The sequence below is a fragment of the Polyangium sorediatum genome (assembly GCF_029946465.1).
In the GTDB taxonomy this organism is placed as follows: domain Bacteria; phylum Myxococcota_A; class Polyangia; order Polyangiales; family Polyangiaceae; genus Polyangium; species Polyangium fumosum.
In genome coordinates, this window is the sequence record NZ_JARZHI010000057.1 from 1 (window position 1) to 57,671 (window position 57,671).

Sequence of the window (57,671 nt, forward strand, 5' to 3'; positions counted from 1 at the left end):
GCCGCCCGCGCCGCCCGCGCCGCCCGCGCCGCCTGCGCCCCCTGCGCCGCCCGCGCCGCCGCCGCCCGCGTACTGGACGAGCTTCGATTGCGAGAACGACTCCGTCACGAGCGGTTTGTTGGGGCAAACCTCGAAGCCGTAGCCCCACTTCGCCTTGAGGAAGTAACCCGCGAGCTGCGGCGCGCTCTTTACTTCGAGGTCGAGCGTCACCGATTTCGTCTTGCCGGCCGGCAGATCCCCGACCGGCACGCCGGCCGTGAGCTTCGCGCCGTCAACGGGGTTGCCAGAGGCGTCACCGGGGGTGCCGTCGACCGCGAACGACACGAGGCCGAGGCTCGCATCCAGCGGGAGCGAAAAGTCGATCTGCTCGGCCGCGACGTCGCCGTTGTTCGCGAGGATCGCCGTGACCGTGAAGGTGTCGCCGAGCGAGACCGAGCTCGGCGCGTCGATGACGCTGCTCGCCACGCCCTTGAAATTCGGCGCATTCACGTCGATGGAGAACGCCGCGAGGATCGGGGCATACGAGTCGCCCGTCGTGAGCGTGCGGATGACGGCCGAGCTCTGCCCATTCTGGAGCTGCTCGTCCACCGAGCTCAAGGGCACCGTGGTCACGTCCCAGCCCTGGCGGCCGCCGCTCACGTTCTTGCCGCCGGCCGCGTCCTGGTTCCGATCGCCGAACGTGCCCTGCGTGTCGAGGTTGCCGTCTCCGTCGTTGATCTGCGAGCTGAAGAAATTCTCCGAGGGATTGTTCGGCCCCGAAAGGTTCTTGAACGGCCCGGCCGCCGTGGGCGCGATGCGGAGCTGATCGCCGACGAAGTTCGCGTCGCCCTCGATCGCGCTCACGATGACGGCGCCCTCGACGACGCCCGCCGGCGGCGCGCAGAAGCCGCTCACCGTGTAGTCCTGGGTCGTGTTCTCATCGACGAACGAGCCGCCCACGAAGACGCTGAGGTTGCGCATGGGGACGCCCTCGTCGCGGTAGGCGACGACGAGCGTCCAGCCCGCGGCGCTCAAGTTGTTGATCGCGGTCGTCTGCGTGGCCGGGACGCCCGAGACCTCGTACGTGCCCTTGCCCGCCTGCTTGACGAAATCCGTCACGTCCGCCGAGCGCATGTAATAACGGACCGCGAAGCCCGAGGCGGCCGTCTCGTTCATCGTGAGCGCCGTCGCGGGGTCGGGCGTGACCATCATCGTCGCGCCGTTCGCCGCGATGGTGACGGCGGTCTCGAGCATCGACGTGACATTCTCCCCACCATAGTCGTAGCTGCCGCCCCAGAGCAGCTCCGCGTAGAGCACCTCGGCCTCGGGGAGCGTGAGCACGGCGCTCGACCCATTCATCTTCCAGTCCGCCGTGGTGCCCATCGGCCAGGGGTTCTGCGGGTCCGTGGGGGGCTCGTCGACCGTATTGCCGAGGGAGGTGAACGTGCCGATGGAGTCGCGCTCTCCCGGGCCGTTCGCATTGGTGGCCTTGCTCAGGCCGAGCGCGTTGCCCGTGCCAGCGATTCCGCCCGGCACCGTCGCGGTGAAGCGGAGCTGTTGCGCGGAGGCGGACGACGCAGGGGCGAGCGCCGCGCAGGTGAATGCAAGGAGGAGAGGTGCACGAAGCTTCATGGAACCATGGCTAACCCGGGGGCGCGTGAGGGTCAAATCCTGTATTCTAGCGTCGAGCGGCATGCAGACCCGGACGACGTACGGCGTTAGCGAGATGATCATCGAGCCGCCCGACACGGTCGTGATCAAGCCGCGCGGAGACTACGACGGCGAGACGGCGACCGCGATGATGGAGGCGCTCATCACCTGGGCGCAGGCGCGGCCCTTTGTGCTCCTGCTCATGGATCTGACGTACGTCGGAGCGCTCTCGCCGGCGGCGCGGCACGCGCTCACTTCGAACGGGCACAGGCTGCCGCCGCGCGCGCTCGCCATCCATGGCGGGAGCTTCACGGTGCGCGTGTTATCGCAGATGATGGACCGGGCGAGCTGGCTCCGCGGCAGCCGCAATCGCTGGGTATGGCATGCGCCCGACGAGGCGACCGCGCGGGCGTGGCTCGACGAGAAACGGAAGGTGCTCGCGGCGGGCGTCCGTCCCGCCGAACGGTAATGGCTGGCATCCCGCTTGCCCCAGCCAGGACGGAGCGAGGTTCGGCTGTGCAAATGGGAACCAGGTGGGCGACGCCGGGCAGGAGCCGTCGAATGGGTCTTTTCGCGCGCCTCGCGGCGCTGTGCGTGGCCCTCGCGTTCGTCGCGGGCTGCGGCGGGGCGACGATCGGGGCCACGGTGCCGCTCGGCTACGGCTCGGTGTACGGATACTCCGTCGTCGGCGCGGGCGGCGTCCCGTACGACATTTACGATTACCCGAGCTACTACTGGAACGGGAACTACGCCTATCTCGTCGGTTCGTCCTGGTATTATCCGATGGGCGGCGGCTGGGTGGTCTTCCAGGACGAGCCCTGGGATCTCTACCAGTACCGGAGATCCATGCCGGTCCAGGTCGCGCCGCCGGCCGTCCAATATCCCGCCTATCCGGCCTACCGCACGAGCCCTGCCTATCGCACCCCGGCCTATCGTACGTATCCCGCGTACCGGACGCCCGTGCAGGTGGCGCCTCCGGCTTTGCGAACGCCCGCCGAGGTCGCGCCGCCCGTGCAAGTCGCGCCGCCCGCGCACCTGGACAGGCCGACGCAAGTCGCGCCGCCCGTGCAAGTCGCGCCGCCGGCCCCGCGGGGGGAGACCTACCGCAGGAGCGCGCCGCCTCCGCCCGACGTGATCCACAGCCCCGCGCCGGGAGGAACACGTCTGCCCTCGGCGCCGCCGCCTTCGCGTGGCAGGGCCGTGCAATCGGCGCCGCCTGCGCCGAGGCGGTAGCGGTCCTTTCGTATCGCGGCGCGGGGAGGTGGTGGTAGCATCGCGCGGCTTTCGGGCCGACCATGAACGACACCGCCACGCAGACCCCCGCGCCCGAGCGCGCGACCCCCTCGCCCCGCGTCCGCATCGACGTCATTTCCACGGTGGTCCAGCGCGCCCTGCCGAACGGCGTGCGCATGGAAATCCGCCCGCCGCGCCCGGTGACGGCGGCGTGGGATCAGGCGCTCCCGCTCTTCGAAGGCTGGATGCAAAGCGCCGAGCTCCGCGTCCGCGTCTCCGGCCTGACGGACAGCCCGTTCTTCGCGGCGCTCGAGATCGAGGGCGCGAAGGCCGGAACCGCCGTCGCCGCGTCGATCGGATCCACCCCCGCAGAAGCGGGCGCAGGGCCGCTCTCGCCGTTCTCCGTCGAGTTCGTCGTGCCGCTCGCGCTGCTCGCGCCGCACGCGGGCAAACGCTGCGCGCTCCGGCTGATCCTGTCGCCGCAGAGCTCGCTCGCGGGAGGGCGGAAGGTGACGCTCGCGCGGGCGCTCTTCGTCGGCATTCCGGGCTACGGGCCGCTGCTCTCGGCGCTGGATCTTCTCGAATCGACGGACTCGGTCCTCGTCGACGCGCCCGAGCGGCGCCTCTTCGATCTGCAAAACCCCGAGGAAGGGCTCTGGATCGGCACGGGCAAGTGGCGCCTTCGGCTCTTCGCGGACTGGGGGTTCGGGGGCGAAGCGCGGCTCGCCCGAGCGGAGCCCCCGAGCGCAGGACAGACGAAGCTCGAAGGCGAGCCCTTCGTCATCGACACGAAGCCCTCGCACGTCCTGCACCGCTTCCAGCGCGACGACGACGCGCCCGCCGTGGTGGTCGAGGACGCGACGCGGCGCGCGGGCGGGCGGCGCACGTACACCGAGCTCGTCCTGGATTCCTCGCATCCGGACCTCCTGCCGATCCCCGAGGAGGGCAAGGACGTGCCGCTCGATCTGACGGTCGAGCACGCGCTCACGTACGGCGAGCACACGGGCGTGTGCACGTGGCACGCGGCGCTGCCGGTGCGCTTGCGCGACCCGCGGCCGCTCCTGAAATCGTTCCAGCGCCTCTCGGCCGTGGGCATCGATTTCGGCACGACCGCGACCGTCGCGGCGCTCTACCAGAAGGGCTACCGCTCGCTGCTCCGCCTCGGCAGCGGCAGCGCGCCGGCCTCGAAATCGGCGGAGAACCCGACGTACCTGCTCGTCGAGGATCACGAGCGTCTGTGGGCCGAGGTCGAGCGCGCCGCGGCGGGCGACGCGCGTTTCCCGAACCTCCTGCGCGTCGTGCGAGGCAGCCACGCGGCGCGCGAGGCCATGACGGATTCGCCGAACGCGGTCGTGGGCGAGCTCAAGAGCCTGCCCGAGCGCGTGCTCAGCCTCGATCAGTCGCCGCAGCTCCGCGATCGCGAGCGCCGCCGCGACTTCCTGCTCGACGAGAACCGCGTCCGCATCCTCGTGCGCGCGTACGCCTACCTGCTCTCGCGCGCGATCAACCGCCCGGGGCAGGACGTGTACCTGCGCTACTGGCTCACGCACCCGGCGAAGTTCGACGAGCGCGCGCGCAAGCTGCTCGAAGAAGAGATCCGCCGCGGGATCTTGCTCGGCATCCCGGAGGGGATCCCGGCCGAGGAGATCGTCGTGGAGATGAGCGCGAGCGAGCCGGAGGCGTTCGCCGCCGAGGTTTGTCCCGAGCTCGCGACGTACGCCGAGCTCGAGCCGGTGATCTCGAAGTTTGGCGAGATGCGCTTCGCGGTCTTCGATTTCGGCGGCGGCACGCTCGACATCGCCTGTGGCCGTTTCCGGCCCGCGACCGAGCAGGAGGCCGAGGAGCTCGGCAGCCGGACCGTGATCGAGACGCTCCAGGTGAGCGGCGACGATCACCTCGGCGGCGACTACCTCACGCACGAGCTCGTGTGGCTCACGCACCAGCACGACAAGCACCTGCCCGAGATGGAGGACAAGGAGGTGCCGATGATGCGGCCGCAGACGGTGCCTCCGAACAACCTCGCGAACAAGCCGCACCTCTACAAGCGCAGCCTCGCCGGGCGGCAGAACCGCTTCCGCTTCGAGCGCGAGCTCGGCCTCGAAGCGGTGAAGTTCGCGCCGGAGAACGAGCCCCGCAGCGCCGCGGATCTCTCCGCCGCGCGCCTCGACGGGAGCGAGGTGCGGCTCGAATCGATGGCCACGGACGTGCCGGCGTTGCACGCGAAGCTGAAGGAGCACCTGCAAACGCGCATCCGTGACGGCGTGAAGCTCATGAAGAGCATGCTCGCGATCGCGCCGTGGGGAACCGAAGGGGACTGGCGCGAGCAGGGCGTGACGATCTTGCTCGCGGGCAACTCCTCGCGCAGCGCGTTCGTGGAGCAGGCGCTCGCGGACGAGCTCGGGATCCCGGGGCTCAAGGTCTGGCGGCCGGGCAGCAGCGATCCGTTCCAGCAGGTGGTGCTCTACGAGACGCCGCAGCGCACCGAGCGCGGCGTGACGATCGTGGGCGTGACGCCGAAGACGGCCGTGGCGCTCGGCGCGCTGAAGATCGCGAACCGCGAGGTGCACCTCGTGCGGCGTGCGCAGGGGTTCTCCTACTTCGTGGGCGATCTGCGTGGCTTCCCGCCGAAGTTCGTGGCGCTCGTGCAGATGGGCACGCCGGTCTCGGATCCGGCCGTGTTCGGGCCGCATTACGTGGACTTCGGCAAGTGGGACACGAAGACGCCGCTGCGCGTGGCGCAGGAGTACGCGCCCGGGAAGATGACGTCGAACGATCCGCGCGTGTCGATGATCCCGACGGGCCTCGCCGCCGGGATCGTGGGCCGGCTCTTCGTGTGTGTCTCGGGCCCGGACGAGCTCACGCTGGCCTTGCAGCGCGACGGGCAGGACCCGCTCGTGACGACCTTGAACCTCGCGAAGTACATGCGGTGAGATCGCCATGAAAGAGACGTTTTCCGCGGCGCTGCGCGCCGAGATCGAGGCGATCGTGATGCGCTACGAGGCGCTCGTATCGTCACGCGTGGAGGCGGCCGAGCGCGAGGGCGCGCGGGGCACGGAGGCGGCCGAGCGCGAGCTCGCCACGCTGCGCGCTTCGCTCGACGGGATGGCGCAGGAGCTTGCGGCGCTGCGATCGGAGCGGGACACGCTCGCGCGGGAGCTTGCGGCGCTGCGATCGGAGCGGGATGGAATCGCGGCGCAGTTCGAGGCGTCGCGCGGGCGGGTCGAGTCGCTCGAAGCCGAGGTGCGCGCGGGGGCGGCGGTCGCTTCGGCGCTGGAGGAGCAGTTCTCGGCGGAGAAGCGGTTCGTCGTGGCGTGCGCCGACGTGAGCGGGACGATGATGGAGAGCGCGCTCTGCGCGGCGCTCGGGCGTGACCTTTCGGCGAGCCCGGCGCTTTATGCGGCGCTCAAGGCGAAGGGGCTCGAGGGCGTGCTGGTCGGCGCGTTCAAGGAGCGCGGCCGCGCGATCGCGCACGCGCCCTTGCTGGAGCGCGAGCGCGCGCCGCTCGCGGCGCTCGCGTCCGCGGCCGGGTGCGAGCTCGTCACGCCCACGGCGGGGACGCGGTTCTCGGCGTCGTCGATGGAGAAGGCGGCGACGACGAGTGATCCGGCGGAGGAGGGCAACGTGGTGGAGTGCATGTTGCCGGGGCTGCGCCGGGCGGGGACCGAAGGAATGCTGGTGTTCCCGCGGGTGCGTGTGGCGACGGGGTGAGCCCGCAGGAGGTGGCCCTCCACCCTCGTTGACCCCGTTGCTTCGTTCCTGTGCCCACCGCGCCAGCGCCGGGCGTGTCGCATAAGGGGATCCCCTCGTCCCCGCCCGCGGCGCTCGCCGCTCAGGGCAAAGCCTGGACGAGATCCACGGCGGGCGGCGAGAGGGGCGAGTTCGCGACGAAATAAGCCTCGAGCGCGTCGATGTCGAGCGCGCCGCCGAGGCGTTCCGTGCCCAGCGTCAACACGGAGAAACCGTCGCCGCCGGCCGCATTGTAACTGTTCACCGCGATCCGGTACGTCTTGCCCAGGTCGATGGGCATTCCGTCGATCAGGATCGACGCGGGATCGACCTTCGACCCGGCCGGCGCGCTCGCGCTGTACGCATAACGGAAATTGCTCGACGGCTGCAGCAGGTAGAGGAAGGGGGCGCCGCTTCGGTCCACCCCGAATTGCTGCTCCAGCAAGGCGTCGAGCTCGGCGCCCGTCAAGCTCATGACCACGATCGAATTGGCAAAAGGCACGACCGAGAAGAGCTCCTTGTAGGTGACGATCCCATTCGTCGCCTCGCCCGCGGTCGCCATGAACGGCAGGTTCGCCCGCACGCCGCCCGCGTTCATGAAGGCCACGTGGGCGCCTCCCTGGACTGGCTCTTTCGTCGCGGCGAGCATCGAATCGGCGACCACCACGCCCAGCGTGAACACGCTCGCGCCGAGGGGCGGCTGCCCCCGATTCAGCGTCGCCGTGAGGGTGCCGACCTGCATTTCCGCGAGCGGCGCCACCTGCGCCGCATATTCGTTCACGTACGACTCGACCTGCGGTTCGGCCGTGTCGCGGGTGACGACCACGTTCTTCGCCTTTTTGCTGATCACATCCCCGGTGAGGTGGCTGATCTCCAGATCGATGTCGGTGAGCAGACGGCCATTGGAAGCGGCGCTCGTGACGAGTTTGCCCCCGATCATGCAGTTGTAGGCCGCGTGCGTGTGTCCGCTGAGAATGACGTCGACGGCGTCGGACATGTTCGTCGCGATCTGGACGACGGGCCCCGAGATGCCCGCGCATGCGTCGAACGAACCCGTGGTCGCGCCGCCTTCGTGGAGCAGCACGACGATGGTCTCGATCCCCTGGGCCTTTAGCTCCGGCACGAGCGCATTGACGGTCTCGACCTCGTCGAGGAACGAAAGATCCTGGATCCCGCTGGGGTCGACGATGGTCGGGGTCGCTTTCAGCGTCATCCCGACGAACGCCACCTTCGTGTCCTCGAACGTGCGCACGGTGTACGGGGGAAAGAGGGGTTTTCCGGTCGTCTCGTCGAGGATGTTCGCCGCGAGGAACGCAAAGCTCGCGCCGGGGAAATCATTGCTGCCCTGGCAGCCGTCCTTGGGATGGCAGCCGCCGTTTTGCATGCGCAAAAGCTCGTTTTTGCCCTCGTCGAGCTCGTGGTTGCCGACGGCATTGATGTCGAGCCCGATCAGGTTCATCGCGCCGATCGTCGGCTCGTCGTGGAAAAGCGCGGAGAGGAGCGGGCTGCCGCCGATGAGGTCGCCGGCGGAGACCACGACGGTGTTCGGGTTCTCGGCGCGCAAGGAGGCGACGTGATGCGCGAAATAGGCAGCGCCGCCGGCGTCGACGGTGGTGTCGTCGGGGAGGGTGATCTGCCCCGCGCTGCCCGGCGGGGGCTCGAGGTTTCCGTGGAAATCGTTGAAGCCGAGGATCTGCACGCGAACCGGAGGCTCGGGGGCGCCGCCCGCGCCGCCTGCGCCGGCCATGCCGCCTGCGCCGCCTGCGCCGCCTGCGCCGGCCATGCCGCCGGTGCCGGACGATGCGTTGTCCGGCGGCCGTGCTTCGGTACCACCGCAGCCGGCGACGACGACCAGACCCAGGAGACCCGCAGAGACCCATCCATGAACGGAACGCATAAGCTGCATGCGCCAAGAATGCGCCCCGGGACGGATTCCGCTATGGGAATTTCGGCGCGTGCGCGATCCGCTCACGCGGGCAGGGCCACGCGGCGGGATCCACGAAAGCCGAAGTGGACGATGTAGAGGTAACAAAGCGCGGGCAGGAGGAAGGCCTGGTGAATGCCGATCGCGTCGGCGAGCCGGCCGAAGAGCACGGGGACGATCGCGCCGCCGACGATCGACATGACGAGGATGCTCGACCCCTGGCTCGTGAGCTTGCCGAGGCCCTCGATGCCCAGCGTGAAGATGGTCGGGAACATGATGGAGTTGAAGAGGCCGACCACGAGAATGGTCCCCATCGCCACGGGCCCGTCGAGCAAGACGGTGCATGCCACGAGCAACGCCGCGACGATCGCGCTCGCCCCGAGCACCCGCCCCGGATCGTGCTTGCGCAGGACCGCCGAGCCGATGAAGCGGCCCACCATCGCCCCGCCCCAGTAGAGGGACACGTATTTGGCCGCCTGCGCTTCGGTCATCGCCCCGATCGCGGCGAGACCGAAGAAATTGACGAGAAAGCTGCCAATCGAGACTTCGGCGCCGACGTACAGGAAAATGCCGAGGGCGGCGCGTCGCAAATGCGGAAAACGGAGCGCGTCGAGGAACGAGCCGCGTTTCGCCTCCTCGCCCTCGACCGCCGTGATCGTCGGGAGCTTGAGGATCGCGAGCGCGAAGGCGAGCACAAAGAGCATGGCCGCGAGGCCGAGGTAAGGCATGCGGACGGCGTGCGCCTCGGCGAGCGGGTTCTCCGCGTGTTTCACGGCGCCGAGGATGAAGTATCCGCCGAAATAGGGCGCCACGGTGGTGCCGAGCGAGTTGAAGGCCTGCGTGAGGTTCAGGCGGCTCGACGCGGTGGCCGGCGGGCCGAGCACGGCGACGTAGGGATTCGCGGTGACCTGGAGGATCGTGATGCCCGTCGCGAGCACGAAGAGCGCGGCCAGGAAAAACGGATACGAGGGCAAACTGGCGGCCGGATAAAACAGGAGCGCGCCGACGCCGGCGGTCGCGAGGCCGAGCGGGAGGCCTCGTTTGTAGCCGATGCGCGCGACGAGCTTGCCGGCCGGCAGCGACATCAGGAAATAGGCCGAGAAAAATGAGAATTGCACGAGCGCGCCCTCGGCATACCCGAGGTGGAACACGTTCTTCAGGTGCGGGATGAGGATGTCGTTCATGCAGGTCATGAAGCCCCACATGAAAAAGATCGTGGTCACGACGCCGAGCGCGCCCACGTGGGTCCGGGAAGGCACGTCCGCGACCGCCGTCGCCCGAGGGGTCGATACCTCCATGCCCTTGTCTTCTCACGGCCGGCGCAGGCGCGCCACGATCAATGCCGCTGCGCTGGCTCGTCTCGTCTCCAGGGGCACGCACGAGCGGCCTGGACATCTTCGTCGCGAAGCTCGGCTTTACGAGGGCCGGTCGAATGCGTGCAGCACGTACGAGGTGGGGCTCAGGCCGAACGGGTAGACGCCGGCGCCATAACATTGCAGGAGGGGGAAGAACGGATTGGTGTCGAAACGAGGAGGGCGCCCGCCTCCGCGGGGACGATCCCGACGCCGAAAACGAGCGAGCCGACGATCGGACCGTTTGTGGTGGCGCCGAGCAGATACACGCGCCCCGCCGGGATCAGCTCTTCGACCGACGCGTAGAGCGTGCGCTGAGCCCGAGGTGGGCGAACGGCGTCGAAGGGGCTTGGCGGCGCCGCGCGACGAGGTCGGACCTCTGCACGAGGGTCGGTTCGTGACCGGAAAGCATGGTTCCAGCCTACCCGAGCCAGGCGCGATCGTGTAGCGCCTCACGTGGGGCGGCACCGTTGCGGCAGGGGAGGGACGTGGGCGCGCGCTCTTCCCTTCGCCGAAGCACGCCCTAGAACCGAGAACCCCGGCGCGCGCCGCCGATGGTTGGTGTAGAAACGAGTCCGTGTCGCCCGCCATGAGGCAGGAAAGGGACGTGTGAGAGGATGTTTTCGGGGATCCAGGATCCGGAGACTTGGGTTGCGCTGATCTCGCTCTGCGCGATGGAGATCGTGCTCGGCATCGACAACGTCGTGTTCATCTCGATCCTCACGGCGCGCTTGCCGGCGGACAAGAGGGACAGCGTGGGGCGGATGGGGCTCCTGCTCGCGCTCGTGATGCGGATCGGCTTGCTCTTCACGATAAGCTTCCTGATGGGCCTCACGCGGCCGCTCTTCACGCTGCCCGTCCTCGGCGCGGCGATCTCGGGCAAGAGCCTGATCCTGCTCATCGGCGGCCTGTTCCTGATGGCCAAGTCGACGAACGAGATCTACGCGAAGGTCGAGAAGGACGAGGAGGAGGCGCACGGGAGCGGGGGCAAGGCGGTGAGCGTGGGGCTCGTGATCGTGCAGATCCTGGCCCTCGACGTGGTCTTCTCGCTCGACTCCGTGATCACGGCGGTGGGCATGATCCCGCCCGAGCAGATGTGGGTCATGGTGACCGCGGTCATGGTCTCCGTCGGCGTGATGCTGGCGTTCGCGAAGGGGATCTCGAGGTTCGTCCTCGCGCACCCGTCGGTGAAGCTGCTCGCGCTCGCGTTCCTGCTGCTGATCGGCGTGATGCTCGTCGCCGAGGGGATGGGGCAGAAGATTCCGAAGGGCTACATCTACTTCGCCATGGCCTTCGCGCTCGGGGTGGAGCTGCTCAACATGCGATTCCGCAAAAAGCGAAAGACGCCGGAGGCGGCGCGGGTGGAGAGCCCCGGCGCCGCGCCCTGACGAGCTCGCTCGGTCCCCGCGTGATGCCTCGACCGACCCCCGAAACACGCCCGACGCCATGGCGATCGCGGCGGCAGGATTTGGTAGACGAGGCCACGCGGGGTCCCGCAGAATCGATGTATGTCCTCCTCGGATTGCATCGGCCTTCCGCAGCACGCGACCGACGGCGAGGCGCGAAAGGAGCGCCTCGCGCGGACGCGGCGGCTCTACGAATACGAGCCGCGTGATCCCGAGACGCACTGGCTGTACCCCGTCCCGACGGCGAAACGTTTCCCGCTCCGCGAATGGTACAGCCCGGGGTGGGTGCTCAAGCTTTTGCCCGTGCTCCTGCCTTCGCTGACGCGAAGGGCCCTGCAAACCGGCCTCGGCCGCGCCGCGGAGGCGCTTGGCCTGCTGCGCGACGCGGATCGGTTTCGCTTGCTCTCGCTGGGCGTCCCGCGGCCGCGCTGGGTCGACGCCGCCGATGCGCTCGACGACGCCTTCGCCCGGCAGCGCCTGGACGGGCCCTGTCCCGTGTTGATCGAGCGTGTCCAGGACCCCGCCCACCTCACGGCCCTCTTTTCGTCCGATGCCGCATTCGCCCAGCCGCTCGCGCCCGAGGTCGAGGCCGGCCGGCTGTTTGCCGTCGATTTGTCGTTGCTCCGGCGCGCCTTGCACCCGCGGCGGCCCCGCGATTCGCGTTGGCGTGATCGCTACATGGCCGCGCCCCGGGTGCTTTTCCAGATGCGCCCCGAAAAAGGTGCCCTCTGCGATCTCCACCCCATCGGCATTCAGCTCGACGGCCCGGACGCGCCCGCGCCGAACCCCCTGTACCGCCCCGGCGACGGGGCTGCCTGGGAAATGGCGAAGCTCTACGCCCAGGCCGCCGAGATGAACGTGCATATCTTCGGGAGCCACCTCGGCCAGGTCCATACGATCATCGAGGCCTTCGCGATGGCGACGCCGCGAAGCCTTGCCGCCGAGCATCCGGTGCATGTCCTGCTCGAACCGCATTTGCGCTGGACGCTCCAGGTCAACGCCGACGGCAACGATCTCCTGCGCGATACCTCCAGCCATTTCGGCACCATCTACGGCGGCACGCTGGCCGAGATGCGCGCCGTGCTGGTGGAGGCGCGGACCAGCCGCACGTTCTACGACCTGGAGCTGGAGCGTGATCTCACCCGGCGCGGGGTCGCTGCGTCGCCTCTCGACTACCCGTATCGCGACGATGCGCGCCTGCACGTCGCGGCGATTCGGCGTTTCGTGACCTCGTACGTGGAGCTATTTTATCGCGGCGACGCCGATGTGGCGGACGATCACGAACTGCAAGCCTGGTTCGCCGAGCTCTTGGCGCCCGAGGGCGGCGATCTGGGCCGGGTGACGGAAGACGGCCGGTTGTGCACACGGGAGGCGCTGGTCGAGGTCCTGACGCAGGCGCTCTTCACCGCGGGCCCCAAGCATTCGGCGCTGCATTATGCGCAGCCCGACTTCTATTCGTTGATCGAGGGGTTCCCTGCCGCCATCTATCGCCCGCCCCCCCGCGACGGCGCGCCCCTCTCCTTCGAATCCCTGTTCCCACCCCTCACCCCGGCGGCGACGCAGGTTCATTACAGCGCCATCGCCGTCCACCGCGCCAGCCGCTTCGGGGACTACCGGTCGTCTCGGCTCGGGCGCTCGCTCCCGGCGCGGGCCGCGATCCAGCGGTTCCAGCGGGACCTTTCGGCGATCGAGGTGGAGATCGAAGAGCGCAACCGGCGCCGTCCCCGGCCGTATCGGTACCTCCTCCCCAGCCTGGTCCCGGGCAGCGTCCATTTCTAGGATCCTATGCAAACGTCATGGGAAAACTGGAGCGGGAACCTGCGCTGCACGGCGCGGGTGGTGGAGCCGGAGAGCCTCTCGGAGCTCGCGCGCGCGGTGAAACAGGGGGCGTCCCGAGGTCGGGTGCGGCTCTGTGGCGGAGGGTATTCGTGGAGCCCGCTGGTGCCGACGCGGGACACCTTGATCCACATGCGGCGCCTGGATCGTTGCCTCTCGCTCGACGAGGGCGGGGATCCGCCCACGGTCCGGGTCGAGGCGGGCATCACGATCCGGGCGCTCACGCGCTTCTTGCGCGCCCAAGGCTTCTCGCTGATCAGCCCGCCGATGTTCGATCTCGTAACGGTGGGTGGGGCCGCCGCGACGGGATCCCACGGGACGCGGCTCAGCGCGGGATGTTTTTCCGATGGTATCGAGTCGCTTTCATTGCTCACCGCGCGGGGCGAGGTGGTGGAGATCGACCGGACGGACCTGTCCGCGCTGCGCGCCGCGCGGGTGAGCCTCGGCGCGCTGGGCGTGGTCCATGCGGTCACGTTGCGCTGCGAGCGGGCGTTCCGCGTGAAGGTGGAGCAGCGGTATCACCCGCTCGATCGTGTGATTGCGGAGCTCTCCGATCTGACGTCCACCTACGAGTTCGCCGAGCTGATGTGGATGCCGGGCGAGGCGGACGTGCTGGTGCGGGGGCTCGAGCGGACGACGTCGCCCGAGACGCCGGCGTTATGGCCCAGCGGTGTGCTGCATCCTTTGCGGATGCAGACGGGGGTCCTGGCCGGTGAGGTGCTGTTGCCCGGGATCGAGCGATTGCGTCCGGATCTGGCGCCCCGGCTGATGCGGTTCGGCCGGGTGGTGATGTTCGCCGAGGGGGCGTGGGTGCGAGACGCGACCCGGGAGTGGCATCACATCGATCGGTATCCGCGTTGCCTGGACTTCTCGTGTTCGGTGCCGATCGAATCGGCTGGGCGGGCGTTCCAGATCCTCCGGGCCGCGCTGGAGGAGTCCCGGGCGAGGGGGCGATACCCGGTGAACCTCGGGCTCTTGGCGCGGTTCACGGGGCCAAGCGATTCGTACCTGGCGGCGTGCGAGGGCCGCGCGAGCTGCTTCATCGAGGTGGCCACGGTGCGAGGGACGCCCGACTTCGATCGGTTTCGCCAGGAGGCGCATGACCGGCTGATCGAAGCGATTCCGACGATGCGACCGCACTGGGGGAAGCTCTTGCTCGCGCCGGCCACCTGGCGGCATCGGTTCGATCGGATGGGGGATTTCCTGGTGCAGCGGGCGCGATTCGATCCGGAGGGGGTGTTCTTGAACGAGTTTTTGGAGCGGGAGGTGTTCGGGCTCTGAGCCTGCACCGGTGGATCGGGGGAAGATGCGGACAAATACGCGGTGCCGCGGGGGTCGACGCGTGTCGAGGGGCTCGGGTGAGGGTGGCCCGCGGGGGTAGACGCGCGGCGAGGGGCTCGGGTGAGGGTGGACTGCGGGGGTCGACGCGCGGCGAGGGGCTCGGGTGAGGGTGGACTGCGGGGGTCGACGCGCGGCGAGGGGCTCGGGTGAGGGTGGCCCGCGGGGGTAGACACGCGGCGAGGGGCTCGGGTGAGGGTGGACTGCGGGGGTCGACGCGCGGCGAGGGGCTCGGGTGAGGGTGGACTGCGGGGGTCGCCGCGCGGCGAGGGGCTCGCCGCTCATGATCTTCGTGAACAGGCCGCCGGGCATGTCGATGACCGCGCTGGTGCGCAAGAGCGTCCCCGCGCCGGCGGGCTCGAAATCGTAAGAAGGCGGCCCATGTACAGACCTTCACGTCTTCGCATAATCTTTCGGCCCTCGCCCCGCGACCTGGAGGAATCATGCGCGCCTCGAAGACCTTGCTTTTCGTCGCTTTCGCCCTCGCCCTCGGCGCTTGCAGCAAATCCGAGCCGCAGCCGGCGCCGGAGCCGCCGAAGACCGCGCCCGAGGCGAAGCCCGCCACGACGGCCGCCGTCGCCACGGCCCCCGCGGCAGCCGCCACCCCGGCCGCAATCGCGACGGCTCTGCCCGCGGGTCGCTCGGCCATCCCCACGCGCGCCGAGTGGGACAGCCAGCAAAAAGAGGTCACGGTCAAGGGCTCTTCGGCCTTGAGCTGCGAGACCAAGATCGTCCGCGAGTATCTGCGTGTCTCCTGCCGCGGCAAGAACGACACCGGCGGCACCCCCACGAACGTCGTCGTCAAGAAGGGCGGCCACGGCGAGGCGTTCACCTACGTCGGCGCCGGCATCACGAGCCTCGTCGTCCCCTTCGTCGAGGGGGTCGATTTTGCCGCCGATTTCTCGTGGACCGACAAGAGCCACACGCTCGGCGTGTCGTGGCCCCGCGGCAGCGCTCGGCCCGTCGTGGTCGGCGTCTTCGAGGGCGCGAAATCACCCCTCGACGCCTCGTTCGACAAGGCCCTCGCCGACAGGGCTTGCCAGTGCCACAAGCAGGTCACCGGCAAGGCGAACTGCGACGATCTCCTCGGCGTGAACGCCGATTGCGCGCGGACCTACCCGAACGACTGCGCGAGCTTCCTCGAGTGCAGCCGCGGCGAGCCCGGCGTCTGGCCGCGCTGTCAGGCCGGGTTCCTGAATGGCCCCTTCGGCTTCTGTTACAAGCAATGCGACCCCAGCAAGAGCCAGTGCGGGCCCGACGAGAGCTGTCAGGGTGACAGCAACCACGCCATCTGCTTGTAGGTCGCAGCAGCGGATCACGCGCGCTTTCGCGTCCGCGACCGCTTCCCTGTTGACACCCTCGGCCCGATTGGCTTGCCATGTCGGCCATGTGGAGCCCTGAAGGCCGCAAGGAAAACGCTCGTGAGCTCCGCCGGATCGCCGACAAGGTCCTGCGCTACCGGCAGCTCTGCGACCGCTTCGCGAGTTACTTCCAGCCCGAGAGCGACAACGCCCGCCAGCTCCGTCAGATCCGCAGCAAGCTCGAGGATCTGCGCGGCCGCGCGCTCGATCGGGAGAAGCGGCTCGCCAAGGGCGTCGTGAAGATCGGCGTCGTCGGCCTGGAGAAGCAGGGCAAGAGCGCGTTCCTGTCGGCGTGGCTGAAAAGTGAAAAACTCCTGCCGAGCGAGGCCGAGCGCTGCACCTGGAGCACCACCGTCATCGAGCCGGGCGAGGCCGGGCAGTTCGCCGCGACCGTCACCTACTACAACGAGGCCGATTTCAAGGCCCGCATCCAGAGCTACTTCGACGCGCTGGAGCCCGGCAGCGTCGAGCGCTGGCAAGGCCTGAACCAGAGCGAGATCCTCCGGCTCAAGGCGAGCTTCAAGACACGCGAAGGCTACGACGTCGACGATCCGGATCGCGCAGGACGGCGCGAGCAGACGGCGCTCGCCGAGCTCGTGGAGATCAGCGCGAGCCTGTCCGAGATCAAGGCGCGGCTCGGTCGGCCGCCCGAGAAGATCACGGCGAGTAGCCTCGACGCGCTCGCCGAGCAGATCCGGCCCTACATCGCGCTGAAGGACACGAAGAACGGCAACAGGCCTTATCCTGGCGTGCGGGCCGTGAAGATCGTCACGGTCACGATCCCCGTCGAGGGCGCGATGCCCGGCGTCGAGCTGATGGATCTGCCCGGCATCGACGCGCCCTCGGACAAGGCGCGGCGCGACACCGAGGAGGCGCTCGCGAACGAGGTCGACGTCACGATCTTCGTCAAGGACATCACCCGGCCCTCGCTCGTGCGCAACGAGGTCGAGCTGCTCCGCATGGCGCAGACGGCCGATCGGAGCATCTCGCTGAAGGACCGGATCTTCGTGGTGCTGACGAAGGTGGACCTCTTCGATCACGCCGACGAGAACGGGAACTGGCACTGGTCGCTCGCGGCGCGGAACTTCCGCGAGCAGGGCGTCGATCGCATCTTCCCGTACTCGAAGGTGTGGGTGCACCAGGGCGTCGACACGCAGCACCCGGTGGCGCGGCAGCTCATGGACTTCTTCAGCGCGACGACGCCCGTGAACGGGCTCGACAAGCTGAAGGACGCGGTGGAGCGTTACCTGTCGACCGACGTCGAGGCGCTCGATCGCAAGGTCACGCAGGCGATCAACGCGGAGTTCGGCGAGGTCGAGGCGCTGCTCCGCGGCGTGCTCGTGACCGTGAAGGACGGGCTCAGCGATCGGGAGTTCGACAGGCGCGCCGAGCAGGTCTTCGATCTGCACTACGAGCACATCCAGTCGGGCGAGGATCCGACGGGGCTCTTGCCCGAGATCCGCAAGCGCATGTCGGGCTTCATGGACTTCGAGATGAGCGACACGCAGCGATCGGCCCGGGCCGCGCGCGCCGACGTGCGCATCGATCAGATCCGGAGTGATCTGCTCGCGCGGCTCACGCCCGAGGAGGCGGAGGCGAAGCGGCGGCAGATGCCGAGCCCGGGGCTCATGAACGAGACCGCCGTCGAGATCGAGATGCGCAAGCAGATGCGCGAGCGCGTGGCGTCGCGGATCGCGGGGCTCGGCGAGGATTTCCGCAACACGGCGCGCGAGAGCGTGGAGCGGATGCTGCACGAGATGTTCATCGAGGCGACGTACGAGGGCGGGCGGATGGAGGTGCTGCTCGCGGCGGGCAAGACGCTGATCGAGCGGATCGACGCGCTCGGCCGGTCGGGGCACGTCTCGGAGAGCGTGGTTCGTTACCAGAACCAGGAGATGGCCAAGGCCGACGTCGCGTTCGAGGTGCTCTCGCGGTACTTCGCGCGGCAGATCGTGGACATCCTCGACGCGACGGACCCTTACGATCGCGAGATCCGCGAGCGCGAGATGCGCGGGCTCGAGCAGTTCTTCGGGATGGGGATCGCCGACAAGGCGCAAGGGTCGGCGACGGGCGCGGCCGCGGCCGCGAGCGGCGTCATCGGCTCGGTGAAGGCGAAGCTCGGGTTTGGAGAGCCCGACGGCAACGCGGCAACGGGCGCGGCGCCCGCGGCTGCACCTGCGCCCGCGATCGGCGGGTTTCCCTCGGTGGGGGCGGCGATGCCCATGGCGAGGCCGCAGGCCCCGCAAGCAGGCGCGGCGCCGGCCGGCAGCACGAAACCGCAGACGAACCCCGGCGCGGCGGCGGCGCCCGCGGCGACGGCGACCGGGCGCGACTGGTCGAAGATGCTGTCGCGTGTGCGCGTGGACGTGGAGCGGATCTGCGACTTCCTCGAAGCGCTGGCGAAGCACCCGCGGGGCCTGCAGAAGTACCACGAGGAGGCGGTGCGTACGGTGCACGACTCGTGGCTCGATCGCGAAGGGGAGCAGTCGCTCAGGCGGTGGGTGCGCAGCGAGTGCGCGCGGATCTGGCCGCACAAGTTCGCCGCGATCGAAGCGGAGAAGGAGCGGGCGCGCGCGGACATCGAGGCGCTCGAGGAGCTCTTCGGCGGAAACGCACCGCCCCAGAAAGCAGGAGCCTAGACCGTGGCCTACGATCTCGCGCGTTTGTCGAGTTACGTCCGGTTCTACCAGACGGTCGTGAACCAGATCGGCGCGGCCTGGCAGAACCTGACGCGCCTGCACATCACGGCGAAGGACGCGCTCGGTCCGCTCGCCGAGCCGCTCGCGCCCGTCGCCTACGCGCCGCTCCTCGCCGCGCTGGAAGATCCCGAGCCGTCCGCGGATGCGATCGCCGCGCTTTGGCGGCCGGTCGACGAGAAAGACCTCTCGGATCTGAACGACATCTACGAGGTCGCCGGCAGGTTCGGCTTCCAGGGCGAGGACAACCAGAACCTCTCGCGTGTGCAACGGCTCGTCGCGTCCGCGCGGAACGAGATCCTCGGGCACCGGCGCAGGCTCTCCGATCTGCGGGAGCTGCCGAACGCGGCGCGCGCCGCGGCGGAGCGTCTGCGCGCGGAGGAAGAGGCGCGCGCCGCCGCCGAGCGGGCCGAGAAGATGGCCGCGTTTGGTCCGCTCGCGGAGACCGTGGTGATCCGCGCGAAGCAGACGATCGACGCCGTGCGCACCGTGCCGTTCCCGGATCTCTCGAACGCCGAGACCGCGGCCGAGGAGTACCGCAAGTACGCGGCGAAGCTCGATCACGTCTACCAGACGTGCCTGCCTTTCCTGCGCAAGGCGATCCAGAACCTCTACGCGTTCGTGAACGCCGAGCCGACGGCGTCGTGGCCCGATACGCTGCCGATCACGAAGGATCTGCCGCCGGAGCTCGTTACGGTGCCGCCGGCCGGATCGGTCGAGCTGACGCAGGCGCGCGCGAGCGTCACGTCCCTCGCCGAGGAGGAGATCCAGCTCGGCCGGGCGCGGGACGCCGTGTCCACGGCCGCGGCGCGGCTCGAAGGGGAGATGGCCGCGGCGCAGATGAAGGACGCCGAGATCGGGCAGGAGATCACGACGGCCCACGCGATCCTGGATCTCGCGGTCGCCGCGGAGCAGGCGGAGGTGACGCGGGTCGAGTTCGAAGGGCTCGCGGCGCAGCGGGCGTCGCGGGTCGAGAGCGCGGGCGCGGTGCTCTCGCGGCAGCGGCAGATCGAGGCGGCGATCAAGCTGCTCGAAGACGAGCTGCGGCGGAGGCACGCCGACCTCGGGGCGCTCGAAGCGCAGCTCGTGGAGACGCGCAAGGACGAGCCCGTGCTCTTCGGCAAGGACGAGTGGCGCGCGAAGGTCGCCGCGATGGAGGAGCAGAAGGCCCAGCAGCAGGCGACGTACGGGCAGCGGCTCGCGACGCTGCAGCAGTTCCAGATCGATCACTCGAGCGTGTCGGTCGAGGTGCAGACGGAGCAGCAGAAGCAAGCGCTGCTGGAGCGGCAGATCGTGGAGGCGCAGAGCAAGGCCGCGACGCTGGAGCTCACGATCCGGGAGATCGGGACGAAGCTCGGGGCGGCGCGGCCGTCGCGGGCGGTGTCGGCGGACGACGCGCGCAAGGCGCTCGGCTCGCTGCAGCAGGCGAAGCTCGGCGTGGCCGAGCGGATGGAGGCGCTCAAGGCCGAGATGCGGCGGCAAAAGGACGAGGCTGTCCGCGTGCTCAACCGCATGAAGCAGATCGGCGTGGAGCGGCAGCACGTGACCGCGATGGTGCAGAGCGCGGAGACGGCCGCGACGCAGGGCCGCGAGGAGGCGCTGCGGCAGCTCGCGCGCGAGCGGCGGGCCGGCGTGGAGCGACACGTGGGCGAGGTGCTGGCGACGCTGGAGAAGTCGATCGCGCACGTGGGGCCGGTCTTCGTGGATCCGGCGCGGGATCTGCTCGTGGCTGCGACGGAGCCGAAGACCGAGGTGACGACGCGCGTGCTCGAAGCCGCCGAGGCGGCTGTGCCCGTCGTGGATCGGCTCTACAAAGAGCTCGATCCGGATCTGCTCGCGCAGGACGCGACGCTCGGGCAGATCCAGCGCGAGTTCTGCGACGTGGCCGAGGCCGCGTGTGTCACGGCGTGGGGCGGATGATCAGGCGACGGCTCGGGTCGTCGCCCGGGTCGTCCGCGAGCCACTCCTTGCAGAGCTGAAGCAAGCGGGCGTTCGCGGCGCGTCCCTTGAGGAACGATTGGCGTAACTCGTCGTCGAGGAGGGTCGCCGCGCGCTTGTAGATGTCGGCGCGAGCCGCGGCGAGCGTCGCGCGCGCTTCGTGGTGCGCGCCGAGGAGGAGCTGCGCCTCGACGCGGAGGAGCGTGAGCTCGGGCGGCGCCGGGGCCGGGTGCGCGCCGCGGGAAGGGCGCAAGGCGAGCGCGCGATCGAGGAGGGTGAGCGTGTGGTCCGGCTTCTTCGAGGCCAGGAAAAACGCCGCGCGCACGCCGTAGAGCGCGCCTGGCGGGGTGGAGGCGGCCCGGAGCGCGCCGAGCATCCGATCGGCCTTGTCGAGCTCGCCGAGCGCGATGCTCGCCCGCGCCGCGAGCAAGCGCGCCCGCCGCGCCGCGAGGCGCTCGCCCCGGGACTCCGCCAGGGCGGCCACGTCCTCGGCCATGTCGCGCGCCGGGACGAACGCGCCGCGCTCCAGGCTGCGCAGGGCCTCGAACGTGCTGCCCACGATCGAGGTCAGGCTGCCCTCGGGCTCCTGATCGAGTCCCTCCTGGAGCGCCTTGTCCGCTTGCTCGTGCGCGCCGAGCAGCAGGAGATCGAGGCCGACGTGGATGCGCGCATAAGGGAGGTAGCGGCGATCGCCGATCGTCTTGAAGCGCAGGACGCTCTCGCGATCGAGCCCGAGCGCGGCCCATGGGTCCTGCTCGACCGCGCGTGTCCAGTGGGCGTGGGCGTGTAGCATCCACGCGGCGACGACGGGCTCTCGTTCGGCGGCGGCGGCCGTCACCTGTCGCATGCGCTCGAGGTAGGGCAGGGCCGCGGCCGGCTCGTGATCGAGCAGCGCGTCGATCGTGGCGCTGAAGGCCCACGAGAGCGCGAGGACCGCGTCGGGCGCGGGGCGCTCGTCGAGGAGCTTGTGGAAGAGCTCGGCCGTGCCTTGCGCGTCGCCCTGGGCGAGCGCGGAGCGGATCGCGCCGCCGAGGGCGCGGGCGTGGTGGCGGCTGCCCGGCTTCGCGAAGAGGAAGGCGCAGCGGGCGGCCTCGTAGGCACGGGCGTGGCTCGATCGCCAGCTCTGCGCGTCCGTGGCGATGGCCCAGAGCTCGGCGGCGGCCTCGCCGTCGGCGCCGAGCGCGAGGCCCCGCTTGGCGAGATCGATCGCCGCTTCGAGGGCGCCGCCCGAGAGGGCCTGCTCGGCCGCGCGTACGTAAAACGCGACCGCGCGGGGGCCATCGCCGGCGCGGTCGAAGTGGAGCGCGAGCACGCTCGCGTCGTTCTCGCCTGCCGCGAGCAACCACTCGGCCGCGCGCTTGTGGCCGAGCTTGAGATCGTCGTCCGTCAGGCGCGCGTACGCCGCCTCGCGCAGGAGTGGGTGGCGGAAGGCGTACTCGGTCTCGCCCGCGAAGCGGCTCTGCCGCCTCCGCGTGAGCAGCTCGCAATCGCAGAGCTTGTCGAGCGTCTTGCCGAGCGAACCCGTGGGTTCGCCGTGCCCGAAGATGAGCGGCCCGAGCGCCCCCTGCCACGCCGCCTCGCCGAAGATGCTCGCGGCGCGCAGGACCCGCCGCGCCTCGTCGTCGAGCGACTTCGAATCGATCCGCGCGTCCACCATGCCGAGCACCGACTCGGGCAGGGCGCCGCCGCGGCCTTCGTTCACCGCGCGGATGAGCTCTTCCAGGTAAAACGCGTTGCCGGCCCCGAGCTCGACGATCCGGTCGACCACGGCGCGCGTCGTCTGCGGTCCGAGCGCGCTCCGGACGATGCGCGCGGCGTCGTCCTTGTGGAGCGGGTGGAGCCGGACGTCTTGCACCTCGCGGCCTTCCCAGAGGCCGGGCAGCCGCTCGCGGACGTCGGGCCGCGAAAGCGCGAGCACCGCGAAGTTCTGATCCCGCAGCGCATCGAGCGCGGCGTCCACGAGCTTCAGCGACGCGGCGTCGCTCCATTCGAGCTCTTCGAGCACGAGCAGGAAGGGCGTCTTGTCCGTGAGGGCGCGGACGAAATCGAGGAACGCTTCCTTGATGTGATCGGCCATGAGGGCCGCGTCGCTGCGCGCGGCCCGGAGCTCGGTGCGCCCCTCGTCGGGGAAATGCAGGCCCACGACCTCCCCGAGAAACTCCGCCACGCGCCGTTTGTCGCTCCCGCCGAGGTAGGTCCCGACGAGCGCGCGGAGCTTCTCCTGGCTCGCGTCGGTCGGCTCGCCGGCCGAGATCCCGGCGGCGCTGCGCAGCGCCGAGCCGACGATGGAGAAGGCCGAGCCGGCGCGGAGCGGATCGCCGCGGCCGAGGACGACGCTGAGGTTCGGCTTCTCGACGGAGAGGCGCTCGACGAGCTCGAAGCGGAGGCGCGACTTGCCTGCGCCCGGCTCGCCGAGCACGAGCACGGCCCGCGGCCTCCGGCCCTGGAGCGCCTGCTCGACGTACTTGCGGACGGTGCCGAGCTCCTCGTCGCGCCCGATGTAGGGGCTCTTCTTGCCGAGCAACGTGCGCACGGCGCGCGTGGTCTCGCGCTCGCTGCGCAACCAGAACTCGCCGAGGTAACTCGTCACCTCGAAGCGCGCGTCGAGGAAGGCGCACGCGACGTCGTTGACGCGCACGGGCCGCGGCCCCTTGCCCCCGTCGAGGGTGGGCATGTCGAGCAAGTGGAAGACGCCGTCGAGCATCTTGCCCACGGGCGCCTTGTCGTTCGCCTCGGCGTACGCCGCGAAGATGGCCACGCGCGAGCCCTTCGCGAGCCCCGCGATCTCGAGCGCGAGCCTCGCCGCGCGGCCGGCGATCTCGGCGGGGTTGCCCCGGCCCTGGATCTTGATGAGCAACGCGACGCCCGGCAGCTCGTGGAGCTGCTCGTTTTTCTTTGGATCGATCTCGGCGCGGATCGCGGCGACGACCTCGGGCGGCAATCCGCGCGGGGGTTTGTCGGCGAGGAGGTCGTCGACGTCGGGGACGGGCTTCGCCGCGACCACGAAGTGGAGCTGTTTTTCCAGCGGGCTCATCCGCTCGCTCGCGGGGACGGGCGGCGCCGGCGGGATCGGCGTGAACCTGAGGGCCCAGGGGTCGCTCGGCGAGGCGGGCGGGTACGTCGTGATGACCGGGTTCGTGCGTCGTTCCGGCGGCCTCGTCGAGGCTTTTTTGGCGATGCCTTCGAGCGTGTTCGCGACGATGGCGCCGTTCTGCGGCCGCTGCGAGGGATCCTTCGAGAGCATGCGGGCGATGAGCTCCGAGAGCGCGAACGGCACCTCGGGGCGGAGTTCTCCGACGCGCGGCACTTCGGCCATCAGGATCTTCGCGAGCACGACGTGCTGCGGGCCGCCCTCGAAGGCCCTGCGGCCCGTGAGGCATTCGAAGAGCACGGCGCCGAGGCAAAAGATATCCGCCGCCGCGTTCACGTTCCCGCCGTAGTCGATCTGCTCGGGCGACATGTAGCCCACGGTCCCGATGACCACGCCGGTCGACGTCATGTGGCCGCCCGCGAGGAGCGCGATGCCGAAATCGATCACCTTCACCCGCTCGACGTCGGAGCCCACGAGGTAGATGTTCGAGGGCTTGATGTCGCGGTGCACGACGTCCGCCGCATGCGCGGCGCCGAGGGCCTGCGCGACGCGATGGCCGAGCCTGAGCGTGTCCTCGATGCTCAGCGGCCCATTTTCGAGCACCTTGTCGAGGCCCCGGCCGTCGAGCCACTCCGTGGCGAGCCAGGGCTCGTGGTCGATCACCCCGTGGTCGACGTACCGGACGATGTGCGGGTGGTTTCGCAGGTGCCGGAAGAGGATCTCGATCTCGCAGCGAAACCTCCGGAGGATGCTCTCTTTGGGCGTGGAGCCGTCCCGGGGTTCCGCGACGAACTTGAGCGCGACGCGCGTCCGCGCGTCCTTGTCGTAGGCGGGCCAGACGATGCCCATCCCTCCGAGGATGGGCCGCCCCTCCAGCACGAAACGACCGCCGATCACGTCACCTGATTTGTGCACCGCCTACAAAGATGCACCAGCGGTGGGGGAGGAAAGCAAGGGGGACGGGGGCGGGTTCACGGCGGCGTCGGATTTTCCGGCAGCGTGGTGCCCGTCAGCGAGCAGGCTTCGAGGTACCCCTGCTGGCAGGCGCGCGCGCGCAGGTCGCGCTCCCACGCCGGGTCCGGACGGAGGCCGCCGAGGCCCTCGTGGTGCATCCGGGCGAGGGCCGCGCAGGACTTGCCATGGGCACGGTCGCAGGCGATCCGGTGGTAGTTCGCGGCGAGGCCGAGGTCCTGCGGGGCGGGGAAGAGATCTCCCTGCTCGTAGATGCGGGCGAGGTTGTGGCAGGCGAGCGGCTCCTTCTTGTCGCAGGCGAAGCGGTAGAGCTCGAGCGCCCGGCTGATGTCCTGCGGCATGTCCTCGCCGCGCTCCAGGTAGACGGCGAAGTTGTTGCAGCCGAGAGGTTCGTTCTGGTCGCAGGCGCGGGTGTGCAGGGCGAGCGCGCGGCGCGGGTCCTTCGGTAGGCAGGCGCCTTTCTCGTAGGCATAACCGAGGTTCGAGCATCCGAGCGGCACGTCGCCCTTGCAGGCGCGCTCGTACTCCGCGACGGCCTTGCACATGTCCTTCGCCACGCCGAGCCCCTTGTCGTAGAGGAATCCGAGGTTGTTGCAGCCGAGCAGATCGCCGCCGTGGCAGCCCTGCGTGAAGAGCTCTCGCGCGCGGTCGAAGTCGACCGGGCCGCCGCGCCCCTGGCGGACGAGGTTGCCGAGGTTCACGCACGAGCCGGCGTCGCCGAGGTTGCAGCCGCGCTCGTAGCACTTGCGGGCCCAGGTCGGGTCCTCGCCGATGCGCCCGAAATTCGTTTCGCGGATCAGGCCCTCGTTGCGGCAGCCGATGCCGAAGCCGAGAGCACACGCGCGGCGATAGAGCTCGAGCGCAGCGACGAGATCCTCCGGCACGCCGTGCCCGTTCTCGTAGAGGTTGCCGAGGTTCGTGCAGGCCCGGGCGTTCTTGAGGTTGCATCCGCGGGCATAGAGGTGCGCCGCGCGCCGCAGGTCGACGGGCACGCCTTTGCCATTGTGGAGGAGCCACCCGAGGTTGTTGCACGCGACCGCGCTGCCGTGATCGCAGCCCTTTTCGTAGAACGAGGCGGCCGTCTCGCGGTCGATGAGATCGCCTCGTTCGATCCGGATCCCGAGCTCGGTGCAGCTCGGCCCATCGCCCTCGGCGCAACGCGCGCGGAGCGTGTCGGGGGATGCGGTCGCGCGGGTGGCCGGGGCCTGCGCGTTCGGGATCGCCGGCGTGGCGCAGCCGAGGAGCGCCGCGGCGGAGAGGGCGAGGAGGGCAGAGCGCATGGTGTGCATGGGGCTAGCCGAGCCGCGTCCGGGATCCAAGAGGCGCGGCGCGTAGCTTTTTGCGCAGCCAAGAAGCCCTTGCGGACCTTGCCTCGGCGCGCGAGGTTGGATAAGAGCACGCGCACCGAAGCTTCTTCTTCGCCCGGATCCACGGGTCACCTTTCGGACCATGCAGGGAAACGAGCTCGTCGCCGTCACGCGGCCCTTTGCCTCCGAGAATCGGGCCCGCAGCGTTTATCACGTCGCCTCGACGTTCGTGGTCCTCGCGCTCGCGACGGCCGTGGCCGCGGCCGCGCCGTACAAGCCGCTCCGGATCGTCGGCAGCGTGATCGAGGGCCTCGTGATCGTGCGCGCGTTCATCCTGGCGCACGACTTCCATCACGGCGCGCTCCTGCGCAAGTCCAAGGTGGGCAGCGTGATCTTCGGCCTCTACGGCGCGCTCGTGCTGACGCCGCCGCGGGTCTGGCGACAGACGCACAACTACCACCACGCGCACACGGCGAAGATCGTGGGCGCGCAGATCGGCTCGTACCCGGTGATGACGGTGGAGATGTGGAAGCGGGCGCCGCGCAGCAAGCGGATCGCGTATGCGCTCGCCCGCCACCCGCTGACGATCCTCTTCGGCTACGTGACGATCTTCCTCGCCGGGATGTGCATCTCGGCGTTCCTGCGCAATCCGAAGGAGAACTGGGATTCGGCGGCGGCGCTCGTGCTGCACGCGGCGCTCGTCGCGACGATCACGTATTTCTTCGGCTGGGAGATGACGCTGCTCGTCCTCGTGGGCCCGCTCTTCATCGCCTGCGCGCTCGGCTCGTATCTCTTTTATGCGCAGCACAACTTCCCGGGCGTGCACATGCAGCCGCGGCAAACCTGGACGTTCGCGCGCGCGGCCGTGGAGTCGTCGAGCTTCATGCGCTGCGGGCCGCTCATGAGTTATTTCACGGGGGACATCGGGTATCACCACGTGCACCACCTGAACGCGGCGATCCCGTTCTACCGGCTGCGCGAGGCGATGGCCGCGATCCCCGAGCTCCAGGTCGAGCCGCAGACGAGCCTGTCGCCGCGCGACATCGTGCAATGCTTCTCGCTGAAGCTCTGGGACCCGCAGGCCGGCAAGATGGTGCCGTACCCGAAGGACGCACCGCCGGAAGAAGTGGCGGAGCCGGCCTGATCGGTCGGGACTAACGGGCCATGCGGCGGACGTAGGCCCGGAGCGCCTGCACGTCGGCGTCCGTGAGATCGGTGTTCGAGGGCATCATCATGCTCTTGCCCACGGCGCGGCCGCCCTCGCGGACGATGCGCTCGATCGATTCGTCCTTCGTGGCCGTTTGCCATTCCGGATCGCCGAAATCACGCGGCCGCGGGACGAGGTTCACCGCGGCCGGTCCGTCGCCGCGCCCGTTCACCCCATGGCAGGGGGCGCACCGGAGTTCGTAGAGCTTGCGCGTCTCTTCGAGCGCGGCGCCCGTGAGCGCCTGCCGCGGCGCCTCCGGCTCCACGGAGAGCCGCGCGAGGGGGCGGGCATAAGGCATGAAGGGCCAGGGGATCCCGACGAGGAGGCACACGATCGCGAGGCCCGCGCCCCACGCCGCGCGCTTGTGCTTGTCGGCGTCGCTCGTGCTTCGACGCACGCGCACGCGGCCGACGTGCGCGCAGGCGAGCGCGAGCACCATCGAGAAGGCGTGCTCCACGAGGAAAAACCGGAGCGCCGAGGAGCGCATCGCGCCCGTGGGATCCTGGAAGGCGAGGTGCGTCATGGGGCTCAGCCACAGGTACATCACGAGGCCGAGCGTGATCTGGAGGTCGAGCGCGGCGACGAAGAAGAGGCCGAGGCGGTCGTGGAAGCGCTCGTACGGGCCGGAACGCGCGCGCGTGCGGGCCGACGCGACGGCGGCGGCGAGGCCGAGCCCGAGGACGATCCAGCGGAGCCACGAGTGGAGCGTGAGGACGATCGGATAGAGCATTCCCGCGGCCGCACCTTGCCACGCGCGCGCCTGTTCGGAGAGGACGATCGAGCGGACGCGGCGGCGAACGTCGGGCCGATCGAGGCTTCGCCGGGCTTGCAGAGCGGAGGGCGAGAGGCGCAGACTCGCGCCCGCCCGAAGGGGCGCGGAGGGCAGTCGGTGGGACGTTCTATCGAGGTCTCGGCAGGGATCGGGGGCACGACGGTCGTGGCCCGGTGTGCGTCGGAGCAGGCGCTCGAAGCGCGCACGATGATCGAGCGGGGGTTCGGCCCGCTCGCCGGGCGAAAGCCGGGGCTCGAAGGCGCGGTGGTCGTGTTCGGCTGGGCCGCCTACCGGCTCGAACGGCGCGAGGGCCAGCTCCTCGTGTGCGAGCCCGACTTCGACGAGGATCCGCGGCGGTTCCGGCCGGACGTGACCGCGTCGCTCCGGGTCGTGGCGCGGCAGGTGGGGCTCGTGAAGATGCTCGGGATCAAGCCGGAGGGGTGCCGCTTCGACGACAAGATCGTCGCGGATCGGGCTGCCCTGCGCGCCCCGGCGGTGTACTTGCATCGGACGGGGACCGCGAAGGGCGGGGACTCCGGCTGGTACATGGGCCGCGCGGAGGCCAAGGAAAAACCGTCCCCCGAGGAGCTCGCCGGGTTCATGAGCTGCGGGCTCGTGCGGCTCGGCCGCGAGCGGCTGCTCGACGTGCTGGCGCTGCCCGTCGGGTACATCGCGCGATTCGACGGCGATACGCTCCTCGGGATCGCCGACGCGCGGAGCCGCGAAGTGTATTCGCCGAAGCGCGGGCGGGGCTGACCGGCCTCTCGTCCGTGGCGCTTGGCAGGACCTCCGAGGCGCGGTAAGCCGCCGGGCCATGCCGGACTCGATCACGCGCCCGAGGAGACCGTGGACCGTGCTTTTCGTGGCGACCCTCGCCGCGTGCAGCCGCGGATCCGCGCCGTCGGAGGTCTCCTCGCCGTCGGGTGGTTCGTCGGGGTCGACCGAGGCGGCCGCGGGCGCGCCGGCATCGGCGAACGCGCCGCCGCGGAGGAGCCCGCGGCTCGACGAGCCGCGATGGCAGCGGGCGATGGATGACGATCCGGCGGGGCTTCAGGCGCTCGCGGACGCGCTCGGCGCGGCGGGGCTCGTGGAGGCGCTCGGGGATGGAGGGGCGATCCTGAAGACGGCGCTGCTTGCCTTGCCGCTCGCGGACGACGCGGATCTCGCGCTCGGCGCGCTCGGCAAGCGGGCGCTCGCGGCGACGGACGAGGAGCGAGGGCCCACGCTCGAAGCCGTCCTCGGCGTGGCGGGCCGGCCCGCGACGGCGCGGGAGCCGCTCGATCCGGAGGGCGCGTCGGAGGCGGGCGCGGCCGTGCTCTCGATCGCGGCGAATTCTGCGCTCCCACGCGAGCACCGGGCGCTCGCGGTCTCGGCCGCGCGGGCGCTCGCCGAAAAGAAGATCCTCGACCCGGCGAAGATCCCCGGCGATCTCGATCCGCCCTGATCCGAAAACCCTGGAAGACACGGAGCGCCAGGGTTTGGCGCGCCGACCGGGCTTTCCATTCGGGCGGGCAAGCACATTTCTGGCAGCTTCGCGCCTGATATCGATGCGGGTCGCGCTTGAGTGGAGCGGGTTTGCCGGGCGAAGCTCCGTGCATGACAAACGGATGGACCCTTCGCCGTGGGGTCGTGGCGGGGGTTTTCGGAGCGACGCTCCTGGTCTCGTCGAGCGCATTCGCCACGACGTATCAGGTCGGGCCGGGCAAACCCTATACGAGCGTGAAAGCCGTGGCGTCGCTGCTAAAGCCGGGCGACGTGGTGGAGGTCTCTGGGAACACGACGTACGCGGGCGACGTGAAGCTCACGAAGTCGGGGACGAATTCGAACAAGATCACGATCCGGGGCGTGCGCGTGAACGGCAAACGCCCGGTGCTCTCGGGCGGGACGAACACGCTGGAGGTCGGGGCCGACCATTACGTGATCGAGGGCTTCGAGGTGGTGGGGGGCAGCTCGCGTTGCGTGTTTCACCGCGGGCACGACATCACGATCCGGGACACGGCGGTCCACGATTGCCCCTCGCACGGCATCCTCGGGGCGATGGACGGCTCCGGCTCGCTGACGCTCGAATACGTCGAGGTGTACAAGGCGGGGGCAGGCGACAAGCGCCACCCCATTTACATGGACACGGACGAGCACGCGCACCCGGGCGCGGTGTTCCGGATGCAGCATTGCTACGTACACGACGGCCTGGGCGGGCACGCGGTGAAGAGCCGGGCTGAGCGGAACGAGATTTATTACAACTGGATCGAGGGCGCGTATTACCGGGAGCTCGAGCTCGTGGCGCCGGACGGCGAGGCCGAGGACGTGGCGCGAGAGGACGGCGACATCGTGGGGAACGTCTTCCGCAAGACGGGGACGTTTTACACGGTGCGGATCGGGAGCGACGCGACGGGCGGCTCCACGAACGGCCGCTACCGCTTCGTGAACAACACGTTCCTCCTCGCGCAGGGATCGAAGCCGGTGGTGGAGATCTTCTGGGGCATCGAGAGCATCGAGATGCACAACAACGCGTTTTATCGGGTCGGGGGAGGCGTGGTGTCGATCCTGAAGCTCACGGACGTGGAATGGGCGGCGGGCAAGGTGGTGATCGGCGGTCAGAAGAACTGGGTGCCGCAGGGGAGCACGGTGCCGACGCAATGGCAGGGGACGATCCAGGGCACGAATCCGAAATTCGCGGATCTCGCGGCGTTCGATCTGCGTCCCGCGGCGGACAGCCCTTTGCTTGATGCAGGCGCGGCCGCCCCGGCGAGCCCGGCCGGGTTTCCCTTCCCCTCGCCGCTCGTGACGCCGCTGTTTGTGCCGCCGGCGAAGAAGGTCGTGGCGAACGCAGGGCAGCTCGGTCGGGTCCCGGCAGGCGCGATCGATATCGGCGCGTACGAGGGGGCAGGGCTCGGCGGGGGCAAGGAAGAGGCGGGAGCGGAGGCGGAAGCGGAAGCGGGAGCGGAAGCGGGAGCGGAAGCGGGAGCGGAAGCGGGAGCGGGAGCGGAAGCGGAGGCGGATGTCGGCGAGGAAAACGCCGCCGGCATTGCGTGCGCGGTCGGGCCCGGACGAACGACGGGCGCGGCTTGGATGGGCGCGCTCCTTTCAGGGATGGCGCTGCTTTGGGGGAGGCGGCGGCGGGGGTGAGGCTTCGCCCGACTTGCGTTACCTTGACGCCCCCGTGACCACTCCCTACGCGAGCGAGGCGTTCCTCCACCAGATCCTGGCCAAGGCGCAAGCGGCCCAGGCGAGCGACATCCACCTGCGCGTGGGGCAGCCGCCCGGGGCCCGGGTGCACGGAGACATCGTCTACTTCCGCGCCGAGCCCCTCAAGCCCGAGGACACCGAGGCCGTCGCGCGGCTCGTGCTCGCCCGGCGGCCCGCGATCGTCGGCGCGCTCGGATCGCTCCGCGAGGTCGATGTCTCCTACGAGGCCGAAGGCCTCGGGCGCTTCCGCGTCCACGTCTACCTGCAGCGCGGGACGATCGCCCTCGTCCTGCGGCTGATCCCCGCGAAGATCCCTTCGTTCGAGGCGCTCGGCGTGCCGCCCGCGGCGCGCGGGTTCGCCGACAAGAGCCGCGGGCTCGTGCTCGTCGTGGGCGCCGCGGGGCAAGGAAAGACCACGACGCTCGCGTCGATGCTCGCGCACATCGTCGAGGCGCACCCGCGGCACGTGGTCACTGTCGAGGATCCGATCGAGTTCGTGCACGAGGGCGGGCGCGCGACCGTGAGCCAGCGCGAGGTCGGCAGCGACACGGAGTCGTTCGCGTCGGGCGTTCGCGCGGCCCTCCGGCAGGATCCGAACGTGCTGCTCATCGGCGAGATCCGCGACGCGGCGACGATGGACGCCGCGCTGCAAGCGGCCGAGACCGGGCACCTCGTGCTCTCGTCGCTGCCCACGCCGGACGTGGGCCGGACGGTGGGGCGGCTCCTCTCGATGGGCCCGACGCCAGAGGAGACGCGCGAGCGGCTGAGCGCGTGTTTGCAGGGGATCGTGGCGCAACGCCTGCTCCCGCGACGCGAAGGAGGTGGGCTCGTGCTCGCGTCGGAGGTGCTCGTCGCGACGGGCGCGGTGCGCGGCGCGATCGAGCGTCCGGAGGGCAACCCGTCGCTGCGTGAGCTGATGGAGAAGGGCGTGACGCCCTCCGGGATGCAGACGTTCGTGATGCACGTCGAGCGCCTCGTCGCGGAGGGCCTCGTGCATGCGGACGTCGCGCGCGCCGCGACGCAGCTTTAGTCCCGAGGGGGAGTGTTCTAGCCGGCGCGGCGATACGGCATCGGCGGGAACAGATCCTTCATCGCGGCGGGCAGCTCCGAGCGGACGTCCTCGATCTCGCCTGCGGAGACGCTGTCGGCGATGACCTCGCACGTCGCGTAGAGCACGTCCGTCGCGGCCTCGGGCGAGAGCTGGAGCGCGCGGCGCAGCTCCGCCTCGATCGTGTCGGGCGTGATGCCCTTGTTCGAGCCGCCGAGCGTCGCGTCGAGCTGCGGGACGAGCTTCGACGGGAGCTGCGCGAGCAGGTGCTGCGCCTCGTCCTCCGTGAGGCGGCTGCACAGGTTCGAGAGCACGATGAGCAGCGCGCGCTCGGCCTGCTCGCGCGTGGAGAGGCCCGTCTGGCGCATGCAGGCGTGCAGGAGGCGCCCGTACGTGTTTTCCGCGCGCGCGGCCCGGCGCTGGCGCGCGCGTTCGCCGCCGCGGCCCGGCGTCACGCCGGCCGGGCTCGTCGCGCCCGCAGGCTTGAAGCGCGCGGCAATTTCGAGCTGCGTGGTGATGATCGAGCGGGCGGTGTCGAGGTCGACGGCGCGTTCGAGGACGAGGTCGTCGAGCGTGACGATGCCGACGGGCCGGCCCGCTTCGAGCACGGGGACGCGGCGGCAGGCGTGCTCGCGCATGACGCGCACGACGTCTTCGATCGTGTCGTCGATGTCCACGGGGGTGACCTCGTCGCTCATGACGTCGCGCAGGGGCGTCGTGCGCGGGTCGAGGCCGGCCGCCACGACGTCGAGGGCGAGGTCGCGGTCGGTCGCGATGCCGACGAGGCGCTGGTCCTCGACGACCAGGACGGCGCCGACGTGGTTGTCGGCCATGGCACGGGCGGCCTCGTAGGTCGTGGAGCGGGGGTGGAGGACGATCAACCGGGGGCGACGGTAGCGATCGAGGGACATGGGGCACTCCTCTGCGGTTTTTGCCGAGAAGAACGTGCCAGATCGATGCCAGTCCCCGGGCGCGCGAGGGGGCGCGCTCGGGCGGGCGGGGGTGATGGCTTTTCGCGCGGGCCTTTGTCGGCTACACCGGCCGGCCATGACCGAGGCTCACCCCTTTGCCGCTCCCATCCGCCACGACTGGACCGTGGACGAGGTCGTCGCGATTCACGACCTGCCGTTTTTTGCTTTGATGGACCGCGCGCGTGGTGTGCACCGGGCGCACCACGTCGATGGGGAGGTGCAGCTCTGCACGCTGCTCAGCGTGAAGACGGGCGGCTGCCCCGAGGACTGCGCGTACTGCCCGCAGTCGTCGCACCACGAGACGAGCACGTCGCCGGAGAAGATGCTCGACGTCGACGGGGTGCTCGAAGCGGCCGACCGCGCGAAGGCCGCGGGCTCGACGCGCTTCTGCATGGGCGCGGCGTGGCGCGAGGTGAAGGACGGCCCGGCGTTCGACCGGGTGCTCGACATGGTGCGCGGCGTGAAGGAGCGCGGGCTCGAGGCGTGCGTGACGCTCGGGATGCTCACGGAAGAGCAGGCGAAGAAGCTGAAGGACGCGGGGCTCGACGCGTACAACCACAACCTCGACACGTCGCGCGAGCACTACCGCTCGATCATCTCGACGCGCACGTACGACCAGCGGCTCGTGACGCTGCGCAACGTGCGCAAGGCGGGGATCACGGTGTGCTCGGGCGGGATCATCGGGATGGGCGAGTCGGTGCGGGATCGCGCGGCGATGCTCGTCGAGCTCGCGCGCCTCACGCCGCACCCGGAGAGCGTGCCGATCAACGCGCTCGTGCGGGTGGCGGGCACGCCGCTCGAGAGCCTGCCGCCGCTCGATCCGGTGGAGTTCGTCCGGATGATCGCGACGGCGCGGATCGTGTTCCCGAGGAGCATGGTGCGTCTGTCGGCGGGCCGAACGGACCTGTCGCGCGAGGCGCAGATGATGTGCCTCTACGTGGGAGCGAACTCGATCTTCTACGGGGACAAGCTGCTCACGACGCCGAACCCGGAGGCGGACGAGGACACGGCGCTCATCCGGGACGCGGGGCTTTCGGCGAGGAAGCCGTCGGTGGGGATGGCGGAGGCGGCGGCGGAGGAGTGAGGGAGGGCGAGGGCCCGCGTGTCAAGCCTTTTGGCGGACACGCGGGCGGCCTGGCGATCGACACATCAGGCCGCAGGGGGCTACCCAGCGGGAGGGGTGGTCATGCGGTGGCGGTCGAAGGGCATGGTTTGGCGGACGGGCCTGCTTCCGAGCCTCTTTGCAGTGGCGTTCCACATGCCGTTGTCCCTCGGGTGCTCTTCGCCGGAGAGCCCGGAAGGCCCCCGTCCCATCCCATCAGCACTGGCGACGCAGGATGTGCCCCCGTCGAGTCCACCGACCGCATCCGCACTTCCACCACCTGCATCCAAAGACGAGCCCTCGCGCCAGCGACGTTCGGAGCATTGGGTGAGCCGCACCTCGCGGTGCTGCGGTGCGCTTGGCCATAATGCCAAGGCCGCCCCGCAGGCAATGAAAGTGGAATACCTGGCGGCAAGGCGCGTCTGCGACAAGTTTATCGACCAATTGGTGCCTGAAATAATTGTCTAACGTGGCACTGCTGCGCGCGGTGCTTCGCGCTGCGGCTCATCCGTGCGTTGGGCGCCGGAAACCAAAGAGGAGAGATCATGTCGCTCACAGGTGGTTGTTTCTGCGGAAAAGTTCGATACCAGATCGATGCCCCGCTTGGACCAGGGCGCTGTTGCCATTGCTCGCGATGCAGAAAAGCATTCAGCGGGACGGGGTCTGCTTATGCTGAAGTCGTGCCGGGGTCCTTCTCGTGGCTCAGCGGGGAAGACAATCTCACCCTCTATGAAACGACGCCGGGATGGGGCATGGGCTTCTGCCGGACCTGTGGAAGCACGCTGTGCGGCATGTCCGGAGCGAAGGTGCACGGCGTGACGCTCGGCAGCGTGGATGGAGATCCCGGCGTTCAGATCGAGATGCATATCTTCGTCGGTTCGAAGGCGCCCTGGGATCACATCGGGGGAGATGCCCCTCAGTACGACGCGTTTCCTCCCCAGATGCCGCCGAACGGATGAGCGGCACATCCAGCCATGGAAAATGGGCGTTTCACGACAAGGGCGGCGGTCTGAAGGCGACTGGCGCCGGCGCCCATTTCGCTCAGGCGGGTGCTCGTCCCTGAATCCCCGTCTCGTTCGCCGGACGTCCCGAGCGGCGCGATGAAGTACGTCTTTTTCTTCCTCCTGCTGGCTCTCGCGCAAGGCGTATGCGTGGCGCTGCTCGCGCATCCCGCTCGTCATCTCCTGCTGTGGCCCACCCTCTCCTGTGTCGTGCTCGCCTACGCGTACGCGAGAAATCGCCCGCATCTGGTCCTCGGGAAGTCGAGCGACGGACGCATCTCCTGGTTTTGGACGTCGCTGAACCTCCCGTGGTTGCTCTTTACCTGGACGACCTGGATTGTCCTCGCGGTCTTTTCTCGGGAGTCGCGGGTGAGCCGGCTCGAAGGGACGAACATCCACCTCGGTCGTTGGCCGCTCCTCGGGCCAGACTTGTCGAGGTTCGACGTCGTGGTGGACCTCGCGGCCGAGTTGCCGCGCTGGTACCGTTTCGCCCATCGATACGAGGCGCTCCCGAATCTCGACGGCATGCCGCTGGTGCACGACACGCCCCGCGTGGAGATCGGCCCCGATACCGTGGTGCTGGTGCACTGTGCTCAGGGACATGGCCGCACGGCTTCCTTCGTCGCGCTTCTTCTGTGCCGTAGGGGCATCACGAGCACGGTCGAGGAGGCGATCGCGTTGATCCACGACGGTCGCCCGCTGGCGAGAATGTCTCGCTCGCAAAGGAGGGCCGTGGTGGCGAAGTTGAACGTGCAGCCGCCGGCCGATGACGCCGGCCGCGAAGAAGAGAAAGGGGCACGCGAATGAGAACACATCACGCATGGATCCTCGCTGGTCTGGCGCTGTTCGGGTGCGGGGGAACGGAGGGAACGGAGGGGACGGAGGGGACGGAGGGAATGGGAAACACGCAGGGGACGACCCTCACGCTGGCGCACGAGCCCCTGACGCTTGACGAGCCCGCCACGGCGCACATCACGCTGTGGGGCTACGATTCCAGGCTCGCCGACGCGAGCGCCACCGCGATCCGGCGCTACACGCTCGAGGTCACAGCGCTGCCCGTCGACCTCGAGCTCGACATTCCGGCGAACCCCCATTCGCTGATCGATCAAGGCGTCGGGCCGGTCGCGCGCGAGGATGCGGGATTTTACTTCTCCCTGGTGGTCGACGTCGACCGCGACGGGCAGCAGTGCGAGAAGGACCTCGTGCAGGACTTCGATCGCAGCGACTTCACGTCGTTCGATGAAGAGCCGCCGCAGACGTACAAGGTCTTCGTGAAAGAATACGGCTCCTCCTGCACGCCGATCGACGATTAGCCCAAGCTCACGATCCTGCCTGACGCCCGACGCTGGGCCGCTCGAATCTCCGCCGGCCCACAGCAGAAGGTCACTGTCTGCGCGATTCTTCCAGCGTGGCTGCAACGCCTTCCCTCCGCGATTGACGTCCGGATATGCTCGCGTCGCCGCGAGGCCACGAGCGAACCATGAAGCATCGGCACGCCTTTCTCTTGCTCTCGTTCTTCCCTGCAATCCTCGGCGCTTGCGTCGAGCCCGAGCCCCCCGGGTTGCCGACCGCCGTCGAGGATTGTAAAAACGGCGTGGACGACGACCGCGACGGTGACGCCGACTGCGCGGACGACGATTGCGCAGAGGAGCCCGCGTGTGCGCCGCCCGTCGAGGATTGCGCAAACGGCGTGGACGACGACGGTGACGGGGCCGTCGACTGCGCGGATACGAGCTGCGCGGGCCAGGCTGCCTGTGGAGGCACCTGCGGCAACGGCGCGCTCGACGCGCAGGAGGCCTGCGACGGGGCGCTGCTCGATGGCAAGACCTGCCAGGACCTCGGCTTCGACGCGGGACAGCTCGCCTGCTCGCCGAACTGCGCGCTGGACACGGCGGGCTGTACGAAGTTCGTCTGTGGCAACGGGGTGAAGGAGGGCGCCGAGGTCTGCGACGATGGCAACACGCAGAGCGGCGACGGCTGCCGCGGCGATTGCACGAGCCTGGAGGCGTGCGGCGACGGCGTGCTCGACATGGGCGAGGCCTGCGACGATGGCAATACGCAGAACGGGGACGGCTGCCGGGCCGATTGCCAAGGCGTGGAGCAGTGCGGCGACGGCCAGCTCGACGCGGGCGAGGTCTGCGACGACGGCAACACGCAGGGCGGAGACGGCTGCCGCGCCGATTGCCAGGGCGTGGGGCAGTGCGGCGACGGCCAGCTCGACGCGGGCGAGGTCTGCGACGACGGCAACACGCAGAGCGGAGACGGCTGTCGCGCCGATTGCAAGGGCGTGGAGCAGTGCGGCGACGGCGTGCTCGACGCGGACGAGGTCTGCGACGACGGCAATACGCAGAGCGGAGACGGCTGCCGCGCCGATTGCCAGGCCTTCGAAGCGTGCGGCAACGGCGTGCTCGACGCGGGCGAGGTCTGCGACGACGGCAACGTGAAGAACGGGGACGGCTGCCGCAGCGATTGCAAGGGCGTGGAGCAGTGCGGCGACGGCCAGCTCGATCCGGGCGAGGTCTGCGACGACGGCAATACGCAAAGCGGAGACGGCTGTCGCGCCGATTGCAACGGCAAAGAGGTCTGCGGCGACGGGCTGCTCGATCCGGGCGAGGCCTGCGACGACAAGAACATGGTGAGCGGCGACGGCTGCGACGCGGATTGCAAGCCCACGTTCTCCACCTGCGGCGATGGTATTCATCAGACCGGTGAAATCTGCTTTGCGCCGCAGCTCGATTGGGTGTTCCCCGATCGCCCCTACATGATGAGCCTGGTCGACCACGACGGCGACGGCGATACCGACATGCTGGCGAGCTACCAGACCTCGAACTTGCAGATCCTGCCGCGCGGCGCGGGCTACCAGTTCGGGCCGCGCGAGACGCTCTCCCTGGACGCCTCGCCCAGCACGTTCCGGCTGGCCGACCTCGACGGCGACGGGGACCTCGACATCGCCTCGCTCACCGAGGCGCCCAATGGCTACCTGCGCCTGCTCCAGCAGCAGTCGGACGGTTCGTTCGTCGTCGCCAACGCGCTCGCCGGCGTGGGCCAGATGCCCGGGGACATGGCGCTCGGCGACGTCGACGGCGACGGGGACGCGGACATCGTGGTGTGCAGGACTTCTACGAGCGGCGTGCTCGTCTACAAGAACCAGGGCCTCTTCCAGCTCTCCGCCCCGCAGAGCCTCACCACCGGCGCGACGCCCAAGCAGGTGGTGCTCGCGGATCTCGACGGCGACGGCGACACGGACATCGCCACCGTCAACAAGGGCGACGACTCGGTCAGCCTGATGCGCAACGAGGGCAATGGATCCTTCGCCGCGACCGTGAAGATTCCCGTCGGCACGCAGCCCCTCTCGCTGGATGCCGCGGACCTCGACGGCGACGGCGACCTCGATTTGATCACCGCGAACCTGGACTCCAATAACCTCACGCGCCTCTACAACCAGGGCGGGGGGACCTTTCACGCCGTCCCCCTGTCCCTGGGCGTGCGGCCGGTGGACACCGAAATCGCCGATTACGATGCCGATGGGTGGCTGGACATCGCCGTCCGCATCGGCCCGACCCTCGACGTGGGCCCGCTCGATGAGGTGCGCATTCTCCGGAACGACGGCGGAGGGGGCTTCGCGCCGAAATCCGCCTTCCTCACGGGCGCGTCGATCTACATCAGCGAAAATGGTCGTCTCCGGGCCGCCGACGTGGACGGCGACGGCGACGTGGACCTCGGCATGACGAATTGGCTCTCACGAGACGCCAGCATCGCGCTCAACGAGGGCGGCGGGGTCTTTTCCGTGAGCGTCGTGAGCTCCTTTGCCCAGGCCCCGGACGGCGCGCTCCCCGCCGACATGGACGGCGACGGGGACATGGACCTCGTTTTCTCCGGCGTCAATTTCGACGATACCTTGACCGTCCTTCTGGGGGATGGCGCAGGCCACTTCGCCTGGCGGGAGACGCAGGCGCTCCCTGGCGATCCAGGGTTTTCCCAGAGCTTGGATCCGGCCGCCATCGGCGACGTGGACGGCGACGGGGACAATGACGTGGTGGTCACGCGCGGCACGCAGGGGGCCACCATCATGCTCAATGACGGCACGGGTCACCTCGTCCCCGGCACGACCGCGGCGCTCACCGGGACGCCCCGCGCCGCTGCCCTCGCGGACGTGGACGGCGATGGCGATCGCGACCTCCTGCTCGCCTACGCCAGCGCGAGCGGGATGGCCGTGCTCCGCAATGACGGCACCGGCGTCTTCGGCGCGCAGGTGAGCTTCGGCGGGGGCGAGGGCGCACGCTGGCTTTCGGTGGGCGATTTCGACGGCGACGGGGACATCGACGTGGCCACCACGAATCCGAGCGCCGACAGGGTGAACCTCTTCCGCAATGACGGCACGGGCAGCTTCGCCGTCGCCGCGACCGTGACCGTGGGCGATCAGCCGACCGAGATCGTCGTGGGCGACATGGACGCCGATCAAGATCTCGATCTCGTGGTGCTGAGCCAGGGCAGCACGAGCCAGGTCCAGGTCCTGACGAACGCGGCCGGCGTCTTCACGGCGGGGGCGCCGGCCACGCTCGGCAAGCCCGTCGAGCACATCTCGCTGGGGGACGCGGACGGGGACGGCGACCTCGACCTATTTGCCGTGATGCACTCGTACGACCTGGCGGAGCTGCGGGTGCTTCGCAATGCGGGGGGCGGTCAGCTCGGCCCGCCCATCGCGTTCGCGATGGGCGGCGCGTACGCGCAATCGCTGCGCGCGCTCGACGTCAATGGCGACGGGCACGCGGACGCGGTGGTCTCGAGCGGCAACAGCGCGATCAACGTGGTGCTGAGCGTGCCTTGAGCGGCGAAACCGCCTGCTCGAGTCATCGGCAGCGTTTCGCTCATGGGACTCCCTCCATGGCGTCGCGTGGAAGTTTTGGCCTTGGAGACTCGAGCCGCGAGGCCGCCTCTCTCTGCTTGCGCGCCGTCTCCAGGATATCCCGCGCCTGGGTCACCTCCAGGAGCAGCTCCTCTATCGGCGGGTAGTTGTCGTCCCGCTCGATGATCACGCCCTTGATGTCGGTCCGCAGCGCGAGCGCCCGAAGCACGTCCCAGCTCCCCTCTTCGACCGCATGGGAGTGCGAATCGAAGAGCAGCCCGTCCGCCCGAACGCCGCCGGCCATGTGCACCTGGATGACCCTGTCGAGCGGTATCTGTTCGAGGAAGTGAATGGGATCATAACCATGGTTGGTCGCGTTGGTGTACAGGTTGGTCGCATCGAGGAGGAGCCCGCAACCCGTGCGCTCCACGACTTCGTTCAAGAGATCCGTCTGGGAGAGCTCGCCTCCAGGGATGTCGAAGAAATAGGTTATATTCTCGACAATCAACAGCTTGCCCGTGTGGTCCTGTACGGTCGAGATGTTGCGCACGACGCTCTCGAGGCTCTTTCGGGTGAGCGCGACCGGCGAGAGGTGTCCGAGATCGATGCCTGGTGCGGAGGTGACCGCCAGATGATCGCTGTAGTAGGGAGCGCCGGTCACTTCGAGAACTCTCTTGATACACCGCAGGTATTCCGTCGTAGGCGGTGCCGTCGAACCGACCGAGAGCTGGAGCCCGTGCGGCACGCAGGGCAGGAGGACACGGAGCGCCGCGAGCTCGTCGAGCTGGCGCGGCGTCATGAAATGCTCCGTCGTGACCTCGATGAAATCGATGGCGCCCCGATGCGCCAGGATGTCTGATTTGATGCGGCGCCGAAATCCGAGGCCGGAGCCGAGGTAAGGGATCGCATGCGTGGAGGACTGCGACATTGCTTTAGCTCCTGAGAATCCCCATCGACGCCATGTGTCCCAGCGCCTGAATCAGATCCTCCGTGAGGCCCTCGATGGCAAGCTGCTGTTCGAGCTCAGCGACGATGCTTCGTACGGTCCTCACGCCGTCGCACAGGTCGAGCAGGCTCCCCAGAGCCTGGTTCACCTCGAAGACGCGCGGAGAGGAAGACCCTGCCAGATGTTGGAATACGATCCAACCCGGGGCCTCTTCGATGCGGCTTGGGAGCTCATCGTGTCGCAGCGATGCGACGATGTCCGTGATGTTGTACTCGAATTCGCCAAAATAAACGCCGCTCTTCACGGCGGGGCAGGCGTCCATTGAAATGTCGCCGGCGGGCGCCCCGACGTCCTCGACGTCCTCGTCCGCTCGCGTCGGCGGGAACCCGGCCGCGCAAAAGAGGCGCTCATACCGGGCGAGCTCCGCGGCGTATGTCGGGACCTCCTCATCCCCCCGGAGCGCCTCTTCCAGAAACGTGCCAAAGTCGGCGAGGTACTCCTGCGTGGAGGCATGAGGTCTCGCCGGGAAGAGCTGGTAAAATCGATCGGTATAACGATCCATTGCAGCGGGGACGAGGCGGCCTGAGAGCGGGTAGTTCTCCAGGACCCGCTCGAGTCGTTTTCCCTTCAAAGAGGCCGCGAACGTTTCGAGCATGTCGCGGTCGATCTCCGTGACAGCCCGGCTCTCTTCCGGCGAGAGCGTGTACATCTGAAGCGTTTTTTCTGGAGCGATATGGGACAACATCCGAAAACAATCGTCCGTGTACAGGCGGACGAGGTAATGCTGCATTTCGCTCAGGCTCACGAGCCACCTCTGCCATTCCGGAGGAGGAACGAACGGCTGCGCCCTCATGGTGTCGCGCAACTCCTTGTGCGGCAGGTCCAGGGCGCAGCCGCTCCCTTCACGACGCTACGCTAGGTCCCTTTTGATTGCTGAACACTCGCAACTGCAGGATTCCCAGTCGGGTGTTTTCTGCGTGCCTGCCGCAGCGTTCACCTTGGTCGAGACCTCTTTGATTTGGAAAATGTTCTTGCGCGTGGACACGTGATGCCTCCTTTGAAACGCGCGATTGGCCGCGCGAATTCACCGGTGCTTTCGATTCATCGAGCCATCGACGGCTTCGTCAAGGACGAAGGCAGCCTCATCCCCGGACTTTTCGGAGCACGGATGCGGTGCTTGTTCCATGCCTTCATGGCCACCCTTCTTGAATGACGGCCTCGGCGGCCCCCTCGGGAACGGCAGCGAGCGGCGGCTCTCACGGCGGGCGCGCGAGGTTCGTGCAGCCGGGTGGGCCGCTTCGCGTCGAGCCTCGGCCACTTTGGTCGTTTGCTCCGCGGTCGCAGCAATGCCTTCCGTCGACTGGCCCTGCCAGACGTGACGTTCCGGCTGCTCATGCGCGCAGAATCCGGGTCCCCAGAAAGCGACCCGCCCGCAGCCGTCAGAAGGGCACGTCGCTGAGATTGCGAGGGAGATCCGCGAGCTTCGTCTCGGGGAGGGCCGAGAGCTTCGGGGACGCGATCGCCCCGCGGATCACCATCTCGAATTTCTTCCGGCGCGCGGGGTCGAAGATGCGCAACGCGGTGCCCGCCGAGACGGCATATCCCCCCAGCATGCACGCCTCGGCCCAGACGAAGCCGGTGTCGTAGCTCCATGCCATGGTGTCGCCGTCGAAAGCGACGACCTCGGTGCCTTGGGCCGTCACGAGGAAATGGCCGAGCCAGCCCACGAACAGCGTCTCGGCCATGCGCTTCGGAGAAGCGCCCGCCGCGACCGGGAACGCGTGCGACTCGTAGACGAGCCCTTCATCGAAGGAGGTGCGGTCGAGGCCGAACCCCATCCGGGTGCCGTCGGCAGACAGTTGGGAGCTCATGATCTCGCCGCTGCCGACGCGGACCGACACGACGAGCTTGGCGGGGCTCGTGTCGAAGACGTCGATCTGCGAGCCCAACGTCACCGCGAAGCGCCCGCCCGACGCCGAGGTGGAGAGGGACGCGCGGAGGTGTCCGTTCGTCGGAGCGGGCGGCCGAACGAGCGCCGTCACCTGCCCCGTGAACAGGTCGAGCTGGGCCAAAAGCCCGTCACCCCCCGCCAAGAGGCCCGTGCTGCCGTGGACCTCCACATCATAGCCGCGCCACGTCGCGCCCGGCACGTCGACGGGGTGCACCGTCTTATGCGCCAGATCCCAGACCTGGGGAGCGTATCCGTCCGCTGCGAGGACCACCCTTTCGTCGCCACTCCAGAGGACACGCCCTCTCTCGACAGGCCCGCCGAACGCAGAGGACATGATTTCGGCCCCGGTGGTGATATCGAGCACGCGCGCCGCGCCGCGGGCGTCGACCCAGGCGAGCAGGCGCTCGTTCGGGCTCTGGTTGAAGGCGCGCGCCTCTTCGCCTTTCGCGAGACCCTTGTGGAAGGTCGTTCGCAAGCGCGAGGTCTCCCGAACCGACAGGCCGCTGCGGGTGCGTATGGCGAGGTACGTGCCGCGGGCGGAGAATTTCGGATCTGCGTCCAGCGGGTCACTGGGACGGAGCGACATGCACACCGGCGTCTGCGACGCGAGATGCACCACGCAGAGCGGTGCAGACGTCCCCACGGGAGCCCCACCCTGCCATGCGACGAGGCGCGTCCCCTCGGGCGACAGATCCACCCGGGAGAGCTCGAAGGGCGGCGTGTCGTCGGGCGGAGGCGCGGGTGTTTGGGGCGGCGGCGTCGAGGCGGCCGCCGCAACGAGGGGAGGCGGCGAAGGGGGCGCCGGGCTGCTCGCGCATGCGGAGACGGCAATGGCGATCGAGAGGAGCCGGGGCAGGGGACGCGCGTGCATTGTTTTCGGCGGGCAGCAGGGCAGGAACCCACCGCGGCGTCAAGCTCTGCCGCGGTGCCCCTTCGCTGGGCTCGCAACGTCAGGCCGAACCGGTATTGGCGACCTCCTCCACGAACCCGCGGAGCCACATGTTTGCCGGGTCCGACTCTGCGTGCGCGTGCCAGTAGAGGTGAAGCTGCACGGCTGGCAACGCGAACGGCAACGCGCGTCGCGAGAGCGCGTGGACCTTCCCGACCTCGCCCGTCAAGCGTCGTGGCGCGGTCAGCACGTCGTCCGAGTGAGCGACCACGCGGAACGCCGAGTCGTAGCTCTGGCAGCGCACCACCACGCGCCGCTCGACGCCGAGTTTCCGCAGCGCGTGATCCTCGAGCACGAGCCCCGTCGCTCGACTCGACACGAGGACGTGAGACGCCGCGACGTACTGCGCGACCGAAAGCTTCCGCCGAAGGGGGTGCCCCTCTCGCACGACGAGGCAGAGGTCGTCGTCCAGAACGCGACGGTGTCGTACCGGCTCGTGGACCGGCATGAAGACATCAAAGGCGAGGTCGATCTGTCTGGACGCGAGTTCACGCGCAATGGCGGAGCGTTGGTACGCGACGCTCGCCAGCGTGGCCAGTGGTGCCACCGTTGCGAGCGCGCTCCGGAGCTGAGGCAGGAGCATCGGCTCGATGGAGTCGGGCATCCCGACGCGAAACATCAGCGTCGTCGTGGAAGGCTCGAACGCTCCCCACCGATGGAGGAGCCCGCGCAACTGCGCTAGCTGTTCGACGAGCGCGGGCGCCATGCGCAGGCACGTCGCCGTGGGCACCATCTCGGTCCCTTCTCGCGCGAAGAGCGGGTCGTCGAGGTGCTCCCGGAGCCTTCGCAGCGCATGGCTCACCGCCGAAGGGCTCAGCGCGAGCACGCGCGCCGCCCGCGTCAGGTGCCGTTCCCGGAAGACGGCCTCGAAGACGCGGAGCAGGTTGAGGTCCATCGTGTCGAAGCGATCATGCACGCGATGCATCGAGGTGCATGAAATCCTATCACTTCCTTCATCGGGACGTCTCAGCGCAAAGTTCACGTCCCCCCAACCAGCGGACATCGGCCATGACAGAGACGCTCCAGCAACAGCAAGCGGCCTGCGAATGCGGCGCTTGCCAATTCGAGGTCGGTGCAGCGCCGGCCGTACGTTTCTTTTGCCACTGCACGATCTGCCAAGCCTACAACGGCAAGCCGTTTGCCGACGTGACGGTGCTTCGCGCCAAGCACGTCGACGTGAACGACATGAGCCAGATTGCGTTCAAGAAGTACCGCCCGCCCCCGAACATCAACCGCGGGCTCTGCAAGACGTGCGGCAAGCCCGCGATCGAATTCGTTGGCTTCGGCCCGGCGAAGATCATGTTCCTTCCGAGCATCACCTTCAAACGGCAGGAGCTCCTCCCGCCGCCGGTGATGCACATTTTCTACCACCGGAGGCTGAGCGACGCCGCCGACGACCTGCCCAAGTACAGCGGCTATCTGCGCAGCCAGATGGCTGTCGGCGGACGGCTCATGCGGCTGTTCGGATGGGGCAAATGAGCAAGACCAAGCGCATTCTCCACGTCGTGAGCAACGTGGACCACTATGCTGGTCGGTCGACGCTGACCGGCTTGTGGCTCTCGGAGTTGACGCATGCTTATGACGTCTTCGCCGCGTGCGGCTACGAACAGCGTTTGGTCAGCCCGAAGGGAGGGCGGACACCTCTCGAGCCCCGTTCGCTCAAGTGGCCGCTCCTCGACGCGTCTGCCAAAGCGCGCTGGGCAGATCCCACCTGGTCGGCGCTGCTGTCGTCCACGGCTCGGCCCGACGAGATCGACGCCGCAGCCTATGACGCGATTTATTTCACCGGCGGCCACGCCGTCATGTGGGACTTCCCCGACGACGAGGCGCTCCAAGCTCTCACGCGCGACATCTACGAGCATGGAGGGGTCGTCTCTTCGGTGTGCCACGGCTATTGCGGCCTGCTCAACACGAAGCTCTCGGACGGAAGCCTCCTCGTCGCAGGACGGCGCGTCACGGGGTATTCGTGGTGGGAGGAAGTGCTCGCCGGCGTGGCGAAGATGGTGCCCTACAACGCCGAGGCGGAGATGCGCGCGCGCGGCGCGCGATACGAGAAGAGCATCGTCCCGTTTCTCTCGAAGGTCGTTGTCGATGGGAGATTGGTGACGGGCCAGAACCCTTCCTCCGCGAAGGCGACGGCGAGGAGCGTCGTGTCTCTCCTGTCTTCGTGATCGCATGAGATGAGCTCATGCTCACCTCCGGGCACGGGGAAGCGGGGCGCTTCGGTGGTTGCCGGCGCCGGCGTGTCGGAGCCGCGGACCGGCGTCACACTTTGGGTCTGCCGCGCGATGGAGGAAGGCCCCATGAAGCCGCCTCACCCGCTCGTGCCTTCGTCGTCACGGTTCACCAAACGTTTGCTCGTGCTCCTATCGGTTGCGCTTCCCTGTGCGGCGAGCTGCACGGAGGCGGGGCGCGACGGCTTGCTCGGTCCCGATCATGCGCGTGCGCCCGAGGCGGCCACGGCGGCGGCGCCGCAAGGCGCGGCGGTCGCGGGCGCGGTCGGTGCCGTGGGTTCGGCGAGCGCGGCGGGCTCCGCGAGCGCGAACGCCTCCGGCCCACCGGCGGGCCCCTCCGCGCCTCCACCGGGCGCTGCCAGCGCACCCGCGGGCCCGGCCGTCGTCGAAATGCTCCCTGTGCCTGGCGACCTGCCGGCGTCGATCGTGAAGAGCGCGGATGGGCGCCCGCCGCGCATCGTCTTTTTGCCCGGCGTTTGTTCGAATGCGGGCGCCTACCTATGGGGTTTTGCAGAAGCGGCGCGCGCCCACGGCGGAGCCGTTGCGATCGACGGCGATCGGCCGTGTGGGAACGCCCAGGATTTTCGCAGCATCACCTCGGATCCAAGCCACGAGGAGCCGCGCATCCAGGCGGCGCTCGCCGCTGCCGGTCACGCGACGCCGGCATCCGCCGATATCGTTTTGATCGGCTATTCGCTGGGCGCGACGCTCATCGAGAACCTGGTGAAGGCGTCGCCCGAACGTTATCCACGCGTGGTGCTCATCGGCTCCCCGCGTGATCCGCGGCTCGATCCGCTGAAGGGGGCTCGCGTGGTGGCGACGATGTCCTGCTCGTTCGACGTTCCGGGGCGCATGAAGCGCGCGGCGCGGATGTTCGAAGGGGCGGGCCTCCGGTCGTCGTATTTCGAGATGCCCGGGTGTACCCACGGCAATCTGGCGGAAGGGGATCGTGTGTTTTCGGAGGTGCTCACGTGGATTTCGAGCGGCTAGCGGCCAGGGCCGCGGCGTGGCTCCCGGCGCATCCACCTGAGCGCACGTCGAGGGCGACCCGACGAGGCCATCCGCCCCCGCTTCGTGATATGTGCCGTGCATGGGAAGCAACACCACAGCGGTCGCCGTCGACATCGATCGGGTGAAAGCGGCATGGGGCTCGAACGACGCGGGCCTCCGTGCGCGCGTCCTCTCGGCACGGTACAGCCAGTATCTCGCGACGATCGACGATCCGAGCGCGGGCGCGCTCGACGAAGTCCTCGCCGGCGCCATCGGCGATCACGAGCCGTCGCAGTACGCCTACGCGGTGGTGGCGTTGATGCACACGCTCGGGACCCGGCTCCCGGGCGAGGTACGCAGCATGAAGGCGATCTTTGGCATCGACGACGTCGACAGCCCGGACCTCAACTACCCCGATCAAACCTGGCCCCTTCCCATTCCCAACACCCCGGAGTACCCGCTTCTGACCATCATCCCCCGGGACCGGCTCGCAGCGCTCGCCGCCAAGATCCCTCCCGCGCACGACCGCGAGGGCGGCGAGTTCATCGAGGTGCTCAAGGGCTGGGTGGCGAAGACGATCGAGCTCGGCGTGGATCTCGTCATCTTCGATTACTGATACTTTTTTCTGGGGGCCCTCGATGCTGATCTTCCCCCGCTCCCGTGGACAAACCGACTATGCCGCAAATGATCTTCCCCCGTCCGGAAGAGCCAATGAAGGGGATCCGAGGCTGCGGCGCGCGCGTGGCATGGCTGAAACAGCGGAATGCTGCATGGAGGAGTTGAGCAGGATGTGCGTTTCACAAAAGCGGCGGCAAAAAATAGCAACAGGGGCGCGGCGGCGGACGACCCCAGACGGCTGCTTTTACCGACAGATGGCACCAAACGTTGTACTCACAGGGGGAGCAGCACCGTCCCCAAATCTCCATCCGTCAACCGATCCATCGCGCACACGCCGACTCGATGCGCCGACTTGCGAGTATACCCATCGCGCGGCCTCATCCAGTGTCCAGTAGGACCAGTACGTGCAGCTTCCATTGCCTGGGCACCGGCAAAAGCAAGGCTCCGCCGGATAACTACATCCAGTGCTTTCAATGCTGCAAATAGCCGCACCAAGTTCGGGATGGCCCTGCGATGTGTACGCGAAAGAGGAGCGTTCCATGAGGTCGTGCCCCGTAATCTCTGCTTCAGAGAAGTGTACGCACTCGGTGCGCACACGGCCATCGGGAAATTGTACGACGATGGCCGCCTTCCCCGCATCGGCTACTGCCGGAAGAAACACCACGGATGAGAAGATGAGTCCGTGAATGGCAAACCGCGTCATCATCCTTGCCTCCCCCGAGAACCGCAAGAATGGTTCTCTACGTTGCCCGTATGGTGGCAAGACGGAGCGCTCGCAACCGCCCCGAGAACCTTTCGTCCGGCGTGGAAAACCCCACTGCGGACAACATGGCCTATCCCCAACATCTCCCCAACGAGTCTCTTCTCGCTCAGCAAGCCGTCGTAAGCTAGCTTTTGCCCACGAGGGGCCCCAAAAGCCTCAGCCAAGGAGACGGTCCGTGAGCGACATAATTGTAACCTCCTGCCGCTACCACCTCGGCGATAATCCGTCGGTATTTCAAGACGGTGTCTACATTGGCTACAATCTTACCCTTCCTCTAGCGGTGACTTGGCTGGATGATCAGGCAACCGTGGTCGCGCTGCACTTCGAGACCCGGGAGCTCGAGACCTGGGGTGCGTGGAAGGGGCACCCCGTTCATCTGAATGGCCATGAAATCGGGCGGCTGAAGGACGCTGGGAACCAGAATGGCCGTATCGAGACAATCCGAATTGCCGTACCTATGGCCCAGTTCCGCCGTTGGTCCGAGCAGAGCGGCGGCAACTTGCAGCTAAGCATCCTGCTCGAGAAGCAGCCGAGTCATCCATCACTGTCCGATGATTTCATGCTGACGCGCATTTCGGCTATCGGCGCCGTGATGCGGCTGGGTACGAAGTGACCGCAAAGCCGCATCCGCTCGAACTTACAGCACTGCCGCTAACGTATTCACCCTGAAAGCCTCCGCCTCCCGGATGTACTCCCGCACCTGATCCAGCCTCCGGTGGTTCGTCACCCTCGCGATCTCCGCGAGCCCTGCCCCCGCACCGGCGGCCGCCGTCACATGCCCGCTTCGAAACGAGTGCCCCGCGAGCCGCCGCACTCGCTCCGGATCGAGTCCCGCCCGGAGCGCCGCCCGCTTCAGGAGCCGCGCCACCGTCCGTCCCCGACGTGCCCCCAGCGGTCCACCTTCCGAACCAGCCACCCCCGACGCACCCCCGATGTCGCCATCCACGCCTCGACCGCCGCCACCGGGCAGAGTTCCTGTCCTCGATGCACCGCGATCACGTGTCCGCGCCCCTCCTGGTCCGTCTTGCTCCGCCGCACATGGACCACGATTCCCTGGGTGTGATCCTCGAGCGGTTCTACAACCACGCCCGGCGGCACTCGTACCTCGGGTACTTGAGCCCGGTCGAGTTCGAATTGCGAGCACAAGTGGCCGCGTTTGCGGCATAGTCGGTTTGTCCACGGGAGCGGGGGAAGAACAGTGTCTGCATCTCAACGATACGGATTGAATACAGCCGTCTCGTTGCAATTGTGCCACTTTCCCCTCACGGCTCCACCTTCACGAGCCGCCCGAAGATCGCATTGTGCCCGATCCACCCATTGATGTGCCCTCGGTCGTTCCCAATCTGGAACCGCCCATCCTGCACGCTCTTGACGAAATGGAGATACTCGGTCCCGCGGACCTTGCAGAGGACGATGTCACCGGGGTGGAGGTCGCGTGGATCGACGGGCTCCACGGTGCAGAGCTGACCGGACTCGATCCGCGGAGCCATGGAGTTGCCCCGCGGGCGGAAGGAGACGACCTCGCCGGCGCGAAGCTTGGTGATGTATCCGGTGGCCCAGCCCATGGCGTGTGTCCTCAGGCAAGGAGCTCGGCATACACGAGCGCCTGCTGCATGCCGGCGCCGACGGCGTGGTTGTCGTCCTCGACCTCGATGACGGCGCTGGGGAGGTTCGGGTTGTTCATAACAGGGGAGGGCCAGGTTACAGGAAGGTGGGGGATGGGCCAAGGGGGCTGGAGGAGCCGCCGATGACTCTCGGGCGTTCGCGCAATGGCGCCCTGACATCGTCTCCGGCCCTGAAGCGGCCCCACGAGGGCCATGTGGCTGCGCGGGCAAAAGGGGGGATTCGCCGAAGGAAGGGGCCCGATGGCCCCTTCGTCACGGCGTCGCGCGCATCAGAGGCATTCGACGATGCTACCCGAGCACGTCTTGCCGCCCTGCGAACACCCCTTCGCGATCAGGCACTGGCAGAGCCCGTCGTTGCAATCGAGCGGGAGGCCGACGCAACCGACCTCGGACGCGACCGACGAGCTTTTCACGCAAAACTCGTCCGATTTGCAGGCCGCGCAAACATCCCCCGAGCCCCCCGATCCGCTGCTCGCGCTCGACGAGCTGCTGCCTCCGCTGCTCGAGCTGCTGCTTCCGCTGGTCGTCGAGCCGCTGCTCCCGCAGGCGTCGATGGCTGCGCATGAACTCGCGTTCACGACGCACGCCTTGCCCTCATCCGACAGCATCGGGCAGACATCGCTGCAATTCGGGGGCACCTGCCCGCACTGCTTTCCGATGGCCGCGCAGACGTCGGCGCACGACGGTACGCCTGACGAGGTCCCGCCGCCGCCCTCCGAGCCCGATCCCTCGTTCGAGTCCCCGCCACACGCAACGAGGAGAGACGTAAGGAACAAGCAACCAAGAACCGCACCACGAATGTTCATGCGGCCCGCTCCTAGCCCGGAAGCGACGTATGCGCACTGCCTCGAATCGTACAGTGTCCGACGTGCGGTCGAGCCTTTCGTTCGCCAAAGGATTTCACGCAACTCCAATCGGTCCGAACAAACGGCTCAATACAACAGGTCCCTTCGTAACCCCATGGGACACGCTGGACCTAGGGGCGCGCGGCTTCCGTGCTTGCAGGCGAAGGGCTTGTGGTGCAAGTCCGCAAGCCCTTCGAAAAACGTGGACTTGCCCCCATGTATCGGTACCGATAGGTGACGAGGGGGGAGGAACCCGATCCCGTGGATACCTGCTGCCCGACGACAACGCATGTTCCGGTGGCCTGCCTGTTGAGTGGTCGTGAGCTTCAGGAGCGCCGTCGCACCGTGCTTGCGGCCTTTCGCTCTGCACACCTTGAAGTGTGCGACGTGCCCGACGGCTACGCGTTCCGCTTCGCCCCGAGTTCGGCGCAGCTCGCGGCCACGCTGACGCATGCCTTTAGTCCGCTCCTTCGTCCAGCGCGCCGACCGTTGAGGCGTCGAGTTTGCCCGCACGCAGCGCCGCGAGCACCTCCAGCACCCCGTCGGCGCCGCCCTTCCACTCCTCGGTGAGCGAGCGCTCGAGCTGTTTCTCGGTCGCCGTGTCCTCGAGGCGCGCGCGCAGGTTCGACACGAATGCCGCGATCCGGGCGCGGACCTTTGCCTCGAGGGCGCGCGCCTCGCTCCCGGCGAGGAGCGCCGCAGCGCGATCGATGTCCCATGCGGCGATCCGCAGCGCCCGGCAGATGAGCTGCCGGAGGTGCAGATCCGCGCGCTGCCGGTTGCCCTGGTACGCAGGATCTCGGCCGCACGCCGTGGGGCTGAAGCGGTGCTTGCGCAGGAGCGCGAGACGCGCCCGCTCCTCCTGCGTCAGCGCGTCAGGCGCGCCGCGCGGGCTCGACGTCGCGGCCTGGTCGACGTCGCCCTTGAGCTCGGGAGGCAGCTCGACGTAGCGCCCGCGCCCCTCGAGCACCGCGCGAAGGAGCAGGGCGTCGAGCTCGCGCACATGGGTCGTGTAACGACGTTGAACGAAAGCCGACATCAGGACGGGCGAGACGCGCGGCGCCTCGCGCGGATCGCCGCCGGGGAAGAACCGCTCGGCGATCGCCGGGTCGGACGTCGCGTGCCGCCGGAGGAGCTGCGTCACCAGCAGAGGAATGTCCTCGCGCCGCGCGTTGAGGCTGGGCAACGTGATGCGGATCTTCAGCCGCGCGAGCACATCCGGCTTGAGGTCGCTCTCGGGGCGGTTCGTGGCCGCGATGACGCGGAGGTCGGAGCGGCGGGTCGTGGACTCGCCGAGGCGCTGGTATTCGCCCTCATCCAGGACCCGCAGCAGGTGCGCCTGGAGGGCCTGCGGCAGCTCGGCGAACTCGTCGAGGAAGAGCGTCGACTGGTGCGCCTCGCCCACCAGGCCATGGCGTTCGGGCATGCCCGCGTTCGGGTAGTTGCGCTGGTTGCCGAAGAGCTCGGCGTCGGCCAGGCCCTCGGGGATGGTGGCCGCGTTGCGCGAGACCAAAGGGCGTCGGCCGCGCGCCGATCGCGCGTGGATCGCGCCGGCCACCAGCTCCTTGCCGGAGCCGCTCTCGCCCAGAATGAGCACATGCGCGTGGTGGCGCGCGACAGCGGCGATACGGTGGCGGAGGTCCCAGAGGATCGGGCTCTCGCCGACCATGCCGAAGGCGTCCGCCTCGCCGAAGGCGTGGAGCGGGACGTCGAGATCCTCGGTCTGCGCGGGGCGGATGGGCGCGCGGTGGACGCAGAGCAGGAGCAGCTCGTTGCGCAGCTCGATGACCTCCCCCGGCGCGACGGAGGCGTGGGTCACCTCGCGCCCGCCGTACACCAGCGGGCACGAGCCCACATTCTCGATCTCGAGCCCGCCGCTCGCGGTCGATCCCAGGCGAAGCTGCGCCCGCGAGATCCGCGGACATACGAGCGGCCCCGTCGGCACGAGCGCGCCTGGGCGCTGGCGCACGAGGAAGACGCGCCGCTCCGCCTCGCCGAGCCGGTTATCGCCCCGCCCGAAGATCCACGGGCCAGGGTCGCCCGTGGGGATCAGCAGCGCCTCTCCGATCCGGGCCGGCTCGTGCCTTGACCACAAGATGACCAGCCCATCCATCTCGAGCCCGGCGTGGGAGGCTCCAGGATCCGAGAGGCTCGTGGGCGGGAGGGTGGAGTGATCGAGGGTTCCGGCGGGGGCTCTTGGCATGCGGCGCGGATGCGGCCGCACGCTATCCGACGGAGGTGGGCTCCGCAAGACACGGGGGCACGGGTATCGGGCTAGGGCACGAATTCAACTTCGTAGAGGCTCGGTCCGTCGGTGCTCTCCATCTTGAGCCATACGCGCTGGATATCGTGGTAGCGCTGGTCGAGCCGAATCTCCCGTCGAGGACCGATGTCCTTTCCAGACGCGACCTGCCACTCGTTCGTGCCGTTGGAGAGCCACAGCTCCCAGCCGCGCACGCGGAACTCGAGCTCCTCCCACACGAGCTGCACCACCGTGCCGGAGATCACCCGCTTTGGCAGCGGGCCGCGCTCGAAGAGCACCGCGGCCGAGATCGTGCTCGGCGCGCGCAGGGTGACGGTGAGTGTCGAGCTTGTCACGTCGTAGGGCGCGGCCCAAAACGTCCCGTGATCGCCGTCGAAGGCCGCGACCGTGGGGAAGTCTTTGGTGTACCGACAGTCGGCGGCCGCGATCTTCGCGCATTCGGTCTGCACGTGCGCGATCGGCAGCGCGGATCGGATGCTTATCGTCGCGCTCTCGGCCGCGCCGGGAATGGCGCTGAGATCGGCGTCCTGCGCTGCAGACGCCGTCGGCGCAGAGGTGTGACCCGCGGCGAGTTTTGCCTCCACCGTGGCGCCGATGACCGCGGCCGCGGCCACGGCGGCGATCACCAGCGCGCGCGACGCCGCAGAGCGCCGCGGAGGGACCGACGGTGCGCCCGCCACCGGCGAGGTTGTCACCTGCTGCTCGGCGGCGGCCGGCAATGCGGCGCTGTTGCGCTCCTGCCGGGGGGCGTCGGCCCATGACGGCTCGGCGGAGGGCGCGGTCCCCCGGCCGGTGGTGGAGGGGTTTGCCGTGCCATCGAAGGTCGAGGAAGAGGGCTCGGCCGCGGCTTCGTCGATCGGCGCGTCCTCGGGGACCGCGGATGTGGCGAGGATGAGCGCGACGCGCTGCGCGGAGGTGCGCGCGTGCTCCGGCGCGACGTCGGCCAGCGCCGTGGCGAGCTCGGCCACGTCGGCATAACGGTCCGCGGGATCGGGCTGCAAGCACCGCTGGACGATTGCCTCGAGCGCGGGTGGCGCGCCCGGGAGCGCGTCGCGGAGCGGCGGCGCGCCGCGGAGGATGAGCTCGTGGATCTCGAGGATCGACTTCGCCGGGAAGGGGGGCGCGCCGGTGAGCAGCGTGTACAGGGTGGCGCCGAGGGCCCAGAGGTCGGCGCGCGCGTCGATCTTGCGGGACGTGCGCATCTGCTCGGGCGCCATGTACAGCGGCGAACCTACCATCGCGTTCGATTCGGTGAGATGCAGGTCCGCGCCGTCGGCCGCGACGTTGACGCGCTTGGAGATGCCGAAGTCGATGACCTTCACCAGGGGCGAGCCGTCGGCGCGGCGGACGAGGAAGAGGTTCCCGGGCTTGATGTCGCGGTGCACCATGCCGAGCGCGTGCGCCTCGGCGAGCGCCTCCGCGGCCTGCAGGATGTACGCGACGGCCGCGTCGATCGGCAGCGGTCCGCCCCTGGCGAGCGCCGCGCCGAGGTCCTGGCCGTCGAGGTACTCCATGACCAGGTAGGGTTCGCCGGTCGCGAGCGCGCCGACGTCGAAGACCCGGGCGACGTGCTCGCTGCGGATTCGCATGGCGGCGCGCCCCTCGCGCGCGAGGCGCGCCGCGACGTCGCTGCGCAGGATCATCCGCGCGAGGGGGAACTTGATGGCCACGCGCTCGCCGAGGTGGAGGTGCCTCGCGGCGACGACAACGCCCATGCCGCCGCGGCCGAGGATGCGCTCGACGCGGTACTTGCCAGAGATGATGCTCCCGACGTGCGCTTCCGCATCCATAAGCTGCCTCGTATAGCGCGGAACGTCGGTGAAGTGACGCGACGGAGCACCATTCCAGCCTCGCTTCCGCCGGGCGTCAGGACGCCTGGCCCTCGACGAGGCGGGCGCCCCCGACGACGAGCGCCACGAGCCACCCGATGAGGGCGAGAAGCACGAGGAATGGCCCATTCTCAAAGGAAATGGTGCCAGCCAATGGTTCGATGAGCCCCGAGGGTCACGAGCAACAAGGGTTCGAGCCTGAACCCCCAGACCCTTGAGGCGGAAGCCCGTACCTCGTAGGGCGGGCCCGGCGCCTGGGCCCACGCCCACCCATTTTCGTCAGGGAAATCGCTCCCGCCCGGTTGGCATCAAACTTGAAAAGCCTCCTCGAAGCCACGCGCAGGACACGGATGCTTGCGCTTCGGCCATGTCGCCAGAGGGTCGGTACCTCTGACGCGTCGAAAGGACCGTTTCATGAACCGTTGGACCATGACGATGATGATGATCCTGGGGGCGACCTCCCTCGGGGTGGCAGGCTGCGCGGCGGACGCCTCGGGCGAGCTCGCCTCGGACGAGTTCGCCTCGGGTGAGCGCGTGGACGAGGCGGAAGAGGCGCTCATCACTCCGCTCTACACCATGTCCACGTTCCCCCCCTGGTCCTCGTCGGCCGGCTGGACCAGCGACGTCCTCATCATCCACAAGGTGCAGAGCACGGCGGCCAAGTGGGCCAGCTTCAACGCTTTCGCGGACTTCTCCCAGTTCGAGGGAGCGTATAGCGCCGACAAGATCACCAATTGCTTCAATTCTTACATCACGGTGTCCGTCCGCACGAGCACATCGAGCGGCGGCACGTTGAGCGCGGCCGACACCACGCCCGACAACTCCGCAGAGGCAGGCAGCTACGGCAAGAAGTTCTATGCGACGCCCGCCGTTGGCTTCAATGCGGCAAACCAGCTCGTCATCCTGGGTTGCGGCGTGAGCTTCGCGATGAGCGATTGCAGCCTGTACGGCTTCGCGTCGACCGAGAACTACGTGAGTTTCGATGTGTACGGGATCGGTGGCGACGGCACGGCCGGCCAGTTGTACACCCAGATCGACTACAAAACCCCGAACCTCGCAAATTGTCCCTGACCAGCACCCGTCCACGGGGCAGCGCCATTCAAGGCGCCCGCTTCACCGGCGGCGGCTTCCACGTGCCATGACGCACGGCCTGCCTGGGCCCGTACATCCCCGGGGCGTGCGCGCTACCTCCGCGCTCGCCGGCCGGAGCGTGCTCCCGCAGCCATCGCCGCGGCTCGGGCCGTGACTTTCCCCTGAATGAGTACCGCCAGAAGATGTCTTCCGGCGAGACGTTTTGTGTCTTGCCGGAAGACACCTCATGTCTTCCGGCAAGACACTCGTTCGCGCCTACCACGGCTGGCTCTCCGGCGTGTCTCCCTCGGGGGGAGACAGAACCTGTCTCCCGGGAGACAGCGCTGGCCGGCGCCGCGCGACGAATCGCCGGGAACGCGCAAGCCGCGCTGGCATGCGCGTTGCGATGCGCTCCAGCACGGCCGCCTGTGCGACGTAGAACGACCCGGCCCGCCCCAGCGTCCCCTCGAGGGCTCCCCTTTTTCACACGAGATCGACCATGAAACGTATTTCGATCGAGCGCAGCTCTTTCTATCGGACCTTGGCCGCAGCCGGCGCGGCTGCCGTCTGCCTGCTCGCCGCATCGCCGAGCCGCGCGGAGAGCCCGGTCATTCATCACAATGACCCGACGATGGCCTCGCTGCTCAATGACGCGCGCAGCGCCTACCCAGAGATCCCCGGCATCGCCGCGGCGGTGATCATCGATAATGACATCTACCTTGCCGCGCGTGGCGTCCGGTTCCGGTACAGCGTCGTGGAGGTTCCGCTCCAGGAGACAGACGCCTTTCAGCTCGGCTCGGTGTCCAAGGCGCTGACCGGCGCCCTGCTCGCGAAGGAGGTCGACCTCGGCAACCTGTCGTGGAATACGACGCTCGCCGCCTCGCTGCCGGATCTCTTCCTCAGCGTGCCGTCGTTCTCTTACCTCACGGTGACCGCCGCCCAGCTCTCGGCGCATACGAGCGGCACGCCGTATGATACGATGGCCCACGTGAACCATGTCGGCGACGCCGCCGACGATTATGCATCCGTGCCGGACTTGGTCACCCGCCGCCTCAACTACGCCCACGACGCGGTCCTGGATACCCCCCTCTTCTCCCCCGGGACCGGGGTCAGCTACGACGGCAGCCATATCCTCGCCGTCGCGATGATGGAGCGGGCGACGGGCAACGCGTACGAGGACCTGATGGAGGCCCTGCTCTTCGCGCCACTCGGAATGACCCACGCCAAGTGGACGCCCGACGCCGTCGAGCATAGCTGGAGCGGGAGCGGCGCCCCCATCCCGCATGACTCCGCGGCCGTGGGGCTGCGCAGCCCCGTGGACGGCGTCAGCGCCTCGATCGAGGACGTCGCGCGCTTCGCCCACATGTCCTTGTGGCGCCCGCAGGACGCGACGCACTTCTACTCGGCGAGCGCGCGGGACGCGATCCGCACCGCCGTGAAGGGGAGCAACTACAGCCCTGGCTTTGCCGTCAATGTGAACAACAGGGCAGGCGGGCTCGAACTCGGGCACACGGGCTCGAATGGATCCAACTGGTCCATTGTCGCCATCTGGCCAAACCGTAAGATGGCCATCGTGGTGCTCACCAACTACGCCCACGACTACGACGCGGCCGGGGCAGGGTGGGTGTACAACCAGATCGCGAAC

Annotated in this window: 42 protein-coding genes and 1 pseudogene (1 of these 43 running past the window's edge); 28 read left to right on the forward strand and 15 right to left on the reverse strand. The window is 68.7% G+C overall.

Annotated elements, in window-relative coordinates:
• A pseudogene (locus QHF89_RS37930) lies at positions 1 to 1,611 on the reverse strand (hypothetical protein); the annotation flags it as partial.
• A 61-nt stretch (positions 1,612 to 1,672) separates the two neighbouring features.
• Between QHF89_RS37930 and QHF89_RS37935 the strand changes: the two are divergent.
• The 4 genes from QHF89_RS37935 to QHF89_RS37950 all read left to right on the forward strand — a co-directional run bounded on the left by QHF89_RS37935 (position 1,673) and on the right by QHF89_RS37950 (position 6,570).
• The gene (locus QHF89_RS37935) at positions 1,673 to 2,098 is read left to right on the forward strand and encodes a hypothetical protein (protein WP_136972332.1); all 426 of its coding nucleotides are present in this window, start codon (positions 1,673 to 1,675) and stop codon (positions 2,096 to 2,098) included.
• A gap of 92 nt (positions 2,099 to 2,190) precedes the next feature.
• Positions 2,191 to 2,862 (forward strand): hypothetical protein, encoded by a 672-nt coding sequence (locus QHF89_RS37940; RefSeq protein WP_136972333.1) that lies wholly within the window; start codon positions 2,191 to 2,193, stop codon positions 2,860 to 2,862.
• Positions 2,863 to 2,924: 62 nt separating this feature from the next.
• A complete protein-coding gene (locus QHF89_RS37945) occupies positions 2,925 to 5,792 on the forward strand; it encodes a hypothetical protein (RefSeq protein WP_136972334.1) in 2,868 nt (955 codons plus the stop codon).
• Between the two features lie 7 nt (positions 5,793 to 5,799).
• On the forward strand, positions 5,800 to 6,570 hold the full coding sequence (locus QHF89_RS37950) for a hypothetical protein (RefSeq protein ID WP_284721446.1): 771 nt from the start codon (positions 5,800 to 5,802) through the stop codon (positions 6,568 to 6,570).
• A gap of 121 nt (positions 6,571 to 6,691) precedes the next feature.
• On the opposite strand, the gene QHF89_RS37955 is transcribed toward QHF89_RS37950, so the two are convergent.
• Positions 6,692 to 8,494, reverse strand: coding sequence for a bifunctional metallophosphatase/5'-nucleotidase (locus tag QHF89_RS37955; RefSeq protein WP_136972335.1), 1,803 nt, complete (start codon positions 8,492 to 8,494; stop codon positions 6,692 to 6,694).
• Positions 8,495 to 8,556: 62 nt separating this feature from the next.
• Positions 8,557 to 9,810: a sugar MFS transporter gene (locus tag QHF89_RS37960; protein WP_136972336.1), complete on the reverse strand. Its 1,254-nt coding sequence runs from the start codon at positions 9,808 to 9,810 to the stop codon at positions 8,557 to 8,559.
• A 671-nt stretch (positions 9,811 to 10,481) separates the two neighbouring features.
• On the opposite strand from QHF89_RS37960, the gene QHF89_RS37965 reads away from it, so the two are divergent.
• The 6 genes from QHF89_RS37965 (at position 10,482) to QHF89_RS37990 (ending at position 20,421) form a co-directional block, all read left to right on the forward strand.
• Positions 10,482 to 11,252, forward strand: a complete 771-nt coding sequence (locus tag QHF89_RS37965) for a TerC family protein (RefSeq protein ID WP_136972337.1) — start codon at positions 10,482 to 10,484, stop codon at positions 11,250 to 11,252.
• A 120-nt stretch (positions 11,253 to 11,372) separates the two neighbouring features.
• Entirely contained in the window at positions 11,373 to 13,049 is a 1,677-nt protein-coding gene (locus tag QHF89_RS37970) for a lipoxygenase family protein (protein ID WP_136972338.1), read from the forward strand.
• 6 nt (positions 13,050 to 13,055) lie between these two features.
• Positions 13,056 to 14,387, forward strand: a complete 1,332-nt coding sequence (locus QHF89_RS37975) for a D-arabinono-1,4-lactone oxidase (protein WP_136972339.1) — start codon at positions 13,056 to 13,058, stop codon at positions 14,385 to 14,387.
• 500 nt (positions 14,388 to 14,887) lie between these two features.
• On the forward strand, positions 14,888 to 15,745 hold the full coding sequence (locus tag QHF89_RS37980) for a hypothetical protein (RefSeq protein ID WP_284721447.1): 858 nt from the start codon (positions 14,888 to 14,890) through the stop codon (positions 15,743 to 15,745).
• Positions 15,746 to 15,831: 86 nt separating this feature from the next.
• Positions 15,832 to 18,444, forward strand: a complete 2,613-nt coding sequence (locus tag QHF89_RS37985; protein WP_284721448.1) for a dynamin family protein — start codon at positions 15,832 to 15,834, stop codon at positions 18,442 to 18,444.
• A gap of 3 nt (positions 18,445 to 18,447) precedes the next feature.
• Positions 18,448 to 20,421, forward strand: coding sequence for a coiled-coil domain-containing protein (locus QHF89_RS37990; protein ID WP_136972341.1), 1,974 nt, complete (start codon positions 18,448 to 18,450; stop codon positions 20,419 to 20,421).
• Here QHF89_RS37990 and QHF89_RS37995 read toward each other — a convergent pair.
• The gene (locus tag QHF89_RS37995; RefSeq protein WP_136972342.1) at positions 20,402 to 24,445 is read right to left on the reverse strand and encodes a serine/threonine-protein kinase; all 4,044 of its coding nucleotides are present in this window, start codon (positions 24,443 to 24,445) and stop codon (positions 20,402 to 20,404) included. The genes QHF89_RS37990 and QHF89_RS37995 overlap by 20 nt on opposite strands.
• A 56-nt stretch (positions 24,446 to 24,501) precedes the next feature.
• The gene (locus QHF89_RS38000) at positions 24,502 to 25,782 is read right to left on the reverse strand and encodes a tetratricopeptide repeat protein (protein ID WP_284721449.1); all 1,281 of its coding nucleotides are present in this window, start codon (positions 25,780 to 25,782) and stop codon (positions 24,502 to 24,504) included.
• Positions 25,783 to 25,951: 169 nt separating this feature from the next.
• Between QHF89_RS38000 and QHF89_RS38005 the strand changes: the two genes are divergently transcribed.
• The gene (locus tag QHF89_RS38005) at positions 25,952 to 26,953 is read left to right on the forward strand and encodes a fatty acid desaturase family protein (RefSeq protein WP_136972344.1); all 1,002 of its coding nucleotides are present in this window, start codon (positions 25,952 to 25,954) and stop codon (positions 26,951 to 26,953) included.
• Positions 26,954 to 26,963: 10 nt separating this feature from the next.
• On the opposite strand, the gene QHF89_RS38010 is transcribed toward QHF89_RS38005, so the two are convergent.
• Positions 26,964 to 27,746: a c-type cytochrome gene (locus QHF89_RS38010; RefSeq protein WP_284721450.1), complete on the reverse strand. Its 783-nt coding sequence runs from the start codon at positions 27,744 to 27,746 to the stop codon at positions 26,964 to 26,966.
• A 159-nt stretch (positions 27,747 to 27,905) separates the two neighbouring features.
• Between QHF89_RS38010 and QHF89_RS38015 the strand changes: the two genes are divergently transcribed.
• From QHF89_RS38015 to QHF89_RS38030, 4 genes are all read left to right on the forward strand, one after another.
• A complete protein-coding gene (locus QHF89_RS38015; RefSeq protein WP_284721451.1) occupies positions 27,906 to 28,544 on the forward strand; it encodes an immunity protein Imm33 domain-containing protein in 639 nt (212 codons plus the stop codon).
• Positions 28,545 to 28,602: 58 nt separating this feature from the next.
• The gene (locus QHF89_RS38020) at positions 28,603 to 29,232 is read left to right on the forward strand and encodes a thiamine biosynthesis protein (protein WP_136972346.1); all 630 of its coding nucleotides are present in this window, start codon (positions 28,603 to 28,605) and stop codon (positions 29,230 to 29,232) included.
• Between the two features lie 152 nt (positions 29,233 to 29,384).
• Positions 29,385 to 30,914 (forward strand): hypothetical protein, encoded by a 1,530-nt coding sequence (locus tag QHF89_RS38025; RefSeq protein ID WP_284721452.1) that lies wholly within the window; start codon positions 29,385 to 29,387, stop codon positions 30,912 to 30,914.
• Between the two features lie 34 nt (positions 30,915 to 30,948).
• Positions 30,949 to 32,004, forward strand: coding sequence for a type IV pilus twitching motility protein PilT (locus QHF89_RS38030; RefSeq protein ID WP_136972347.1), 1,056 nt, complete (start codon positions 30,949 to 30,951; stop codon positions 32,002 to 32,004).
• A 17-nt stretch (positions 32,005 to 32,021) separates the two neighbouring features.
• On the opposite strand, the gene QHF89_RS38035 is transcribed toward QHF89_RS38030, so the two are convergent.
• Entirely contained in the window at positions 32,022 to 32,933 is a 912-nt protein-coding gene (locus tag QHF89_RS38035; RefSeq protein WP_136935142.1) for a CBS domain-containing protein, read from the reverse strand.
• 136 nt (positions 32,934 to 33,069) lie between these two features.
• On the opposite strand from QHF89_RS38035, the gene bioB reads away from it, so the two are divergent.
• The 5 genes from bioB (at position 33,070) to QHF89_RS38060 (ending at position 39,924) form a co-directional block, all read left to right on the forward strand.
• Positions 33,070 to 34,077, forward strand: a complete 1,008-nt coding sequence (gene bioB, locus QHF89_RS38040) for a biotin synthase BioB (RefSeq protein ID WP_136972348.1) — start codon at positions 33,070 to 33,072, stop codon at positions 34,075 to 34,077.
• A 563-nt stretch (positions 34,078 to 34,640) separates the two neighbouring features.
• A complete protein-coding gene (locus QHF89_RS38045; RefSeq protein ID WP_136972349.1) occupies positions 34,641 to 35,054 on the forward strand; it encodes a GFA family protein in 414 nt (137 codons plus the stop codon).
• Positions 35,055 to 35,246: 192 nt separating this feature from the next.
• The gene (locus tag QHF89_RS38050; protein ID WP_284721453.1) at positions 35,247 to 35,903 is read left to right on the forward strand and encodes a phosphatase domain-containing protein; all 657 of its coding nucleotides are present in this window, start codon (positions 35,247 to 35,249) and stop codon (positions 35,901 to 35,903) included.
• An 89-nt stretch (positions 35,904 to 35,992) separates the two neighbouring features.
• Positions 35,993 to 36,409: a hypothetical protein gene (locus tag QHF89_RS38055; RefSeq protein WP_136972351.1), complete on the forward strand. Its 417-nt coding sequence runs from the start codon at positions 35,993 to 35,995 to the stop codon at positions 36,407 to 36,409.
• Between the two features lie 167 nt (positions 36,410 to 36,576).
• The gene (locus QHF89_RS38060) at positions 36,577 to 39,924 is read left to right on the forward strand and encodes an FG-GAP-like repeat-containing protein (protein ID WP_136972352.1); all 3,348 of its coding nucleotides are present in this window, start codon (positions 36,577 to 36,579) and stop codon (positions 39,922 to 39,924) included.
• Positions 39,925 to 39,964: 40 nt separating this feature from the next.
• Here the strand turns inward: QHF89_RS38060 and QHF89_RS38065 are convergent, their stop codons facing one another.
• The 4 genes from QHF89_RS38065 to QHF89_RS38080 all read right to left on the reverse strand — a co-directional run bounded on the left by QHF89_RS38065 (position 39,965) and on the right by QHF89_RS38080 (position 44,713).
• Positions 39,965 to 40,870, reverse strand: coding sequence for an MbnB/TglH/ChrH family RiPP precursor modification enzyme (locus QHF89_RS38065; RefSeq protein WP_136972353.1), 906 nt, complete (start codon positions 40,868 to 40,870; stop codon positions 39,965 to 39,967).
• Between the two features lie 4 nt (positions 40,871 to 40,874).
• Positions 40,875 to 41,693, reverse strand: coding sequence for a PqqD family peptide modification chaperone (locus tag QHF89_RS38070; protein WP_136972354.1), 819 nt, complete (start codon positions 41,691 to 41,693; stop codon positions 40,875 to 40,877).
• Positions 41,694 to 42,327: 634 nt separating this feature from the next.
• Entirely contained in the window at positions 42,328 to 43,710 is a 1,383-nt protein-coding gene (locus QHF89_RS38075; protein WP_136972355.1) for a hypothetical protein, read from the reverse strand.
• Positions 43,711 to 43,789: 79 nt separating this feature from the next.
• Entirely contained in the window at positions 43,790 to 44,713 is a 924-nt protein-coding gene (locus QHF89_RS38080) for a LysR family transcriptional regulator (RefSeq protein WP_284721454.1), read from the reverse strand.
• 83 nt (positions 44,714 to 44,796) lie between these two features.
• On the opposite strand from QHF89_RS38080, the gene QHF89_RS38085 reads away from it, so the two are divergent.
• The 6 genes from QHF89_RS38085 (at position 44,797) to QHF89_RS38110 (ending at position 49,560) form a co-directional block, all read left to right on the forward strand.
• Positions 44,797 to 45,267, forward strand: coding sequence for a GFA family protein (locus tag QHF89_RS38085; RefSeq protein WP_136972357.1), 471 nt, complete (start codon positions 44,797 to 44,799; stop codon positions 45,265 to 45,267).
• Positions 45,264 to 45,959, forward strand: a complete 696-nt coding sequence (locus QHF89_RS38090; protein ID WP_284721455.1) for a type 1 glutamine amidotransferase domain-containing protein — start codon at positions 45,264 to 45,266, stop codon at positions 45,957 to 45,959. The genes QHF89_RS38085 and QHF89_RS38090 overlap by 4 nt, the downstream gene beginning before the upstream one ends.
• A 132-nt stretch (positions 45,960 to 46,091) precedes the next feature.
• Positions 46,092 to 47,012, forward strand: a complete 921-nt coding sequence (locus tag QHF89_RS38095) for an alpha/beta hydrolase (RefSeq protein WP_136972359.1) — start codon at positions 46,092 to 46,094, stop codon at positions 47,010 to 47,012.
• A 100-nt stretch (positions 47,013 to 47,112) separates the two neighbouring features.
• A complete protein-coding gene (locus tag QHF89_RS38100) occupies positions 47,113 to 47,628 on the forward strand; it encodes a DUF7691 family protein (RefSeq protein WP_136972360.1) in 516 nt (171 codons plus the stop codon).
• Between the two features lie 940 nt (positions 47,629 to 48,568).
• Positions 48,569 to 49,006: a hypothetical protein gene (locus QHF89_RS38105; protein ID WP_136972361.1), complete on the forward strand. Its 438-nt coding sequence runs from the start codon at positions 48,569 to 48,571 to the stop codon at positions 49,004 to 49,006.
• Between the two features lie 425 nt (positions 49,007 to 49,431).
• Positions 49,432 to 49,560, forward strand: a complete 129-nt coding sequence (locus QHF89_RS38110) for an IS3 family transposase (protein WP_284721458.1) — start codon at positions 49,432 to 49,434, stop codon at positions 49,558 to 49,560.
• Between the two features lie 95 nt (positions 49,561 to 49,655).
• Here the strand turns inward: QHF89_RS38110 and QHF89_RS38115 are convergent, their stop codons facing one another.
• The 4 genes from QHF89_RS38115 to QHF89_RS38130 form a co-directional block, all read right to left on the reverse strand.
• On the reverse strand, positions 49,656 to 49,958 hold the full coding sequence (locus QHF89_RS38115; RefSeq protein WP_136972362.1) for a S24 family peptidase: 303 nt from the start codon (positions 49,956 to 49,958) through the stop codon (positions 49,656 to 49,658).
• Positions 49,959 to 50,287: 329 nt separating this feature from the next.
• The gene (locus tag QHF89_RS38120; RefSeq protein WP_136972363.1) at positions 50,288 to 50,824 is read right to left on the reverse strand and encodes a hypothetical protein; all 537 of its coding nucleotides are present in this window, start codon (positions 50,822 to 50,824) and stop codon (positions 50,288 to 50,290) included.
• A gap of 496 nt (positions 50,825 to 51,320) precedes the next feature.
• On the reverse strand, positions 51,321 to 53,066 hold the full coding sequence (locus QHF89_RS38125) for a sigma 54-interacting transcriptional regulator (protein ID WP_136972364.1): 1,746 nt from the start codon (positions 53,064 to 53,066) through the stop codon (positions 51,321 to 51,323).
• Positions 53,067 to 53,137: 71 nt separating this feature from the next.
• Positions 53,138 to 54,916: a protein kinase domain-containing protein gene (locus tag QHF89_RS38130; RefSeq protein ID WP_284721456.1), complete on the reverse strand. Its 1,779-nt coding sequence runs from the start codon at positions 54,914 to 54,916 to the stop codon at positions 53,138 to 53,140.
• A 453-nt stretch (positions 54,917 to 55,369) separates the two neighbouring features.
• On the opposite strand from QHF89_RS38130, the gene QHF89_RS38135 reads away from it, so the two are divergent.
• Entirely contained in the window at positions 55,370 to 56,026 is a 657-nt protein-coding gene (locus QHF89_RS38135) for a hypothetical protein (RefSeq protein ID WP_136972366.1), read from the forward strand.
• A gap of 499 nt (positions 56,027 to 56,525) precedes the next feature.
• Positions 56,526 to 57,671: the 5' portion of a serine hydrolase gene (locus QHF89_RS38140; protein WP_136972367.1), read on the forward strand. Its footprint extends 483 nt past the window's final position; only the first 1,146 of its 1,629 coding nucleotides appear in the window; the start codon lies at positions 56,526 to 56,528; the stop codon falls past the right edge of the window.

Bases quoted from the DNA above. Each gene is read 5' to 3' on its own strand.
- QHF89_RS38005 (WP_136972344.1), top strand. From the start codon at position 25,952: ATGCAGGGAAACGAGCTCGTCGCCGTCACGCGGCCCTTTGCCTCCGAG.
- QHF89_RS38135 (WP_136972366.1), top strand. From the start codon at position 55,370: ATGAACCGTTGGACCATGACGATGATGATGATCCTGGGGGCGACCTCC.
- QHF89_RS38090 (WP_284721455.1), top strand. From the start codon at position 45,264: ATGAGCAAGACCAAGCGCATTCTCCACGTCGTGAGCAACGTGGACCAC.
- QHF89_RS38080 (WP_284721454.1), bottom strand. From the start codon at position 44,713: ATGCATCGCGTGCATGATCGCTTCGACACGATGGACCTCAACCTGCTC.
- QHF89_RS37950 (WP_284721446.1), top strand. From the start codon at position 5,800: ATGAAAGAGACGTTTTCCGCGGCGCTGCGCGCCGAGATCGAGGCGATC.
- QHF89_RS38120 (WP_136972363.1), bottom strand. From the start codon at position 50,824: ATGAACATTCGTGGTGCGGTTCTTGGTTGCTTGTTCCTTACGTCTCTC.
- QHF89_RS38085 (WP_136972357.1), top strand. From the start codon at position 44,797: ATGACAGAGACGCTCCAGCAACAGCAAGCGGCCTGCGAATGCGGCGCT.
- QHF89_RS38055 (WP_136972351.1), top strand. From the start codon at position 35,993: ATGGGAAACACGCAGGGGACGACCCTCACGCTGGCGCACGAGCCCCTG.
- bioB (WP_136972348.1), top strand. From the start codon at position 33,070: ATGACCGAGGCTCACCCCTTTGCCGCTCCCATCCGCCACGACTGGACC.
- QHF89_RS37960 (WP_136972336.1), bottom strand. From the start codon at position 9,810: ATGGAGGTATCGACCCCTCGGGCGACGGCGGTCGCGGACGTGCCTTCC.
- QHF89_RS38035 (WP_136935142.1), bottom strand. From the start codon at position 32,933: ATGTCCCTCGATCGCTACCGTCGCCCCCGGTTGATCGTCCTCCACCCC.
- QHF89_RS37985 (WP_284721448.1), top strand. From the start codon at position 15,832: ATGTGGAGCCCTGAAGGCCGCAAGGAAAACGCTCGTGAGCTCCGCCGG.
- QHF89_RS38020 (WP_136972346.1), top strand. From the start codon at position 28,603: ATGCCGGACTCGATCACGCGCCCGAGGAGACCGTGGACCGTGCTTTTC.
- QHF89_RS38010 (WP_284721450.1), bottom strand. From the start codon at position 27,746: ATGCTCTATCCGATCGTCCTCACGCTCCACTCGTGGCTCCGCTGGATC.
- QHF89_RS38095 (WP_136972359.1), top strand. From the start codon at position 46,092: ATGAAGCCGCCTCACCCGCTCGTGCCTTCGTCGTCACGGTTCACCAAA.
- QHF89_RS38130 (WP_284721456.1), bottom strand. From the start codon at position 54,916: ATGGATGCGGAAGCGCACGTCGGGAGCATCATCTCTGGCAAGTACCGC.
- QHF89_RS37935 (WP_136972332.1), top strand. From the start codon at position 1,673: ATGCAGACCCGGACGACGTACGGCGTTAGCGAGATGATCATCGAGCCG.
- QHF89_RS37945 (WP_136972334.1), top strand. From the start codon at position 2,925: ATGAACGACACCGCCACGCAGACCCCCGCGCCCGAGCGCGCGACCCCC.
- QHF89_RS37975 (WP_136972339.1), top strand. From the start codon at position 13,056: ATGCAAACGTCATGGGAAAACTGGAGCGGGAACCTGCGCTGCACGGCG.
- QHF89_RS38025 (WP_284721452.1), top strand. From the start codon at position 29,385: ATGACAAACGGATGGACCCTTCGCCGTGGGGTCGTGGCGGGGGTTTTC.
- QHF89_RS38115 (WP_136972362.1), bottom strand. From the start codon at position 49,958: ATGGGCTGGGCCACCGGATACATCACCAAGCTTCGCGCCGGCGAGGTC.
- QHF89_RS38110 (WP_284721458.1), top strand. From the start codon at position 49,432: ATGGACCACGATTCCCTGGGTGTGATCCTCGAGCGGTTCTACAACCAC.
- QHF89_RS38125 (WP_136972364.1), bottom strand. From the start codon at position 53,066: ATGCCAAGAGCCCCCGCCGGAACCCTCGATCACTCCACCCTCCCGCCC.
- QHF89_RS38065 (WP_136972353.1), bottom strand. From the start codon at position 40,870: ATGTCGCAGTCCTCCACGCATGCGATCCCTTACCTCGGCTCCGGCCTC.
- QHF89_RS38075 (WP_136972355.1), bottom strand. From the start codon at position 43,710: ATGCACGCGCGTCCCCTGCCCCGGCTCCTCTCGATCGCCATTGCCGTC.
- QHF89_RS37970 (WP_136972338.1), top strand. From the start codon at position 11,373: ATGTCCTCCTCGGATTGCATCGGCCTTCCGCAGCACGCGACCGACGGC.
- QHF89_RS37955 (WP_136972335.1), bottom strand. From the start codon at position 8,494: ATGCAGCTTATGCGTTCCGTTCATGGATGGGTCTCTGCGGGTCTCCTG.
- QHF89_RS37965 (WP_136972337.1), top strand. From the start codon at position 10,482: ATGTTTTCGGGGATCCAGGATCCGGAGACTTGGGTTGCGCTGATCTCG.
- QHF89_RS38060 (WP_136972352.1), top strand. From the start codon at position 36,577: ATGAAGCATCGGCACGCCTTTCTCTTGCTCTCGTTCTTCCCTGCAATC.
- QHF89_RS38045 (WP_136972349.1), top strand. From the start codon at position 34,641: ATGTCGCTCACAGGTGGTTGTTTCTGCGGAAAAGTTCGATACCAGATC.
- QHF89_RS38000 (WP_284721449.1), bottom strand. From the start codon at position 25,782: ATGCGCTCTGCCCTCCTCGCCCTCTCCGCCGCGGCGCTCCTCGGCTGC.
- QHF89_RS38100 (WP_136972360.1), top strand. From the start codon at position 47,113: ATGGGAAGCAACACCACAGCGGTCGCCGTCGACATCGATCGGGTGAAA.
- QHF89_RS37980 (WP_284721447.1), top strand. From the start codon at position 14,888: ATGCGCGCCTCGAAGACCTTGCTTTTCGTCGCTTTCGCCCTCGCCCTC.
- QHF89_RS37940 (WP_136972333.1), top strand. From the start codon at position 2,191: ATGGGTCTTTTCGCGCGCCTCGCGGCGCTGTGCGTGGCCCTCGCGTTC.